This window comes from Marinobacter santoriniensis NKSG1, assembly GCF_000347775.1.
Taxonomy (GTDB): domain Bacteria; phylum Pseudomonadota; class Gammaproteobacteria; order Pseudomonadales; family Oleiphilaceae; genus Marinobacter; species Marinobacter santoriniensis.
The window spans coordinates 1-57,671 of record NZ_APAT01000022.1 but is presented as its reverse complement, the minus strand read 5'-3'; the positions used below and the strand labels follow the sequence as shown (position 1 = coordinate 57,671).

Annotated in this window: 51 protein-coding genes (1 of these 51 running past the window's edge); 41 read left to right on the top strand and 10 right to left on the bottom strand. The window is 59.1% G+C overall.

What is annotated here, in order from left to right; all coding sequences use genetic code 11:
* From atpB to MSNKSG1_RS18745, 20 genes are all read left to right on the top strand, one after another.
* A protein-coding gene (gene atpB, locus MSNKSG1_RS14465) for a F0F1 ATP synthase subunit A (RefSeq protein WP_008940032.1) crosses the window boundary here: on the top strand, nt 1-772 show its 3' portion. It extends 155 nt beyond the left edge of the window; the window shows 772 of its 927 coding nt (coding positions 156-927); the start codon falls outside the window, past its left edge; the stop codon is at nt 770-772.
* A 61-nt stretch (nt 773-833) separates the two neighbouring features.
* Nucleotides 834-1,073 (top strand): F0F1 ATP synthase subunit C, encoded by a 240-nt coding sequence (gene atpE / locus MSNKSG1_RS14460; protein WP_008940031.1) that lies wholly within the window; start codon nt 834-836, stop codon nt 1,071-1,073.
* Between the two features lie 47 nt (nt 1,074-1,120).
* On the top strand, nt 1,121-1,591 hold the full coding sequence (locus tag MSNKSG1_RS14455) for a F0F1 ATP synthase subunit B (RefSeq protein WP_008940030.1): 471 nt from the start codon (nt 1,121-1,123) through the stop codon (nt 1,589-1,591).
* 12 nt (nt 1,592-1,603) lie between these two features.
* Nucleotides 1,604-2,140 carry a F0F1 ATP synthase subunit delta gene (locus MSNKSG1_RS14450; RefSeq protein WP_008940029.1) on the top strand — a complete coding sequence of 179 codons (537 nt, stop codon included), beginning with the start codon at nt 1,604-1,606 and terminating at the stop codon, nt 2,138-2,140.
* A 28-nt stretch (nt 2,141-2,168) separates the two neighbouring features.
* Entirely contained in the window at nt 2,169-3,713 is a 1,545-nt protein-coding gene (gene atpA, locus MSNKSG1_RS14445) for a F0F1 ATP synthase subunit alpha (protein WP_008940028.1), read from the top strand.
* A 75-nt stretch (nt 3,714-3,788) separates the two neighbouring features.
* On the top strand, nt 3,789-4,658 hold the full coding sequence (gene atpG / locus MSNKSG1_RS14440; protein WP_008940027.1) for a F0F1 ATP synthase subunit gamma: 870 nt from the start codon (nt 3,789-3,791) through the stop codon (nt 4,656-4,658).
* A gap of 54 nt (nt 4,659-4,712) precedes the next feature.
* The gene (gene atpD / locus MSNKSG1_RS14435) at nt 4,713-6,104 is read left to right on the top strand and encodes a F0F1 ATP synthase subunit beta (RefSeq protein WP_008940026.1); all 1,392 of its coding nucleotides are present in this window, start codon (nt 4,713-4,715) and stop codon (nt 6,102-6,104) included.
* Nucleotides 6,105-6,151: 47 nt separating this feature from the next.
* Nucleotides 6,152-6,574 carry a F0F1 ATP synthase subunit epsilon gene (locus MSNKSG1_RS14430; RefSeq protein ID WP_008940025.1) on the top strand — a complete coding sequence of 141 codons (423 nt, stop codon included), beginning with the start codon at nt 6,152-6,154 and terminating at the stop codon, nt 6,572-6,574.
* A 139-nt stretch (nt 6,575-6,713) separates the two neighbouring features.
* Nucleotides 6,714-8,078, top strand: a complete 1,365-nt coding sequence (glmU, locus tag MSNKSG1_RS14425) for a bifunctional UDP-N-acetylglucosamine diphosphorylase/glucosamine-1-phosphate N-acetyltransferase GlmU (protein WP_008940024.1) — start codon at nt 6,714-6,716, stop codon at nt 8,076-8,078.
* A gap of 30 nt (nt 8,079-8,108) precedes the next feature.
* Entirely contained in the window at nt 8,109-9,941 is a 1,833-nt protein-coding gene (glmS, locus tag MSNKSG1_RS14420) for a glutamine--fructose-6-phosphate transaminase (isomerizing) (RefSeq protein WP_008940023.1), read from the top strand.
* 46 nt (nt 9,942-9,987) lie between these two features.
* Nucleotides 9,988-11,358, top strand: coding sequence for an amidase (locus MSNKSG1_RS14415; RefSeq protein ID WP_051067798.1), 1,371 nt, complete (start codon nt 9,988-9,990; stop codon nt 11,356-11,358).
* A gap of 21 nt (nt 11,359-11,379) precedes the next feature.
* Entirely contained in the window at nt 11,380-12,135 is a 756-nt protein-coding gene (locus tag MSNKSG1_RS14410; RefSeq protein WP_008940021.1) for a 5-oxoprolinase subunit PxpA, read from the top strand.
* Nucleotides 12,132-12,851, top strand: a complete 720-nt coding sequence (locus MSNKSG1_RS14405) for a 5-oxoprolinase subunit B family protein (protein ID WP_008940020.1) — start codon at nt 12,132-12,134, stop codon at nt 12,849-12,851. The genes MSNKSG1_RS14410 and MSNKSG1_RS14405 overlap by 4 nt, the downstream gene beginning before the upstream one ends.
* Nucleotides 12,848-13,816 carry a 5-oxoprolinase subunit C family protein gene (locus MSNKSG1_RS14400; protein WP_008940019.1) on the top strand — a complete coding sequence of 323 codons (969 nt, stop codon included), beginning with the start codon at nt 12,848-12,850 and terminating at the stop codon, nt 13,814-13,816. Before MSNKSG1_RS14405 ends, MSNKSG1_RS14400 begins: the two co-directional genes overlap by 4 nt.
* Nucleotides 13,817-14,041: 225 nt before the next feature.
* Nucleotides 14,042-14,500, top strand: a complete 459-nt coding sequence (locus MSNKSG1_RS14395) for a molybdopterin-dependent oxidoreductase (protein ID WP_227498036.1) — start codon at nt 14,042-14,044, stop codon at nt 14,498-14,500.
* Between the two features lie 2 nt (nt 14,501-14,502).
* Nucleotides 14,503-16,449: an EAL domain-containing protein gene (locus MSNKSG1_RS14390; RefSeq protein ID WP_152638792.1), complete on the top strand. Its 1,947-nt coding sequence runs from the start codon at nt 14,503-14,505 to the stop codon at nt 16,447-16,449.
* Complete coding sequence (locus MSNKSG1_RS14385) at nt 16,446-17,291, top strand: PhnD/SsuA/transferrin family substrate-binding protein (protein ID WP_227498035.1); 846 nt, start codon at nt 16,446-16,448, stop codon at nt 17,289-17,291. Before MSNKSG1_RS14390 ends, MSNKSG1_RS14385 begins: the two co-directional genes overlap by 4 nt.
* Nucleotides 17,288-18,052, top strand: a complete 765-nt coding sequence (locus tag MSNKSG1_RS14380) for a methyl-accepting chemotaxis protein (RefSeq protein WP_008940015.1) — start codon at nt 17,288-17,290, stop codon at nt 18,050-18,052. The genes MSNKSG1_RS14385 and MSNKSG1_RS14380 overlap by 4 nt, the downstream gene beginning before the upstream one ends.
* Nucleotides 18,053-18,256: 204 nt before the next feature.
* Complete coding sequence (locus MSNKSG1_RS14375; protein WP_008940014.1) at nt 18,257-18,871, top strand: biliverdin-producing heme oxygenase; 615 nt, start codon at nt 18,257-18,259, stop codon at nt 18,869-18,871.
* On the top strand, nt 18,855-22,820 hold the full coding sequence (locus MSNKSG1_RS18745) for an EAL domain-containing protein (protein ID WP_008940013.1): 3,966 nt from the start codon (nt 18,855-18,857) through the stop codon (nt 22,818-22,820). Before MSNKSG1_RS14375 ends, MSNKSG1_RS18745 begins: the two co-directional genes overlap by 17 nt.
* 25 nt (nt 22,821-22,845) lie before the next feature.
* On the opposite strand, the gene MSNKSG1_RS14365 is transcribed toward MSNKSG1_RS18745, so the two are convergent.
* The 5 genes from MSNKSG1_RS14365 to MSNKSG1_RS14345 are packed head-to-tail and all read right to left on the bottom strand — an operon-like array spanning nt 22,846 to nt 27,776.
* The gene (locus MSNKSG1_RS14365) at nt 22,846-23,325 is read right to left on the bottom strand and encodes a MarR family winged helix-turn-helix transcriptional regulator (RefSeq protein ID WP_008940012.1); all 480 of its coding nucleotides are present in this window, start codon (nt 23,323-23,325) and stop codon (nt 22,846-22,848) included.
* A gap of 11 nt (nt 23,326-23,336) precedes the next feature.
* Nucleotides 23,337-24,473, bottom strand: coding sequence for a cyclohexanecarboxyl-CoA dehydrogenase (gene aliB / locus MSNKSG1_RS14360; protein WP_008940011.1), 1,137 nt, complete (start codon nt 24,471-24,473; stop codon nt 23,337-23,339).
* Nucleotides 24,474-24,497: 24 nt separating this feature from the next.
* Entirely contained in the window at nt 24,498-25,280 is a 783-nt protein-coding gene (locus MSNKSG1_RS14355) for an enoyl-CoA hydratase-related protein (protein ID WP_008940010.1), read from the bottom strand.
* 31 nt (nt 25,281-25,311) lie between these two features.
* Entirely contained in the window at nt 25,312-26,079 is a 768-nt protein-coding gene (locus MSNKSG1_RS14350; protein ID WP_008940009.1) for an SDR family NAD(P)-dependent oxidoreductase, read from the bottom strand.
* Between the two features lie 32 nt (nt 26,080-26,111).
* The gene (locus tag MSNKSG1_RS14345) at nt 26,112-27,776 is read right to left on the bottom strand and encodes an AMP-binding protein (protein ID WP_008940008.1); all 1,665 of its coding nucleotides are present in this window, start codon (nt 27,774-27,776) and stop codon (nt 26,112-26,114) included.
* Between the two features lie 220 nt (nt 27,777-27,996).
* Here MSNKSG1_RS14345 and MSNKSG1_RS14340 point away from each other — a divergent pair, with 220 nt between their 5' ends.
* From MSNKSG1_RS14340 to MSNKSG1_RS14330, 3 genes are all read left to right on the top strand, one after another.
* Entirely contained in the window at nt 27,997-29,178 is a 1,182-nt protein-coding gene (locus tag MSNKSG1_RS14340; RefSeq protein WP_008940007.1) for an acyl-CoA dehydrogenase, read from the top strand.
* A 161-nt stretch (nt 29,179-29,339) separates the two neighbouring features.
* Complete coding sequence (gene nhaB, locus MSNKSG1_RS14335; protein ID WP_008940006.1) at nt 29,340-30,845, top strand: sodium/proton antiporter NhaB; 1,506 nt, start codon at nt 29,340-29,342, stop codon at nt 30,843-30,845.
* 91 nt (nt 30,846-30,936) lie between these two features.
* Nucleotides 30,937-31,767, top strand: a complete 831-nt coding sequence (locus tag MSNKSG1_RS14330; protein WP_152638791.1) for a substrate-binding periplasmic protein — start codon at nt 30,937-30,939, stop codon at nt 31,765-31,767.
* On the opposite strand, the gene MSNKSG1_RS14325 is transcribed toward MSNKSG1_RS14330, so the two are convergent.
* The 3 genes from MSNKSG1_RS14325 to MSNKSG1_RS14315 form a co-directional block, all read right to left on the bottom strand.
* On the bottom strand, nt 31,764-32,486 hold the full coding sequence (locus tag MSNKSG1_RS14325) for a DUF3047 domain-containing protein (RefSeq protein ID WP_008940004.1): 723 nt from the start codon (nt 32,484-32,486) through the stop codon (nt 31,764-31,766). The genes MSNKSG1_RS14330 and MSNKSG1_RS14325 overlap by 4 nt on opposite strands.
* 66 nt (nt 32,487-32,552) lie before the next feature.
* Nucleotides 32,553-33,458 (bottom strand): response regulator transcription factor, encoded by a 906-nt coding sequence (locus MSNKSG1_RS14320; RefSeq protein ID WP_008940003.1) that lies wholly within the window; start codon nt 33,456-33,458, stop codon nt 32,553-32,555.
* Nucleotides 33,445-36,828 (bottom strand): hybrid sensor histidine kinase/response regulator, encoded by a 3,384-nt coding sequence (locus tag MSNKSG1_RS14315; protein ID WP_008940002.1) that lies wholly within the window; start codon nt 36,826-36,828, stop codon nt 33,445-33,447. The genes MSNKSG1_RS14320 and MSNKSG1_RS14315 overlap by 14 nt, the downstream gene beginning before the upstream one ends.
* A 401-nt stretch (nt 36,829-37,229) precedes the next feature.
* Here MSNKSG1_RS14315 and urtA point away from each other — a divergent pair, with 401 nt between their 5' ends.
* The 11 genes from urtA (at nt 37,230) to MSNKSG1_RS14260 (ending at nt 50,953) form a co-directional block, all read left to right on the top strand.
* Complete coding sequence (gene urtA / locus MSNKSG1_RS14310; RefSeq protein WP_008940001.1) at nt 37,230-38,405, top strand: urea ABC transporter substrate-binding protein; 1,176 nt, start codon at nt 37,230-37,232, stop codon at nt 38,403-38,405.
* A 133-nt stretch (nt 38,406-38,538) separates the two neighbouring features.
* Nucleotides 38,539-39,462: an urea ABC transporter permease subunit UrtB gene (gene urtB, locus MSNKSG1_RS14305; protein WP_008940000.1), complete on the top strand. Its 924-nt coding sequence runs from the start codon at nt 38,539-38,541 to the stop codon at nt 39,460-39,462.
* 25 nt (nt 39,463-39,487) lie between these two features.
* Entirely contained in the window at nt 39,488-40,702 is a 1,215-nt protein-coding gene (gene urtC / locus MSNKSG1_RS14300; protein ID WP_008939999.1) for an urea ABC transporter permease subunit UrtC, read from the top strand.
* On the top strand, nt 40,702-41,442 hold the full coding sequence (urtD, locus tag MSNKSG1_RS14295; RefSeq protein WP_008939998.1) for an urea ABC transporter ATP-binding protein UrtD: 741 nt from the start codon (nt 40,702-40,704) through the stop codon (nt 41,440-41,442). Before urtC ends, urtD begins: the two co-directional genes overlap by 1 nt.
* A 28-nt stretch (nt 41,443-41,470) precedes the next feature.
* A complete protein-coding gene (gene urtE / locus MSNKSG1_RS14290; protein WP_008939997.1) occupies nt 41,471-42,157 on the top strand; it encodes an urea ABC transporter ATP-binding subunit UrtE in 687 nt (228 codons plus the stop codon).
* 241 nt (nt 42,158-42,398) lie between these two features.
* Nucleotides 42,399-43,445: an aliphatic amidase gene (locus MSNKSG1_RS14285; RefSeq protein WP_008939996.1), complete on the top strand. Its 1,047-nt coding sequence runs from the start codon at nt 42,399-42,401 to the stop codon at nt 43,443-43,445.
* 15 nt (nt 43,446-43,460) lie between these two features.
* The gene (locus MSNKSG1_RS14280) at nt 43,461-44,504 is read left to right on the top strand and encodes an AAA family ATPase (protein ID WP_008939995.1); all 1,044 of its coding nucleotides are present in this window, start codon (nt 43,461-43,463) and stop codon (nt 44,502-44,504) included.
* Nucleotides 44,505-44,595: 91 nt separating this feature from the next.
* On the top strand, nt 44,596-45,828 hold the full coding sequence (gene fmdA, locus MSNKSG1_RS14275; protein WP_008939994.1) for a formamidase: 1,233 nt from the start codon (nt 44,596-44,598) through the stop codon (nt 45,826-45,828).
* 3 nt (nt 45,829-45,831) lie between these two features.
* Nucleotides 45,832-46,185: a zinc ribbon domain-containing protein gene (locus tag MSNKSG1_RS14270; RefSeq protein ID WP_008939993.1), complete on the top strand. Its 354-nt coding sequence runs from the start codon at nt 45,832-45,834 to the stop codon at nt 46,183-46,185.
* A gap of 748 nt (nt 46,186-46,933) precedes the next feature.
* Nucleotides 46,934-49,702: a ribonucleoside-diphosphate reductase subunit alpha gene (locus MSNKSG1_RS14265; RefSeq protein ID WP_008939992.1), complete on the top strand. Its 2,769-nt coding sequence runs from the start codon at nt 46,934-46,936 to the stop codon at nt 49,700-49,702.
* 3 nt (nt 49,703-49,705) lie between these two features.
* Nucleotides 49,706-50,953 carry a ribonucleotide-diphosphate reductase subunit beta gene (locus tag MSNKSG1_RS14260; RefSeq protein ID WP_319795855.1) on the top strand — a complete coding sequence of 416 codons (1,248 nt, stop codon included), beginning with the start codon at nt 49,706-49,708 and terminating at the stop codon, nt 50,951-50,953.
* Between the two features lie 52 nt (nt 50,954-51,005).
* On the opposite strand, the gene MSNKSG1_RS14255 is transcribed toward MSNKSG1_RS14260, so the two are convergent.
* Nucleotides 51,006-51,989 (bottom strand): integron integrase, encoded by a 984-nt coding sequence (locus MSNKSG1_RS14255; RefSeq protein WP_008939990.1) that lies wholly within the window; start codon nt 51,987-51,989, stop codon nt 51,006-51,008.
* 275 nt (nt 51,990-52,264) lie between these two features.
* On the opposite strand from MSNKSG1_RS14255, the gene MSNKSG1_RS19150 reads away from it, so the two are divergent.
* The 7 genes from MSNKSG1_RS19150 to MSNKSG1_RS18975 all read left to right on the top strand — a co-directional run bounded on the left by MSNKSG1_RS19150 (nt 52,265) and on the right by MSNKSG1_RS18975 (nt 56,332).
* Entirely contained in the window at nt 52,265-52,912 is a 648-nt protein-coding gene (locus MSNKSG1_RS19150; RefSeq protein ID WP_152638790.1) for a hypothetical protein, read from the top strand.
* Nucleotides 52,913-53,003: 91 nt separating this feature from the next.
* Nucleotides 53,004-53,810: a leucine-rich repeat domain-containing protein gene (locus MSNKSG1_RS14250; RefSeq protein ID WP_008939989.1), complete on the top strand. Its 807-nt coding sequence runs from the start codon at nt 53,004-53,006 to the stop codon at nt 53,808-53,810.
* Between the two features lie 91 nt (nt 53,811-53,901).
* Nucleotides 53,902-54,393: a hypothetical protein gene (locus tag MSNKSG1_RS19145; RefSeq protein ID WP_008939988.1), complete on the top strand. Its 492-nt coding sequence runs from the start codon at nt 53,902-53,904 to the stop codon at nt 54,391-54,393.
* A 147-nt stretch (nt 54,394-54,540) separates the two neighbouring features.
* Complete coding sequence (locus tag MSNKSG1_RS14240; RefSeq protein ID WP_008939987.1) at nt 54,541-54,807, top strand: hypothetical protein; 267 nt, start codon at nt 54,541-54,543, stop codon at nt 54,805-54,807.
* 105 nt (nt 54,808-54,912) lie between these two features.
* The gene (locus MSNKSG1_RS19140; protein ID WP_152638789.1) at nt 54,913-55,281 is read left to right on the top strand and encodes a hypothetical protein; all 369 of its coding nucleotides are present in this window, start codon (nt 54,913-54,915) and stop codon (nt 55,279-55,281) included.
* A gap of 194 nt (nt 55,282-55,475) precedes the next feature.
* A complete protein-coding gene (locus tag MSNKSG1_RS14235) occupies nt 55,476-55,898 on the top strand; it encodes a hypothetical protein (RefSeq protein ID WP_085681724.1) in 423 nt (140 codons plus the stop codon).
* A 92-nt stretch (nt 55,899-55,990) separates the two neighbouring features.
* On the top strand, nt 55,991-56,332 hold the full coding sequence (locus MSNKSG1_RS18975; protein WP_083871096.1) for a hypothetical protein: 342 nt from the start codon (nt 55,991-55,993) through the stop codon (nt 56,330-56,332).
* 77 nt (nt 56,333-56,409) lie between these two features.
* On the opposite strand, the gene ltrA is transcribed toward MSNKSG1_RS18975, so the two are convergent.
* The coding region (ltrA, locus tag MSNKSG1_RS14230) for a group II intron reverse transcriptase/maturase (RefSeq protein WP_008939985.1) at nt 56,410-57,671 on the bottom strand (1,262 nt) is incomplete at its 5' end.

Below are 57,671 nucleotides of genomic sequence, written 5' to 3'. Positions count from 1 at the left end.
CTTCATGGCGATTCACGTGGACATGATGGGTTGGTCCCTTCTGCTGGGGCTGATCTTTTTCGTGATGTTCCGGAAAGTTGCGAAGAACATGACGTCCGACACGCCCAGCGGCTTCCAGAACTTTGTCGAGATGGTCGTGGATTTTGTCCAGGACAACGTCAAAGGCATGTTCCCCTACAAGAACCCCCTGATCGCCCCCATGGCGCTGACCATTCTGGTCTGGGTGTTCCTGATGAACTTCATGGACCTGATCGCGGTCGATCTGCTGCCGGCGGCAGCCGCGGTGGTTGGCGAGCACGTTTTCGGGATGGATCCGCATCACGTCTACTTCAAGGTGGTGCCGTCGACCGATCCCAACATCACCCTCGGCATGGCGTTCGACGTCTTCCTGCTGATCCTGTTCTTCAGCGTTCGGGAAAAGGGCTTTGGCGGTTTTGTGGGTGAACTCACGAAGCATCCGTTCAGCCACAAGAACCCGGTGGTTCAGACGCTGTTTATCCCGATCAACTTCGTTCTCGAGTTCGTGAACCTGATTGCCAAGCCGGTTTCCCTCGGGCTGCGGCTTTTCGGCAACATGTACGCGGGTGAAATGATCTTTATTCTGATTGCCCTGATGTATAGTGCCGGACCGGCGCTGGGCATCTTTGGCGGTGGTCTGCAGATTGTCTGGGCGTTGTTCCACATCCTGATTATTTCTTTGCAGGCGTTCATTTTCATGGTTCTTACCATTGTCTATATGGCACAGTCTTTCGAGACTGATGAGAGCCACTAAACTAGTTCATCATCCATTTACCAACTAACCCAAGCTAAACCATTAAGTAGGAGATAAAACAGTGAGTGAAGCACAAGCTCTGATCATATTGGCAAGCGGTATCCTGATGGGTCTGGCAGCCGTTGGCGCCGCGATCGGTGTAGGTATCCTCGGTTCCAAGTTCCTGGAAGGCGGTGCTCGTCAGCCGGAACTGATCCCGATGTTGCGTACCCAGTTCTTCGTTGTAATGGGTCTTGTTGACGCGGTACCGATGATCGGCGTTGGTCTGGGGCTCTACATCCTGTTCGTTGTTGCAGGCTAAGCACCGAAGTTGACCACCTAATTCATTCCATTTAGTGGAGAAGCGGTGTGAGTTTTAACCTTACATTTATCGGCCAAATGATCGCGTTTGCCGTATTTGTATGGCTTACCATGCGGTACGTGTGGACTCCGATCACCAAGGCTATGGAAGACCGGCAGAAGAAAATTGCCGATGGCCTGAGCGCAGCTGACCGCGCGAATCGTGATCTGGAGCTGGCGCAGGAAAAAGCGTCACAGGAACTGCATGAAGCCAAACAAAAAGCGGCCGAGATCATTGAGCAAGCCAACAAGCGTTCAGCCCGACTGATCGACGAAGCCAAAGAGAATGCCCGCGAAGAAGGCGAGCGTATTCTGGTTCAGGCTCGTGGCGAGATTGAACGGGAGCAGAATCGTGCGAAGGAAGCCCTGCGCGCGGAACTGGCCTCGTTGGTCGTCATCGGCGCAGAAAAGATCCTGGAAACTTCTGTCGACGCCAAAGCTCACAGCGAGATGCTGGACAAGCTGTCTGCGCAACTGTAAACGAGGTTTGACATGGCAGAGTTGATAACGCTAGCCCGGCCTTACGCCAACGCCGCCTTTGCGGTTGCGCAGGAATCCGGAGCACTCGACGAGTGGTCCGAGATGCTTGCGTTCGCCAGTGCGGTGGCAAGCGATCCCCAGGCAAAAGCTCTGGTGATGCATCCAACACTTCCGGACGAGCAAAAAGCGTCGGCATTCGCCGATTTCTGCGAGGGTAAATTGTCAGAGCAGGGACGCAATTTCATTGCGTTGCTGGCTGAGAACAAGCGATTGCCCCTCTTGCCGGAAATCAATGCCTTGTTCGAAGGATTGCGGGCTCAGTTGGAGAGTTCTGTGAATGTTGAGATGGCCTCTCCGTTCGATGTATCGAACGATGAAGAAGCCAAATTGGTGGAAGCACTCTCCCGCAAGTTGGGCCGTAAAGTGAACCTGTCTACCACTACCGATAAGTCGCTGATTGGTGGAGTTGTGATTCGCGCGGGCGACGTCGTCATCGACGCCTCGGTTCGGGGCAAGCTTGAAAAGCTGGCGGAAGCGATAGGTTCCTGATTGCAGATAACGGTTTGAGGATAAAGGCATGCAGCAACTGAATCCATCCGAGATCAGTGACATCATCAAGAAGAGAATCGAGAAACTCGATATTTCTTCTCAAGCACGTAACGAAGGCACCATTCTGTCGGTTTCCGACGGTATCGTGCTGATCCATGGTCTCGCCGACGTCATGTACGGTGAGATGATTGAATTCGACAACGGCATTTTCGGCATGGCGCTCAACCTTGAGCGTGACTCCGTTGGTGCGGTTGTTCTGGGTGACTATGAAGATCTGGCGGAAGGCCAGAAGGTCCGTTGTACCGGTCGGATCCTGGAAGTTCCCGTGGGCGAGAAACTGCTCGGCCGCGTTGTGGACGCACTGGGTAACCCGATCGACGGCAACGGCGACCTGGATACCGACCTGACCGCTCCGATCGAAAAAGTGGCGCCGGGCGTTATCGCTCGTCAGTCCGTTGACCAGCCGGTTCAGACCGGTCTGAAGGCCATCGACACCATGGTGCCGATCGGTCGTGGTCAGCGGGAGCTGATTATCGGTGACCGCCAGATCGGTAAGACCGCGGTTGCGATCGACGCGATCATCAACCAGAAAGACAGCGGCATCAAGTGTATCTACGTTGCTGTTGGTCAGAAGCAGTCTTCCATTGCGGCCGTTGTGCGCAAGCTGGAAGAGCACGGCGCCATGGACCACACCATCGTGGTTGCAGCGGGTGCTGCCGATCCGGCTTCCATGCAGTTCCTGGCTCCGTATGCCGGTACCTCCATGGGTGAATACTTCCGGGATCGCGGCGAAGACGCTCTGATCGTATTCGACGACCTGTCCAAGCAGGCCGTGGCGTATCGTCAGATCTCCCTGCTCCTGCGTCGTCCGCCGGGCCGTGAAGCCTATCCGGGTGACGTATTCTACCTGCACTCCCGTCTGCTGGAGCGTGCCTCCCGCGTGAACGCCGAGTACGTAGAGCAGCTGACCAACGGTGAAGTCAAAGGCAAGACTGGTTCCCTGACGGCCCTGCCGATCATTGAAACCCAGGCCGGCGACGTGTCTGCGTTCGTACCGACCAACGTGATCTCCATCACCGACGGTCAGATCTTCCTGGAGACCAACCTGTTCAACTCCGGTATCCGTCCGGCGATGAACGCGGGTATCTCGGTTTCCCGTGTAGGTGGTTCGGCCCAGACCAAGATCATGAAGAAGCTGGGTGGCGGTATCCGTCTCGCTCTGGCTCAGTATCGTGAACTGGCGGCGTTCGCACAGTTTGCGTCTGACCTGGACGATGCGACCCGCAAGCAGCTCGAGCATGGCCAGCGCGTTACCGAACTGATGAAGCAGAACCAGTACAGCCCGATGTCTGTGGCTGAGATGGGTACGGTTCTGTACGCAGCAAACGAAGGTTTCCTGGACGACGTTGATGTAGAAAAGGTGGTGTCTTTCGAAGCCGCCCTGCTGGACTGGATGCGCACTGAACAGAGTGAGCTCCTGGCCAAGATCAACGAGAAAGGCGATTACAACGACGAAATCGCCGCAGGCCTGAAAGCTGCAATTGAGAAATTCAAGACCACTCAGACCTGGTAAACACAGATTGCCCGCCACTCCGGCGGGCTCTGTTGGTTTCGGGCTCGAGTGTCTAACTTGAAAAGGCAGTGAGTTATGGCCGTCGGAAAAGAAATACGTAATCAGATCTCCAGCATCAAGAGCACGCAGAAGATCACCAGCGCCATGGAAATGGTCGCGGCGAGTAAGATGCGTAAAGCTCAGGAGCGTATGCAGGCGACACGCCCGTATGCGGAAAAGATGCAGCAGGTGATCAGGCACATTGCCAAAGCCAACGCCGAGTACGCCCATCCGTTTATGGACGAGCGTGAGGTCAATCGTGTCGGTTACATCGTGGTGTCATCTGATCGTGGACTCTGTGGTGGTCTGAACATCAACGTGTTCAAGGCACTGGTTCGCGATATGAAACAGTGGAAGGACAAGGGCATTGAGGCTGATCTTTGTGCGATCGGTCAGAAAGGCGCTGTTTTCTTCCGGAACTACGGTGGCAACGTCATCTCTGCGTTGACGCACCTGGGCGATTCGCCCAGTGCCGATCAGCTGATCGGTACCGTCAAGGTGATGCTGGACGCGTTTCAGGAAGGCAAGATTGACCGCTTGTACCTGGTGAGCAACGAGTTTGTGAACACCATGACACAGACGCCTTCGGTAAGTCAGCTTCTGCCTCTGCCGAAGGAAGAAGAGAGCGGTGAAGACGTCAAAAAAAGCCAGTGGGATTACATCTACGAGCCGGATGCCCGGCCGATTCTCGATGGCCTCCTGATACGTTACATCGAATCTCAGGTGTATCAGGGCGTGGTGGAAAACCTGGCCTGCGAGCAGGCCGCTCGGATGATTGCCATGAAGAGTGCGACCGACAACGCCGGCAACATCATCGACGAGCTTCAGTTGGCCTACAACAAGGCGCGTCAGGCAGCCATCACCCAAGAGATTTCAGAGATCGTGAGCGGCGCGACCGCAGTTTAAGGCGGCCACGATCCAACTGGTTTTATTGACTTTCAATATAACGAGGAACCGAGCATGAGTAGCGGACAAATCGTTCAGATCATTGGCGCGGTTATCGACGTGGAATTCCCACGTGACTCCGTACCCAAGGTATATGACGCACTGCTGCTTGAAGGTGGCGAAACAACCCTGGAAGTCCAGCAGCAGCTGGGTGACGGTATTGTTCGTACCATCGCAATGGGCAGCACAGAGGGCCTCAAGCGTGGCCTGAAAGCAGAAAACACCGGCAAGCCGATCTCCGTACCCGTGGGTACTCAGACCCTGGGCCGGATCATGGACGTTCTGGGTCGTCCCATCGACGAGCAGGGCGACATCGGCGAGGAAGAGCGCTGGGCCATCCACCGGAAGGCACCGGGCTACGCCGACCAGTCGGCTTCCGCCGACCTCCTGGAAACCGGCATCAAGGTTATCGACCTGATCTGCCCGTTCGCCAAGGGTGGTAAGGTTGGCTTGTTCGGCGGCGCCGGCGTCGGCAAGACCGTAAACATGATGGAGCTGATCAACAACATCGCGAAAGAGCACTCCGGTCTCTCCGTATTCGCGGGTGTTGGTGAGCGGACCCGGGAAGGTAACGACTTCTACTACGAAATGAAGGACTCCAACGTCCTTGATAAGGTAGCGATGGTCTACGGCCAGATGAACGAGCCTCCCGGAAACCGTCTGCGTGTAGCGCTGACCGGTCTGACCATGGCTGAAAAGTTCCGTGACGAAGGTCGTGACGTACTGTTGTTCGTGGACAACATCTACCGTTACACCCTGGCTGGTACCGAGGTATCTGCACTGCTGGGCCGTATGCCTTCTGCGGTAGGTTACCAGCCGACTCTGGCGGAAGAGATGGGTCAGCTCCAGGAGCGGATCACCTCTACCAAAGACGGCTCCATCACTTCCATCCAGGCGGTCTACGTACCGGCGGATGACCTGACAGACCCGTCTCCGGCAACCACCTTCTCGCACCTGGATGCGACCGTGGTACTGAGCCGTGACATCGCCTCCAAGGGTATCTACCCGGCGATCGATCCGCTGGACTCCACCTCCCGTCAGCTGGATCCGCTGGTCATTGGTCACGAGCACTATGAAGTGGCTCGCGGCGTGCAGACCAACCTGCAGCGTTACAAGGAACTCAAGGACATCATCGCGATCCTGGGTATGGACGAGCTGTCAGAAGACGACAAGCTGACCGTTGCCCGTGCCCGTAAGATCGAGCGTTTCCTGTCCCAGCCGTTCCACGTTGCCGAGGTCTTCACCGGAGCGCCCGGCAAGTACGTAGCGCTGAAGGAAACCATCAGCAGCTTCAAGGGCATCCTGAACGGCGACTACGATGACCTGCCCGAGCAGGCCTTCTACATGGTCGGCAGCATCGAGGAGGCGGTCGAGAAAGCGAAGGAAATGAAGGGCAAGGGCGAGTAATCTGACCCGAGTACCTAGTTTCCGGATCGATCAAAGAGGCGACTGACGTGAGTATGACCGTACATTGTGACGTAGTAAGTGCCGAAACAAAGATCTATTCCGGATTGGTTGAAATGCTGATTGCAGCGGGTTCGGACGGTGACCTGGGTATTGCCCCGGGTCACGCGCCCCTGCTCACCGCACTGAAGCCTGGTCCTGTTCGGATTATCAAGCAGGGTGGTGAAGAAGAGATTCTTTACGTATCCGGCGGATATCTGGAAGTCCAGCCCAATCTGGTGACTTTGCTGGCAGACACAGCCGTTCGTGCCAAGGATGTGGACGAAGCTGCTGCCCTTGAAGCCCAGAAACAGGCGGAAAAGGCGCTTGCCAACAAGACCGGTGAATTCGAGTATTCCCGTGCAGCTACAGAGTTGGCGGAAGCTGTTGCACAGCTTCGTACCATTCAGCAGCTGCGGAACAAGATGCGCTAAACCATCTCGTTTCGGGTTTGCCGAACACCAAAGCCGCATCCTGAGCGGCTGGAACCCCGACGCTCGGCGTCGGAACTCCGGCCCCGAAGGTTGCGGTTTTTTTTTGACATCATGAACAGACCGGGAGCCTGAAGTGTCCATGAGCCCGTTACACGTTGTGATCCTGGCCGCTGGCCAGGGCTCGAGAATGAAATCCGCCTTGCCCAAGGTCCTGCATCCGGTTGCCGGAAAGCCGATGTTGCATCATGTCGTTGACACGGCCAAGCAGCTCGGGGCGGAGCAAATTCACACCGTGATCGGTCATGGCGCGGAGCGGGTGCGTGAATCCCTGGACGATGGTTCGGTCACCTGGGTGCTGCAGGAAGAGCAGTTGGGCACCGGTCACGCCGTTGCCCAGGCACTGCCCGGCCTACCCGAAGACGCCCGGGTTCTGGTGTTGTATGGCGACGTACCCCTGATCGCTTCCACAACCCTGGAAGCGATGGTCAGAGACCTCGATGAACAGACGCTCGCCCTGCTGACCGTGGATCTCGATAACCCCCATGGCTACGGCCGGATTGTCCGGGACGCCGACGATAACGTCCGGGAAATCGTGGAACAGAAGGACGCCAGCGCCGAGCAGCAGGCGATCCATGAGGTGAATACCGGCATTCTCGCCGTGTCCGCCAGGCACCTGAAAAGCTGGCTGCCGACTCTTTCCAACCGCAATGCCCAGGGCGAATACTATCTCACCGATATTATTGCCCTGGCGGTGGAGCAGGGTATGGGAGTGACGGTTTCCCAGCCGCTCACCGCCTTCGAAGTGCAGGGCGTCAACAATCGTCTGCAACTGGCGGAACTGGAGCGATGGTATCAGCGCCAACAGGCGGAACGCCTGATGACAGAAGGCGCCAGCCTGGCCGATCCCGCCCGGGTGGATGTGCGGGGCGAACTGACCATCGGCAACGATCTGTGGATTGACGTGAACGTGGTGTTCGAGGGCAGGGTTCACCTGGGCAGCAATGTGACCATCGGTCCCGGTTGTGTCATCAAGGACGCGAGCATCGCGGATGGCACCGATATCAAGGCCAACAGCGTGATTGAAGGCGCGGTGATCGGTAAGAACGCCCAGATTGGGCCTTTTGCACGCCTGCGGCCGGGTACCGAACTGGCGGCCAACACCAAGGTGGGCAACTTCGTTGAAACCAAGAAGGCCATCGTGGGCGAGGGTAGCAAGATCAATCACCTGAGCTACGTTGGTGATGCCTCACTGGGCCGTAATGTGAATGTGGGTGCAGGCACCATCACCTGCAATTATGATGGGGTGAATAAATACCGCACCGTGCTCGGGGATGGGGTTTTTGTGGGCTCGAATACGTCCCTGGTCGCGCCGGTCACGGTGGCGGCCGAGGCCACCATCGGCGCCGGATCCACCATTACCCGGGATGTGGCGGACAATGAACTGGCGGTGGCCCGCGGACGGCAGCGCAATATTGCCGGCTGGGAAAAGCCGAAGAAAGCCTAAACGAACGATTAACGAGCAGGTGAGAGCAACATGTGTGGGATTGTAGGAGCGGTATCTGAACGGGACGTCCAGGGCATTCTTCTGGAGGGCCTGCGCCGCCTTGAGTACCGTGGATACGACTCCGCCGGCATGGCCGTGATCGATGGCAAGCACCTGGTTCAGCGCGCACGGGAAGTGGGCAAGGTTGCCGCGTTGGCCGATGCCATCGACAGCAATCCCCTCAGCGGTCACCTCGGTATTGCTCACACCCGCTGGGCCACCCACGGCGAGCCTTCACAGGTGAACGCGCACCCCCATATGTCCGGGGAGCGTCTGGCCATCGTTCACAACGGCATCATCGAAAATTACCAGGAACTCCGGGAGGAGCTCCGGGCCGACGGCTTTGAATTTTCCTCACAAACCGATACCGAAGTGGTCGCCCACCTGATTGAAAAGAACTACCGGGATCTCGGCCGGCTGTACGACGCGGTGAAGGCGGCGATCGCCCGTTTGCGCGGTGCCTACGCCCTGGCCGTCGTCCATGCCGATGAACCGGACCACCTGGTGGTCTGTCGCGAGGGGAGCCCGCTGGTCGTGGGCGTGGGCATCGGTGAGAACTTCATCGCCTCGGATCAGTTGGCCCTGCTGCCGGTGACCGACCGCTTCATGTTCCTGGAAGAAGGCGACATTGCCGATATTCGCAAGGACGGCGTGGCCGTCCACGACCGGGAAGGCACACCGGTCGAGCGCAAGGTTGCACGTTTCGAACACGGCACCGACTCTGCGGAAAAGGGCGAGTACCGCCATTTCATGCTCAAGGAAATCTACGAGCAGCCAAAGGTCATCAAGGCCACCATGGAAGGTCGCTTGACCGATTCCCGTGTGCTGGAACAGGCCCTGGGCACCGACGCCGCCCACCTTCTGGAGAACGTTCGTCACGTTCAGATCATTGCCTGCGGCACTTCCTACCATGCCGGAATGGTCGCCCGTTACTGGATCGAGGAACTGGCCGGCGTGCCCTGTTCCGTGGAGGTGGCGTCGGAATTTCGCTACCGCAAGCACGTGATCCAGCCCGATACCCTGTTCCTCTGCATCTCCCAGTCCGGGGAGACGGCCGATACCCTGGCCGCCCTGCGTCAGGCCAAAGAAGCGGGTTTCCGGGCGGCTATGGCCATCTGCAACGTGCCGGGCAGTTCCCTGGTCCGTGAATCCGACCTGGTCATCATGACCCAGGCGGGGCCGGAGATTGGCGTTGCATCCACCAAGGCGTTCACCACCCAGTTGACCGCATTGTTGATCTTTACCCTGGCGCTGGCCCGTCATAACGGCCTTGATGCTGACCGGGAAGCAGACATCGTCAATGCCATTCATCAGTTGCCCGGCCAGGTCAGTGATGTGCTGGCCCTGGATAACGACATCGCCGAGATGGCCAGGGCGTTCATGGACAAGAACCACAGCCTGTTCCTGGGACGGGGATCCCAGTTCCCGGTCGCCCTGGAGGGTGCCCTGAAACTGAAGGAGATTTCCTACATCCACGCGGAAGCCTATCCCGCCGGTGAGCTCAAACATGGCCCTCTGGCCCTCGTGGACGGTGAAATGCCCGTGGTCACGGTAGCGCCCAACAACGATCTGCTCGAGAAGCTCAAATCCAATCTCGAAGAGGTCCGCGCGCGGGGCGGCGAGCTGTTTGTCTTCGCCGACAAAGCCGCCAATGTCCGGTCGGAAGAGAGCGTCCATGTGCTCTCATTGCCTTCGGTGCACGAGATTACCGCGCCCATTGTCTATACGGTGCCGTTGCAGCTATTGTCCTACCATGTGGCGGTATTGAAAGGCACGGATGTGGACCAGCCCCGGAATCTGGCGAAGAGCGTCACTGTCGAATAGGTTGTGGCTGTCGCCCCGGGCGTTCAGAGAGACCAATGGTGACAATATGCCTCAAAGCGACAACGCGACTGACCGGCCGTTTCCGGAAGCGACGCTCGACGACCTGCTTCAGGGATTGGACCAGGGTCATTGGAGTTCGGCCCAGATACTGGACGCTTGCCTGAGCGCCAGCGAACGCCTGGACGAACCGGCTCATCAGGCCTATACGAAACGGTTTGATGGCACGGCCAGAGCCGAGGCCGAGGCCGTGGATACGCTCCGCCAGGCGAATGTGCCAGTCGGAGAGCTTGCCGGCTTACCCATCGCGCTCAAGGCTCTGTTCGACGTTCAGGGCGAAGTCACCCACTCCGGTTCCCGATGGTGGTCCGAGGCCGCGTCGACAGACGCCGTGATTGTTTCCCGACTCCGACGAGCCGGTGCGGTCATCACCGGGCACACCAACATGACCGAGTTTGCCTATTCCGGCCTCGGTCTCAATCCGCATTACGGAACGCCCCTGACTCCCCTTGCTCCGGGCCGGATTTCTGGTGGATCCTCCTCCGGCTCAGCCGTTGCCGTGGCCGCTGGAATGGCTGCTGCTGCGATCGGCTCCGATACCGGTGGCTCGGTGCGGATTCCCGCTGCCTTCTGTGGTCTGGTCGGATTCAAACCTTCCCAATACCGGATTCCCCGGCAGGGGATCTTTCCTCTCTCCGACAGCTATGACTCCATCGGGCCGATTGCGAGGAGCGTCGGTTGTTGCGCGCGCCTTGACGCCGTGCTGTCCGGCACACCCTTTCAACCGGGACAGCGAACGGACGTGAGGGGGCTTCGATTCGTGGTTCCCCGGAACTACATGATGGATGACATGTCCCCCGGGATTGCAAGAGCCTTCGATCGGAGTCTGCAGCGCTTGAGAGAGGCCGGGGCCACCGTCGTCGAGGCGTCTGTTCCGGTTCTCGATCGGTTGCCGGAACTGTTGGCAGGTGGAGGACTTACCGCTGCCGAAGCGTTTTTCCGACACCGCGACTGGTTGGGCAAACACGGCGATGAATACGATCCCCTGGTAAAATCCCGTATCGAAAGAGGGGCCCTGATCAGTGCGGCGGATTATCAGGCGCTGTTGCACCTCCGTGCCGAGAGTATGTCCCGGGCGGACGCCTTCCTGTCAGATTACGATGGCCTGCTGGCACCGACGGTTCCGATCGAACCGCCCCTGTTGCGCGATCTCGCGGATGACAGGGTATACGGTCACACGAACCTGCTGGTGTTGCGCAATCCAACCGTCGCGAACGTGCTGGACCTCTGTGCCATCACGTTGCCCAATCACGCCCCTGACGAGCTGCCCAGTGGCCTGATGATGATTGGCCGCAACGGCACCGACCGGCAGGTTCTGGCGGCCGCCTCCGGCGTCGAAAAGGTATTGGGCAGGGACTAGCCGATTTTCAGGAGACCGACAATGAACAGGCTGATGATCAACGCCGACATGGGGGAAAGTTTTGGCCCCTGGGTCATGGGGCTCGACGAACATGTGATGCCCTATGTCGATCTGGCCAACGTGGCCTGTGGCTTCCATGCCTCCGATCCCCACGTCATCCGCCGGACCGTCCGCTTGGCGATCGAACACGGCGTCAAGGTGGGCGCCCATCCTGCGTATCCGGATCTGGTGGGGTTTGGGCGCCGCTCCATCGCCTGTTCGCCGGACGAAGTGGAAGACCTTGTCCTTTACCAGATCGGCGCCCTGGCCGGGATCTGCCAGGCGGAAGGCACGCGCCTGCACTATGTGAAACCCCACGGCGCACTCTACAACGACATGACCAAAGACCCCGAGCTGTTCGAGGCCGTGGTCCGCGCAATCCGGGACTTTGACGATACCCTGCCGCTGATGACCATGGCCGCCCGGGATAATCGCATGGAACGGGAGATCGCCGATCGTCTGGGGATATCGCTCTGGTTCGAGGCCTTTGCCGACCGGGCTTACGACAGCGATGGACGCCTTGTCTCCCGGAAGGTGGCGGGAGCCGTACATCACGATACCGATGTTATCATCGATCAGGCGGTACGCATCGCCAGACGGGAGCCGCTGACCGCTATCGACGGCAGTGATCTGGTGCTGGAGGCGGACACCTTGTGTGTTCACGGCGACAATGACGAGTCCATTGCTGCCGTCAAAGCGATCCGCCAGGCGATCCGGGCCCTGGAAACCGGGCGATGAGCCGTCCGTTGCCGCGTCTGGAGCCGGCCGGCCTTGACGGCTGGATCGTCCGGTTGTTCAACGACATCGACGAAGCCAACCTGTCCTGGCTGGCAGCGCTGGCGGACCGGTGCCGGACGGCGTTTGGCGATGCACTCGTGGATATGGTGCCCTCGTACACCACCCTGTTGATCACGTTTGATCCGCTCTTGCTGTCTCCCGCCGAGGCGCGTGACCGGCTGATGGTGCTGCTGGACGATCTGGAACCGGATGCGTCCGGCGTGGCCGGGGGGCAGGTATACGAACTGCCAACCTGGTACGACCCGAGCGTCGGCCCGGACCTGAAACGGGTTGCCGAGCAGACCGGCCTGACCATCGACGAGGTGATCGCGGTGCACAGTGGCAAGAGCTACCGCGTTTTCGCCCTCGGGTTCGCACCGGGCTTTGCGTTTATGGGGCTGACGGATCCCGGGCTGGATTGCCCACGCCTGGACACACCGCGCCAGCGGGTTCCGGTTGGCAGTGTCGCCATTGCCGCCCGTCAGACAGCGGCCTATCCGGCGGAGACACCCGGAGGCTGGAATCTGCTGGGTCGTACCTGCGCCCGCCTGTTTGATCGTCACCGTGAGGATCTGAGCCTGCTCAAAGTGGGGGATGAAGTCCGCTTTGTGCCCGTCAGCCGAGAGGAATTCGAACGTCAGGGCGGCGATACGACGCCCACGGAGGATCGTCCATGACGGCGTCGAAGGACAGGGAGATCGGGATTCGGGTCCTGCGGGCCGGGCCATTGGCATTGCTCCAGGATGCGGGCCGGTTTGGCGTGCGCCACCTGGGTGTGACCCAGGGAGGGCCGGCAGACCTCTACTCCTGGGCCTGGGCCAATGCGCTCGCCGGAAACCCATGGGGCACGGCCAGCCTGGAGATCACCATCGGCGGTCTGGAGATGGTGGCTGAAAGAGATCTCGAGATCGCCATCGCCGGTGCCCATCTGGGCGCCACCCTGGACCAGCGTCCCGTCCCCCTCTGGGAACGGATGACCTGGAAAGAGGGCCAGGTCCTGCGCTTTGCCTCGCCGGTCACTGGCCTGCGCGCCTACCTGTCCGTGCGCGGTGGTTTCGCCGCCGAACCGGTCATGGGGAGTGTCGCCTGCGTGATGCGCGAACAGCTTGGCGGCTTTGACGGCCTGGGCAGCAAGCTCCAGACCGGCGACCAGCTCACCGTCCATCCGGCCGGGCCTTCGAACCACACCGGAACCCAACAGGCTCCGTCCGATGTACGCCCGGATTTCAGTGTCGAACCGGTATTGTCGTTGTTGCCCGGTGCGCAAATCGCCGAATTCTCCGGGCAAAGCCTCTACGACGCGTTCAACGCCCGCTGGCAGGTGGATGAGCGGGCGGACCGGATGGGCGTTCGGCTCACCGGGCCACGGCTCGACTGCCGTGTCCGGTCGCTGATTTCGGAAGGCATCAATCTGGGCAGCGTCCAGGTGCCACCCGACGGACAGCCCATAGCCCTGTTGAATGACCGCCAGACCATCGGGGGTTATCCGCGACTGGGTGCCCTGACCCCCTTGTCGGCGTCCCGCCTGGCCCAGTGCAAACCGGGGCAGGAAGTTCGCTTCCGGGCGACGGGATCGGGCGAGGGCTTGCGGGAATACCGTGCCTTCCGCGCGGCAATTGACCGAATGGGCGCTCGGACCTGAGCGTCCCGATGTTGCCCTTCGGCAATTACCTAGCTTGGTTCGGAGCGCCTCAGATGGTCTTTATCTATCTGTTTTAAATAACAGAAAATATCCAATAATCTGAATTTGTCGCCGTTTCACATTCTGATTGCGCAAAGATACAAAGCCGATCTGGTGCTGAATTTTGCCTCTCCGATATTATGTCGCGGATTTTTTATACAGCCCTACGACAGAGGCGATTTTTTCGTGCTGAGACTGATTTTTACTGCGTTCCTTGCGACCTTCGCGATGGCCCTGCAGGCCGCGCCAAAGCTGACGATCACAACGGACGCAGATACCGTTGTCCTGGATCGGAATCAGTTGGAGGCCTTTCCGCAGACCACGATTACAACCACCAGCCCCTACTACGAGGGGACGGCTGAATTTTCCGGGCCGTCGCTCAAGCGGGTATTGGAGAGTGCCGGACTCTCCGGTCAGAGTCGTATTACATTCCAGGCGCTCAACGACTATCAGGTGGATGCCGACCTGGACGAGGTTATGGGTCTCGATGCCATTGTGGCCACCCGGATGAATGGAAAGCCCATGTCAGTGCGCAACCGCGGGCCGTTCTGGGTAATGCTGCCGCTCAGTGATCGCCCGGAGCTGGATTCCGAGGAATACCACCGCTTCATGGTCTGGCAGTTGAACCGCATCGGGCTCCAGTAAACGTGAGTGGCGGATCGGTGCTGCAGCGGCTGTTCTCCCGCGCAACCGTCGTTTTCCTGTTTGTCATCGTGCTGGGCCTGCTGGTTGCCAGCTTCTACACCTATTTTCAGGATCGGAAGCTGCAGTCCGTTTCGCTTGGCGCACTGCGTATGGCTTCCTGGAACCTTGCACAGCTCGGTAACGAGGCCAGCGCGTTTGATCGGGAAGTCGCGCTGATGGCCCGGGGCGTCGGCGATGCGGAGGAGCTGCAGCTTCGTTACGATGTGCTTTGGAGCCGGTACGACTATCTGATCAACAGCAAGGAAGCGCTGCCAACCCGCCGCAATCAGGACAATCAGGAGCGATTGACCCGACTGTTCCGGGAACTGCGGTCCCTTGAAGTACCGATCAGCGATCGGCTGGCTGCCCACGACGCCGATTGGGCATCGGTCGAGAGCCGCTGGAATACACAGAAGGCCGCTATCCAGCAGTTGGTGGTCGACAACTTTGTCGGTGATGAGACCGGCCGGCTTATGGCGGACGTCGAGGCGTCCCGGGACCGCCTTGCCAACCTGCGTGTCCTGACCCTGGCCGCACTGGCCGCGATTTTTCTCTATATGGGTCTCGCGGTCATGTTCCTGCGTAAACAGTCCCGGACTGACCCGGTGACCGGCTTACGCAACGTCAACTATCTGAGATCCGTCAAGCGGATCCACGCCGCCCGCGCGTTCATCACCTGTGAGATCCGGGAATTCTCCCTGGTCCGGACTGACTATGGCAACGATGGTGCGAACGAACTGGCCGCGCTCTTTGCCAATAAACTGGGCAAACAACTTCGAACCGGTGACGAGCTGATCCACCTCACCCAGAGCGAGTACGTGGTGATCCTGTCGGCCCGGCACGGAGAAAAGCTCTGCGGCACGCTGGAACGGTTGGCCAGGGCCGCCAGCTTTGACTGGCGAACCCGGGACTCGGTGGTTCGTGTTTCCGCAATCTTTGGCGCGGATCCGGGAACTGATAGCGGCAGTGAGGACTGGAACGTCCGATACCAGCAAGCGCATCGTGCCCTGGCACAGGCGGAGTTGGACGGCCAGAGTTACTTTATCAACGACGAAACCCTGCGTCGTCGGATTGCCGAGGAACGGCAGATTCACAGCGGGTTGGTGCGCTTTTTCAATGATGAACCGACTTCGCTGCGTCTGCATCTGGTCTATCAGCCGATTGTGCGGGCCGATGATCGCCACCTTGTCACCGGTGCCGAGGTACTGCTCCGGTGCCGGGACGACAGTCTTGGCTTCGTGCCACCGAACCGCGTCGTGGATATCTGTGAACGGTTCGGACTGGGTGGCGATCTGGGACGGTGGTTGTTCCGTCAGGTGGCGCTGGAGACCGGCCCCCTGTACCGGAACCTTGGATTCCGGGGCAATCTGTCCATCAACCTCAATCCGTCCATGCTGACAGAACGTCTGGTGGAGGACGTCCAGACCTGTCTGATCGACGAGGGACTGCCTGCCTCGGCACTGTGTCTTGAAATCACGGAAGACAATGCCGCGCTGGAGTTTGCGATCATCAACGAGCTGATCGAGCGTCTTCATGGCCTCGGCCTGGAATTTGCCCTCGATGATTTCGGTACCGGGCATTCCTCACTGGAATATGTGCGGGAGTTGCAGGTGGATCGCCTGAAGATTGATCGCTGCTTTGTTGATGGTATCGAAGATGATCCCGACAAATGCCGATTCCTCGGGTCCATCATCGCGATGTCCGAACAGGCCTACATGAAAAGCGTGATTGAAGGGGTCGAGAACGAAGCGCAATGGCAACTGGTCGAGCAACTCGGGGGCGTATTGATCCAGGGGTATCACGCCCATCGCCCCATGACTTTCAATGATTACATGGCGCTTCTGATGACCGAAACCACCCGGTATCCCACGGCGGTGGACAGGCGGACGCCGGTGGTCGAGCTTCAATGACACGAGAATCTGTTATGCGTTTCCGCTTTCTGCTGATTGCACTGTCATTGATGCTGATCGCCGCGCCGGCCTGGTCCAGATCGGAATCCCTGACGTTCGGTATCGTGCCCCAGGAATCCTCCAGCCGGCTTGCCGATCAGTGGACACCCCTGATGAGGTACCTGTCGACCAGGCTCAACAGGCCGGTTCGCTTTATGACGGCGCCGGACATACCAACGTTCGAAAAACGGGTATTGGCCGGTGAATACGACATCGCGTACATGAATCCATATCACTATGTGGTATTCAGCAACACGCCGGGCTATCAGGCGATCGCCAAAGAAGGCGGCAAACAGATTCGCGGAATCGTGGTAGTGCCGGAAAGCGCGCCTGCGGAAGATCTCGAAGATCTGGACGGAATGACGGTGGCGTTTCCCGCGCCGGCGGCATTTGCGGCGACCATCCTGGTTCGGGCCGAGCTGGAGCGACTGGGTGTGAGCTACCAGCCGCGTTTCGTCGGCTCTCACGAGTCGGTCTATCTGAATGTACAGCGAGGCTTTGCCGGGGCAGGCGGTGGCGTGGAGCGAACCCTTGCTATTGCCATGCGGGAGAGACTGGATGGCGTCCGGGTGCTCTGGCGCTCTCCGGGGTATACCCCTCATGCCTTCGCGGTTCACCCGGACATGGACCCGGTGCTGATGCAGACGGTGCAATCCTTGCTCGTGAACCTGGCGGACACCGACGAAGGCCGGTCATTGTTGGATCGAGCCCATCTCAAACCACTTGTACGCGCCGCTGACAGCGACTGGAACGATGTCCGTCAGTTGGGCCTGGATTTCATAAAGACATCGGGTGCGCCGTGAAGTTATCCCTGCGGACCCAGGCCGTGATCGGTATTGGGGTCATCGAGGTCGTCATGCTGGTGGTTCTGCTGTATTCGGTATTCCACTTCATTCACAGTTCTACCCGCGAAGAGGTGGATCGCCGGGCGCAATCCATCGCCAGAATCTTTGCCTCGACCTCAGCAGACGATGTGCTGTCGCTGGATCTCGGGTCCCTGAAATCGTTTGTGAATGCGGCCGCTCTCACGCCGGGCACCGCCTTCGCCCGAGTGGTGGACTATGAAGGTCGATTGCTGGCGGAAGGTGGTAACCGTGAGGCGTTGATGCTGCCGTTCGAGGAAACCTCCGCCCTCAAGGAGTTGCCGAATATCTACATGGCCCGGGCGGACATCGTCAAGGCTGGAACCGTCTATGGCAGCGTGGAGATTGGACTGGACGTGCGGAAACAGAAGCTGGGCATTTCAACGCTGAAGGATAGAAGCCTGATGATTGCGATCGTTGAGGTTCTCACCGCCGCGCTCTTTTCGATTGCCGCCGGATATTACCTGGTCCGCCGTCTGTCAGGTATGAGACGCGTCGTCCAGCGTGCCGTCGCCGGGGAAGCGTCCGCGCGGATTACCGAACCCTTCTCGGATGAGGTCTCGGATCTGGCGGATGAGATCGACCGGCTGGTGGAGCGTTATGAGTGGGAGAAGAGTCGAAAGAATGAGCGCATTCTCCGACTAGAAGAGCTGAATCAGCTATTGCATAAGAAAATTGCCGAAATTCAACGACGCACCTGACCATCATGATGTGTATTCAATAGATGCGCATACCGACCCAAGTTGATAATAATCAATAAAAATTTTACGGCCATATTACACCTGTTTGACCCACATCATAGGGATGATCCGGATCCCGCATTTTACCTCTCAGACGTCATGACAGCGGCCTGAAACGGGCGGTATTCTTCTGCAGGACGCAGGTAGTGAAACGGCTGGGCGTGAATGACGACACTTAAAATGCAATCCTCTTCCCTTCGGCAGCAACTGAGAGCCACGACCCACGACGCTCATGTCCGGCTCAACCGACACCCACTCCTTAAAAACATTACTCGAGCCTCTCTCGACCAGGAGCATTACACCCTTATTTTGCTCGCTTACTGGCGCTATTACCGTATCGCGGAAGCTATGATCAAGCGCAGTCTCGCAGAAGGCTTAGCGAACTTTGACTATACCCTGCGGTATAAAACGGATTGGCTGGCTCAGGATCTGGCAAGCTTTGGTGTATGCCCCCAAGCTCATGACAGAGGGCGTTTTGCAATTGTTTTGGCTTCACCGAACAGCCTGAGCGAGATTGTAGGGATGATGTATCCCCTTGAAGGTTCCACCCTCGGCGGACAGGTAATCAGTAAGCATCTTCGCCGCAATCTTGGACTCACTCCCGATCACGGCGCTCGGTTTTTCCATGGCTATGGCGATGATACCGAAAGTTTCTGGAGTGCTTTCATTGAGTTTGCAGAGGCGTCTCTAACAACGCCCGAAACCAGGCTCCAGGCCTGTCGCTACGCCCGATACCTTTTTGAATCGCTTGAGGCATTTCTTGATGTCCACGTCTCCTGATATTCCCGACGCAGCAAAGGAAGCACTCATTCAGGAGGCGCTCAAACAGTGCGAACGGGAACCCATTCACCAGGTAGGTTCAATCCAGCCACAAGGGGTTTTGCTGGCGCTTGACCGGGATTTTGTCATCCGCTTCTGCAGCGACAACGCGGCTGCTTTCTTTGGATTACCTCAGCAATCAATACTGGGGGCTTCCCTGGACAGCTTCCTTGAGTCGTCGGATGTCGAGCAGATTCGCTCATTAAAAGGCCTTGGCGATTGGCGTTCCTTTGCCCTGGCGAAGGTTAGGATCATCCGAGCTGGAGAGGTTCGGGTTCATGATGCCGCCGTCTCGTTCAACGACCCATACTGGCTTCTGGAAGTTGAAGTCGACGCCCCTGACCAGAGCGAGCTGTTCGATCAGATATTCGTGCCTACCCGTGATCTCCTATGGCAGCTGGATGCGGAACGGGATCTGGGGAACTACACCACACAGGTCGTCGAGCTGGTTCGCGCGGCAACCGGCTATGACCGGGTGATGATGTACCAGTTCGACAGTAACTGGGATGGTGAAGTGATTGCTGAGAGCCGTTCCGAGCTGGCCGGAAGCTACCTGGGTAATCGGTTTCCGGCCTCTGATATTCCCTCTCAGGCCAGGGCGCTTTACACCCGAAACCTCACTCGGGTCATTGCCGACGTGAACGCTTCGCCCTCTGTGATTGATCCTGCAGACGAACGCGCAGTGAGTGTTCCTCTGGATCTGACCTTCTCCTCTTACCGGTCGTTGTCACCTGTCCACCTGGAATATCTACGGAACATGAGGGTAGCGGCAACACTGACCATTTCGCTGATCCAGAACGGGAAGCTATGGGGCATGCTGGCCTGCCACCATCACACACCCAAGCACGTTACCTTGCGAGAGCGAGAGCTCTACGAGCTGATTGGAAAGACCATTTCGATCAAATTGTCTGATCTTCAGCGTAATGACGAAGAAAAACGCAGGGACCGGGTAAATCGGTTTTTACGTGGTACAGCGTTCACCCAATTTGCAGATTTGTCGATAAACACCGCCACCGAGTTGATGTCCATTCTGGGGGCGACAGGCGTCATTCTGGTCAGCCACGGTTGCCGATACGTCTATGGTCAGACTCCCTCCATAAGCCAGATCGAACAACTTGAAGCTGCTTTGCGACTGCGTCAACCGGAGCAGATCTTTCATACGGATGAGCTGGCGAGTCTCTATTCCGATGCCCGGGAGTACTCGGATACCGCATGCGGTATCCTGTTGGCGCCCCTGAATCACACGTTAGAGCACTATGTGATGTGGTGCCGTGGACGAGTGGCTGTTACCCGGCACTGGGCGGGTAAGCCTCACAAGGAACTGGATCGAACTGAAACCGGTTTTCGAATCTCTCCCCGCCAGTCTTTTGAGAGCTGGACCCAGACTTACTACAACAAATCTGCTCCGTGGACCCGACTGGAGGTCGAGTTGGCCGCCGATCTGGCCCGTGCATTCATGAAACGGGTTAGCCAGCAATCGTTGGTAGAGCGCGAGCAGAATTTCCGTAACCTGGTGGAACTGTCCTCCACCATGATCGTCCACCTCAACGCCAATGGTTTGATCCGGTATGCGTCGTCCGCCTGTGAGCACATAGTTGGGCGTGCCGTAGCGCATCTGGAAGGCGTCATTTTCGAAGAGCTTCTTCACAAGAAAGACGCGGAGGCCTTTCGGAAGGCGTGTGCGGTCTCATCCTCTGTCAGTCAAGCCGGCAAACTGATTGTGAGTTTTCTTCATGATGATGGCCGATGCGTCTGGGCAGAGCTTGAGATCCGTCGGCCCGATTCTGAGACAGGGGACGCGACAGGGTTGATTCTTACGTTGCATGATATTACCCAGCGTCATAATTACCAGATGGCGCTTGAGGACCTTCATCAACGGAACGGATTGCGACTTAACGCCAAGCTTGATGGCCTGTTCAGCGTCAACGACGCTGGTTTGATCAGTTATGTCAATCCACAGGCGATCCGGATACTGGGGTACCGGGCTGAACAGGATTGGATTGGCAGGAACTGCCATGAGCTGCTGAAGCCTGCAAACTCAAAGGGTGTTGCCTATTCAATGGCCCTCTGTCCCCTGCTGGAGGCGCTTCGGGACGGGCAGGAAAAGGAAACCTCGAACGATCAGTTCCGAATGGCGGACGGGGCATTGTTGCCTGTCGGGTACAAGTGCATTCCGCTGCGTCTGAATCATCATCAAAATGGCATCCTGGTCGTCTTCAGACGACGGGATCAACTGGCCGAATCCGATCACCCTGGCGGGACCAATGAAGCTGTCCTGGATCAGACCTCGGAAGCTGTCATCATCACCGGAGCGGATACAAGGATCCTTTCAGTCAACCGCTCGTTCTGCGAGATCACCGGTTACCGGAGTGAGGAGGCTCTTGGTCAAAAACCGTCTTTTCTGAAATCCGGAATCCACACGCCGAGCTTCTATCAGGCGCTTTGGGAACGCGTTTTGAGCGATGGAGACTGGGAAGGCGAAATCTGGAATCGTCGCAAAACCGGGGAGATTTTCCCCTTCCGTGGGCGGATTTCTGCGGTCCGTGACCATGACCAGACAATCCGGAACTATGTGGGCGTCTTTTCCGATGCATCCAAGGCAAGGCAGGCAGAGGAATCCCTCCAGATTGCACGGAATTATGACACCCTGACTGGCCTGCCGAATCGTCAGCTTTGTCTGGAAAAGATTGCTCGTGGTATTTCCGACGCCCGAGGTCGAGGTTTGGCGGTGATACTCCTGGACATCGACCGATTCAAGTTGCTTAACGACTCCCAGGGCCATGATATCGGCGACGACTTTCTCAGAACCCTCGCCAACCGCCTGAGTGAGAGTCGACCAGACGATGCTTCTCTCTTTCGTTGGGGCTCGGACGAATTTCTCATGCTGGTTGAGGACATCAAAGACAAAAACGCCATCCCAGGTATTTTGCGGAGCGTCTTTGCTGACTTGTCCAGGCCCTTCCCGCTGTCCAATCATCAGTTGATTCCCTCCGCGTGCGCCGGCATCAGTTTTTACCCAGACGACGCGATGGATATCAGGGGGCTCATACAGGCGGCGGACACCGCGCTGATGCGGGCGAAAGAATGCGGCCCGTCTACCGTCGAGTTCTTCAAGCCGGCATTGGCGGACCGGGTGCACCGGAAGTTTGAAATTGCCAGTGAGCTTCGCAGGGCCGTTGAGCAAAATGAGTTACAGCTTTATTTTCAGCCCCAGGTGAACAGTCATAGCGGTCAGCTGATAGGTGTCGAGGCGCTGGTCCGATGGCGTCATCCCAATAAAGGCCTGGTTCCCCCCAATGAGTTCATTCCTCTTGCGGAAGAATTGGGGCTGATCGAACTCGTCGGAGACTGGGTGCTGAACCGCGCACTGGAACAGATGGCGCAATGGCGAGCCGACAAAGTCCCGATTCCGAGAGTGGCAGTGAATATTGCGCCGCAACAGCTTGGGCCTGATCTGATCAGACGGGTGGCTGCGCTGCTGGAAATGTATCGGCTCCCCGCGGATGTACTGGAAATCGAGATCACCGAGGGTGCGCTTGAGCGCGGTGATGATATTGTGGATCTGCTGAACCGATTAAGGGCGATGGGCGTTCAGCTATCGATTGATGATTTCGGCACAGGCTATTCATCTCTGGCCCATCTTAAACATCTGCCGGTGAATTGCTTCAAACTCGACAAGGCATTCGTCGACGGTCTTCCGGATGGTGTTTTTGATGTGGCCATTCTCAAGGCTATCATCACGCTTGGCCACAGCCTGAATATCAGTGTGCTGGCGGAGGGCGTCGAGACCGATGCCCAGTTTCGGTTTCTTGAAGAGCAGGGCATCGACAGTATTCAGGGGTATTTCTTTGGTCGTCCGATGAACCCTGAGTCATTCATTGAGTGGCTGGAAAACCGTCAGGTTGACTGACAGGGCCTGGGCTGACGCATGGGTTTTACTGCGTTGATGGTGTCACTGCTCCGGAACGGAGAGATACATCTGCGAGATCGTGCTGCAGTTTCTTCAGCAGGTGCAGCAGACTCACGCTGTCATCGAAGCTCATGCTCTCGAGTGCCTGGCGGTAGAACTCGGTGATCGTGTCCTGCAGGCGATCCCAGTAGGCGCGGCCCGGTTCGGTCAGCACCACCAGGCGGGCGCGACGATCCTGCGGGTCGGGCACGCGCACCACGTGGCCGTCCCGCTCCATCCGTTTCAGCACGCCATCAAGGTTTTGCCGGCTGACAAACAGGTACTCCTTCAACTGGTTGAAGGACGTTCCCTGTTCGAATCCTTCCCGCGACAGGGCACCCAGCACCGCCCACTGCACCGCGCTGATGCCCATCTCGTTCTGGACCTGCCGCTGCAGGATGTTGCCGGTCTGGAACAGCCGGAAAAACAGCCGGTTGGGTATGCCGCCGGATTCGTTAACGATCATCTGTGCTCCTGTCAGGGAAGATACTCCCGCGCGATGATGTTCTTCATGATCTGCGCGGTGCCATCACCAATCTGCAGGCCAAGGACGTCCCGCAGGCGTTGGGCAAAGGGCAGGTCTTCGCCCCAGCCGGTATGGCCATGGGCCAGCAGGCACTGTTTTACCACATCGAAAGCCAGTTTGGGGCCCCACCACTTGTTCATGGCGGCTTCGGCGTTATGGGGAAGGCCGTTGTCCTTGAGCCAGAGCGCATGGTAGCACTGCATGCGGGCCGCATGAACGTAGGTCTGGTATTCCGCCAGTGGGTGGGTCAGGCCCTGGAAGGCCGAGAGATGCTGGCCGAAGGCGGTGCGCTCGGTCAGCCACTGCCAGGTTTCATCCAGGGACTGCTGGGCCACGGCCAGGCATTGCAGGCCAATCAGCGCGCGGCTGTAGTCGAACCCCTGCATCACCTGTTTGAAGCCTTTGCCCTCGTCACCCAGGCGGTGGCTTTCCGGCACTTCCACGTTGTCGAAGAAGATAGAGCCCCGGCCGATGGCGCGCTGCCCGTTGTCCTCGAACCGGGAGGTGGTAATGCCCGGAGAGTCCATGGGTACCAGGAAGGCACTGATGCCGGAGGCTCGCTGCTCCACGGTTCCGGTGCGCGCGAAGACGACCGCCACATCCGCCTGGTCGGCCATGGAAATGGAGGTTTTTTCGCCATTCAGCACGTAGACGTCGCCTTTTTTCTGAGCCTTCAGGCGCAGGTTGGCGGCATCGGAGCCTCCGTGGGGCTCGGTCAGGGCGATGCAGGCCAGCTTCTGGCCCGAGGTCATGGCGCGCAGCCATTCCTGTGCCAGGTCCGGTGCCGCGTGGCTGGCAATGATCTGACCGTTCAGGGACGTCAGCAGGGGAATGTAGCCGACGTTGAAATCGCCTTTGGAGATTTCCTCGATGATCAGGCCGCTGGTGACGCAGTCCATGCCGCTGCCACCAAACTCTTCGGGCAGTTCGCCGCCGAGCAGCCCCATCTCGCCGAGCTGCCGGATCACGTCCTTTTCAATGACTCCGGCCTGGTCCCGCCTGCGATAGCCCGGAGCCAGCACGTCGGTGCTGAAACGGGCCACCATCTCGCGAATGGCGTTCTGTTCTTCGTTGAATCCAAAATTCATGGTGTTCTCCGGGCTATCGGACCGTCACTTGTAGTACTTGCGGAACTCGGGCTTGCGCTTTTCCTTGAAGGCGTTGACGCCTTCCTTGGATTCCTCGGTGTCGTAGTACAGGCTCAGGGCCTGCATGCCGAGGGCCCCGATGCCGGCGATGTTGTCGCTGTCGGCATTAAACGAGCGCTTGGCGATGGTCAGCGCCGTGGGGCTCTTCTCGAGGATCTCGTCACACCATTTGCGCACTTCCTCGTCCAGCTTCTCGGGCGGTACCACGGCATTCACCAGGCCCCATTCCAGTGCCTGCTGGGCGGAATACTTGCGGCACAGGTACCAGATCTCCCGGGCCCGCTTCTCACCGACGACCCGCGCCAGATAGGCGGTGCCGAAACCGGGATCCACCGAACCGACCTTGGGGCCGACCTGGCCGAAAATGGCGGTTTCCGAGGCGATGCTCAGGTCGCAGATCACATGCAGGACATGGCCACCGCCAATGGCGAACCCGTTGACCCGGGCGATCACCGGCTTGGGCACTTCCCGGATCAGCCGTTGCAGTTCCTCCACTGGCAGGCCGATCAGGCCGCGGCCGTCGTACTGGCCCTCGTGGGTGCCCTGGTCGCCGCCGGTACAGAAGGCCTTGTCGCCGGCACCGGTCAGCACGATCACACCGATGTCCTTGTTCCAGCCGGCGCGGTGAAAGGCGTCGAGCAGATCCATGCAGGTCTGCCCGCGGAACGCGTTGTAACGGTCCGGACGGTTGATGGTGATGGTGGCGACGCCGTCGGTCTCGTCGTACAGGATGTCTTCGTAACTCATGATGGGGTCTCCGTGTTGGTGAAAGAGGGGATCAGCCGGCCATGGTCAGGCCGCCGGACACACTGATGACCTGCCCGGTGATGAAGTTGGCGTCGTCGCTGGCGAGCAGGGCCACGATGCCCGGGTAGTCGTCCGGCTGGGCCAGGCGCTTCATGGGCACGGCGTTGCGGAAGGCCTCCAGGAGCTTTTCCGGATTGGGGGCGCTTTCGGCCACGCCCTTGAGCAGGGCGGTATCGGTCGGGCCGGGGCAGACCACGTTCAGGCACACATTCTTCGTCGCCAGCTCCCGGGCTACGGTCTTGCTGAAACCCACCAGGCCGGCCTTGCAGGCGGCATAGACCGATTCGCCGGACGAGCCGACGCGGGCCGCATCCGAGGCCACGTTGATGACCTTGCCGCCCCCTGCGGCGACCATCTTCGGCAGCACCACATGGTGCATGTTTAGGGCGCCGGTGAGGTTCACCGCAATCAGCTGGTCCCAGAGTGCCGGTTCGGTTTTCAGGAAGGGGATAAACCGGTCGAAGCCGGCGTTGTTGACCAGCACCGTGGGGACGCCCAGATCGTTTTCGATGGCGGCGACCGTCTCGATGATGGCCGCGTAGTCGGTAATGTCGGCGGCGTAGGCGCGGGCCTGCCCCCCGGCTTCGGTGATCAGGTCCGCCGTTGCCTGAGCGGCGGCTGCGTCCCGGTCGAGCACGGCCACCAGGCTGCCTTCCTCGGCGAAACGCCGGCACACGGCTCGGCCGATGCCGCCGCCACCGCCGGTTACGATGACGGTCTTTCCTTCCAGGCCTCTCATGATGAAATCTCCCGTTGCGTTCGTTGAATGGTTCAGGTGCGCTTGGCCGGTTCCAGCTGAACCTGTCTGGCCTGCTCCCGCAGTTTGAATTTCTGGATTTTCCCGGAGGCGGTGCGCGGCATGGCCTCGATCACTTCCAGGTACTCCGGCAGGTAGTTCTTCGACAGTTGCTGTTCGGTCAGGTAGGTCTTGATCTCATCCAGGGTGAGGTCGGTGGCGTTGTCGTCGAGGGTGACGTACGCACAAAGGCGCTCGCCCAGCCGCTCGTCCGGACAGCCAACCAGGGCCACATCAACAATGCCGGGGAACTTGTAGAGCAGGTTCTCAACCTCCACGACCGGGATGTTCTCGCCGCCGCGGATCACGACATCCTTGGTCCGGCCGGTGATGCGGATGTAACCATCCTCGTCCATACGGGCCAGGTCGCCTGTGCTGAACCAGCCGTCTTCATCCGTGCCATAGAGTTCGGGGCGTTTGAGGTAGCCCACGAACTGACTGGCGCCGCGGACCAGCAGGTTGCCTTCCTGACCGGCCGGCAGCGGGTTGCCCTTGAAGTCGGCGATCCGGATTTCCATGTAGGGCAGCACCTTGCCATCGGATTGGCTGGCCCGCTCGGCGGGATCCTCCGGGCAGGTCATGGTCACGGCGCCGTTCTCGGTCATGCCCCAGGCGGAGACAATCTTTGCCTTGAGCACCTTGCCGGCCTGTTCCACCACGGCGCTCGGGATCGGCGCGCCGGCGGACACGAAGATACGCAGGGAATCCAGTTCCCCTTCGTGTCTGGGGGCGGCTTTGACGAGATCGGCCAGGAATGGGGTGGCGGCCATGGTGAAGGCCGGTTTCTCGGCGGCGATCACCTTGCAGACATACTCCGCATCCCAGATGTCCTGCAGGATGGCGGTGGAGCCCAGGTAAATCGGCATCATGATGCCGTAAAGGAACCCGGTCTGGTGGGCCAGTGGCGAGGCCATCAGTACCCGGTCGTCCGGGGTCAGGTGGAGTCGGTCGGCGTACGGGCGCACATTGGAAAACAGGGTGTTGGAGGTGTGCATGACCCCCTTGGGCTCGCCCGTGGTCCCGGAGGTGTAGAGAATCTGGATTACGTCGTCGGCGGTCAGCTTGCGTTCGGCGAAGAGCGCGGCCATGTCCTGGTTTTCTTCCCACGGCGTCTCCAGCAGGCGCTGCTCGAAGCTGCGATCACCCTCGCCGCCGATCACCAGCAGGGTTTCCAGGTGGGGCAGTTCCGCCCGGATACCGTCGATCATGGCTTCGTAATCGAAGTCCCGGAACACCTTGGGGATCACCAGCAGCTTGGCCTCGCCATGCTTGAGCATGAAGCGCAGTTCCCGCTCCCGGAAGATGGGCATCAGCGGGTTCAGGACGGCACCGATGCGCATGCAGGCCAGGTGCAGCGCGGTGGTCTGCCACCAGTTGGGCAACTGGCAGGCCACCACATCGCCCTTTCCGATGCCCATGCCGGCCAGCCCTGCGGCCATGCGGGTCACCCGGTCGTTCAATGTCCGGTAGTCGAGAACCGTTCGGTGATCGCGGGTTACCTGGTAACCAATGATGGCGTCGCGATCGGGCGTGGCTTTCACCGCGTCGTCCAGGTAATCAGTAATCACCTTGTCATTCCAGGCGCCGATATTCACCATCTCGGCGCGGCGTTCCGGGGTCAGGAAGATGCCTTTGTCCATCGGGTTTACCTCTATTCTCCGTTTTATTGTTTTGGAGGTTGTGCAACCGGAACCGTTCAGTGCCGGCTGTCTCTTTCAACATAGGCTTGTCTGAGTTAATGTGTCAATATATTGTTATAAACGAATATGGAATAGCAATCCGCTTGGTGATTGCGGGCAGGAATGTCCACAATGGTGATATCGCCATTGCATTGATCAGACAGACCGTCGGGAGAGCGACATGGCCAACCAGGCAAGTTTCAATTGGGAAGACCCGCTGCTGCTGGACCAGCAGCTGACCGAAGAGGAGCGCATGGTGCGCGAGAGTGCCCGCCAGTTTGCCGACAGCAAACTCCGGCCCCGGGTGCTGGAGGCGTTCCGCAATGAACAGACCGACCCGGCCATCTTCCGGGAAATGGGGGAGACCGGCCTGCTGGGCGCCACCATTCCGGAGCAGTACGGTGGCAGCGGCCTGAACTACGTGTGCTACGGTCTGATTGCCCGGGAGATCGAGCGCGTGGATTCCGGCTATCGCTCCATGATGAGTGTGCAGTCGTCACTGGTGATGGTGCCGATCCACGAGTTCGGTAACGAGGAAACCCGCCAGAAGTACCTGCCCAAACTGGCGTCGGGCGAGTGGATCGGCTGTTTCGGCCTGACCGAACCGGACCACGGCTCCGACCCTGGCAACATGGCCACCCGCGCCCGGAAAGTGGACGGCGGATACCGCCTGACGGGCAGCAAGATGTGGATCACCAACAGCCCGATTGCCGATGTATTTGTGGTCTGGGCCAAGGACGACGAGGGCCAGATCCGGGGCTTTGTGCTGGAGAAGGGCTGGGAAGGCCTGAGTGCCCCCGCGATCCACGGCAAAGTTGGCCTGCGCGCCTCCATCACCGGGGAGATCGTCATGGACGGCGTGTTCGTGCCGGAAGAGAACGCCTTCCCGGAGGTTCGCGGCCTGAAAGGTCCGTTCACCTGCCTGAACTCGGCCCGCTACGGGATCTCGTGGGGCGCCCTGGGCGCGGCTGAGGAATGCTGGCACACCGCCCGCCAGTACGTCCTGGACCGCAAGCAGTTTGGTCGTCCACTGGCCGCCAACCAGCTGATCCAGAAGAAGCTGGCGGACATGCAGACCGACATCACCCTGGCGCTGCAGGGCTGCCTGCGCCTGGGCCGGATGAAGGACGAGGGCACCGCGGCCGTGGAGATCACTTCCATCATGAAGCGCAACTCCTGTGGCAAGGCCCTGGACATTGCCCGCCTGGCCCGGGACATGCTGGGGGGTAACGGCATCAGTGACGAATTCGGCGTCGCCCGCCACCTGGTGAATCTGGAGGTGGTCAACACCTACGAAGGCACCCACGACGTCCACGCACTCATTCTGGGGCGTGCCCAGACCGGCATTCAGGCGTTTTTCTGACCGTCTCTGGCCAAATTTTGGCCATAAGCGACCGCATGGCCCTCTTAATCGGTTAAACTGCGGTCGCTCCTTTCTTTCATTACCTGCAGTTCACAAAGATCAAGGAAGATCGGGGCCGTCTGACACACGATGCCAATAAACCGATTAAAAAGATGTCTGTGATGCCTAAAACCGTGATGGCCGGCTTTGGCCATAATTTCCTGGGTAAAGCGCCCGTCTGGTACAAGAAAACCATCCTGCTGTTCCTGGTGGCCAATCCGATCGTGATGACGCTGTTCGGCTCTGGCACCGCCGGCTGGGTGTTGATCGGTGAATTCATTTTCACCCTGGCCATGGCGCTGAAGTGCTATCCGCTCCTCCCAGGTGGCCTGCTGGCCGTGGAGGCGCTGCTGATCGGACTGACGACGCCGGATGCGGTGTACCTGGAGGTACTCACCAACTTCCCGGTCATTCTGTTGCTGATGTTCATGGTGGCGGGCATCTACTTCATGCAGGAACTCCTGCTGGTGACCTTCACCCACATCCTGATTGGCATCCGTTCGAAAACCGGCCTGTCCATGATGTTCTGCAGCGCGGCTGCGCTGCTGTCGGCGTTCCTGGACGCGCTCACCGTGACCGCCGTGATCATCACCGTGGCGGTGGGTTTCTATTCCGTCTACCACAAGGTGGCCTCGGGCAAGGGCTACCATCACTCCGATCACAACACCAACAGCGATGAGGAAGTGATCGAACTGCACCGGGAAGATCTGGAAAACTTCCGTTCGTTCCTGCGTAGCCTGCTCATGCATGGCGCGGTCGGTACCGCGCTGGGCGGTGTCACCACCATGGTGGGCGAGCCCCAGAACCTGCTGATTGCCAAGGTGGTGGGCTGGAACTTCGGGGAGTTCTTCCTGAGTATGGCGCCGGTCAGTCTGCCGGTGCTGGTCGCCGGTCTGGCAACCTGCTGGGCCCTGGAGAAATTACGCTGGTTCGGTTACGGCGGTCGCCTGCCCAAGCCGGTTCGCCGGGTGCTGGAAGACTTCGCCGAAAACGAACACGCCAAGCGCACCAAGGCCGATCAGGCGGCGCTTTTCATCCAGGTCATCGCGGCGCTGATCCTGGTGATCGGCCTGGCGTTCCACCTGGCCGAAGTGGGCCTGATCGGTTTGCTCGTCATCATCCTGATCACCGCGTTCAACGGTGTTACGGACGAGCATCAGATCGGCAAGGCGTTCCAGGAATCGCTGCCGTTTACCTCCCTGCTGGTGGTGTTCTTTGCCGTGGTGGCGGTGATCCACGAGCAACACCTGTTCAAGCCGGTGATCGATTATGTGCTGACCCTGCCACCGTCCGAGCAGCCGGGCATGTTTTTCCTGGCCAACGGCCTGCTGTCGATGATCAGCGACAATGTCTTCGTGGCCACGGTGTATATCAGTGAGGTGAAACAGGCGCTCGACGCCGGGGCGATCAGCCTTGATCACTTCCACGACCTTGCGGTGGCCATCAACACCGGGACCAACCTGCCCAGTGTTGCCACGCCCAACGGCCAGGCCGCGTTCCTGTTCCTGCTCACGTCCGCCGTGGCGCCGCTGATCCGGCTGTCCTATGGCCGCATGGTCTGGATGGCGCTGCCCTATACCCTGGTGATGGGCGGGCTCGGGCTGTACCTGGTGACGTTCCATATCTGAACCGATGCCTGTTTTGCGGCAAGTGTCAGTGCAGACTTTGTCAGTTCTGTTAGTCTTATCCGAAGGCGGTACGGCAAGAGCTGAACACTAAATGAGCAGTAGTATCAAGCAGCGTTTTTCCTTCGGGTCCGGAATCTGGCGCAGGTCCAGGGTACTGGCTATGGGCCTGTTACTTGCCGTGATGAGTGGGTTTGTCTATGGCGACACGTCGACCACCCGCACGATTCGCGTGGCCTACACCCAGTTCCCGCCGGTCGAATACCAGGATGAAAATGGTCAGGCGGCCGGCAGCCTGATCGAGATGACGCGGAAGGTGGCCCGTGAAGCGGGATACGAGCCGGAATTCGTGCTGCTTCCGATCAGTCGCATCTATCTGTATCTCCAGAATGGCAACGTGGATCTCTGGCCCGGACTGACCGACATTCCCGCTCTCGACGGTGAGGTGCTGGAGAGTTGGGTGAGCCCCCTGGCCACGCAGCTAAGTGCCTGGTACCTGGAAGGGACAGAGCCGCTGGAACACTTTGACCAACTGAACGGGAAAACCGTGATCGCCATCGGTGGCTACACCTATGCGGGGCTGATCCAGTGGTTGAGCGGGTCGGACCGCATCCGGGTGACCGAAGCCCCCAACCACCGGGCTGCCATCGACATGCTGCGGCGGGGTCGCGGGGATTACGTGCTGGATTACCACGATCCCGTGCAGGTACTGCTGAGCACGGTGCCCGATCACAATGTCCGTGAATCCAAAATCCGCGAGCGGGACGCCGCCTGGCTGTTTTCACTGGCGGCGCCCCGGGCGGCGATTCTCCGTGACGCGTTTGACGATGCCTACCTCAGGCTGGTGGAGAGAGACGAAGTCCCGCCGGTTCGTATCGTGGGGCCGGGTTATGCCATCCCCGGCTTTCCGGCGGCCTATCGTTAATCGCTCCGGGGCTTGAACGCCAGATCCCCGTACCAGGCGGTAGCCTTCTCCCCGGTGTTATCCGAATCCGACATGATGGCGATGCCAACGATGGGCGGCGGAGCCTCGCCGAAGGCTTTCCGGTAATCCGCCACGATATCCCGCGTGACGCTCACCCATTGCCCGGCTTGACCGTCTCCGGAGTTGACCGCAACCATCATCGTATCCTCGGTGTAGGCGTTCGGAATAAAGCGGCCCACCGGCTGTTTGTTGGCCCAGATGTAGTTGAGCGCCTTGCCCGGCAGGGTTTCACCGAACAGTACTTCCACCGCCTTGCGCTTGGCCCGCTCGAAGAAACCGGCTTTCTCTGGCTGGAACTGGAAGGCAACGTAGATCCGGGCGGGGTAGTCGTCCCCCGACTTCTTGCCGGCATCCCCTTTTTTGAACACGTTGGAGACCTTCCACTGCCAGGACAGGTCCAGGGACTTTCCGGGATCCAGATCCAGGCGGGTGATCAGTCCCGAGGCGCCGCCGGCGGTGTCGGCACGGACCACCTGGCGGCCGTCTTCCTGTACCAGCTGGTACTGGGTATGTTCATCGATCTTGGGAAATTCCAGCGGTTCCCAGCCGTCGGAAAGGCTGGCCATGCCGGAGAAGGCCGGTAGGGTGGGTACGCTGGCCAGGGCCAGTCCGACACCGGAGGCCAGCAGGGCGATCCCCACGCGAGACAGTGTGTTCATGATCGGGCCCCTTGTGAGTGGTGGGTCGGGAAAGGAACGTCCGACTCCGGCAAGGTGCCACGTTCCTCAGGCGACCGCAAGCACGCGGATGGCGCAGGCCGCGGCCGCGGTCCGGTTCTCCACGCCCAGCTTCCGGAACACCTGTTCCAGATGCTTGTTGACGGTTCGGGGGCTCATTTCCAGGATCTGGCCGATTTCCCGGTTGGTCTTGCCATTGGCGATCCAGAGCAGCACATCGGACTCCCGCAGCGTCAGCTGGAAACGTTCCCGGAGCAGGGCGGCGGCGCTGTTCTGGTTCTGGGGCGTCTTCAGTCGCAGCAGGTATTCCTGGTTATCCACCACCGTCAGGTACTCCACCGATCGTGGCGTGTCGTGAATGCGGACCGGCATGCTGTGCCCCGGCTCCGGGGCGTGCCCGAGCCATTCCTCCAGCTGCTGGCGGAAAGCCTCGGCTTCCGGTTCCTGGCCCTGGGGCAGGCAGCGGCACACCTGGGGCGTGCCCCAGAGCAATTGCCCCCGTTTGTCCACGGCAAACAGGTTCTGGCCGGCCGTATCCAGGGCGTTCCGGGCGCTGCGGGCCATCCGGGCGTTGGTCAGATGGACGTCCATGCGGGCCAGCAGCTCGGTGGTGTTGATCGGCTTGGTCACGTAATCGACGCCGCCGGCGTTCAGGCCCATGACCACGTGCTCGGTGTCGCTTAACCCGGTCATGAAAATGATGGGCACGTCGGTGAACGCCGGATTTTCTTTCAGTCGGCGGCAGGTTTCGAAGCCATCCATATGGGGCATCAGGGCATCCATCAGCACCACGTCCGGGGTGATGTTCTGGCTGATGGTGATCGCCTGGTTGCCTTCCAGGGCGACCAGTACCGTCATGCCGGCCTCCTCCAGGGCATCGTTGATCATGCGAATGGAATCCACCGCATCGTCCACCACCATGACGACGGTGCGGTTGTCCTCACGAGACTTCATAGTCTTCTACCTCAAGTAATTCGAGAATCTTCTCGAACTGGAAATCGTTGGTCAGTCGGGTCAGTTCGTTGATAAACCGGTCGTCGGCGGTGCCCTTGTGTTTCAGGTCGTGCAGGGCTTCGAGCAATCCCTTGCGGTGGCCGATGCGGGCCAGTGAGGCGAGCTGTTCCCGGATGTCCTGACCCGGCATCGGCAATTCGCCGGCCGGCGGGAGCGGGATGCTGGCCAGGGGTTCCGCGCTTTTTTCGAAGCGCCAGGTCAGCTCCAGGATCCGGGCGATGGCATCGAGCAGCACGTTCAGCCGGACCGGCTTGATGATGTACCCATCGTGCAGTCGGGGCGATTCCGGGCCGTGTTTCCCCTCCTGGGCGTCGGCGGACACCATGATCACCGGCAGCGGGATCTTGCGCTCGCGGACCTGCTCCAGCACCTGCCACCCGCTCAGGCCGGGCATGGATACGTCCAGCAGCAGCAGATCCGGCCGCTCCCGGCCCAGGGTGTCGATGACCTCCATCGGGTTGCCCAGATCGAAGATCTCGAAGCCCAATGGAGCGAGCAGGGCGCGGATCACCTGGCGATGGGAGTCGTCATCGTCCACCACCAGGATCTTCTTCCGGCTGCCGTGGTAGCCGTAGATGCGGCGCTCCGGCTCGGACGTCGAGCGTGGATGGGCGCCGTGCACGCTGGAGAGCATCAGGCTGACCCGGAAGGTACTGCCCTCGCCCGGTACACTCTCCACCGAGATGTCGCCGCCCATGATTTCGGTAAGCAGGCGGGTGATGGTGAGGCCCAGGCCGGTGCCGGTACGGCTCTGGCCCGGTGTCCGGATACGCTCGAAGGGCCGGAAGATCCGTTCGATGTTGTCCCGGGCGATGCCTTCGCCGGTGTCCTTCACCGTGAACTCCGCCACCTGGCTCCGGTACCGGAGGGTCAGCGAGACGCCCCCGTGGTCGGTGTACTTGATGGCGTTGGACAGCAGGTTGATCAGGATCTGGCGCAGCCGTTTCTCATCGGTGGTGACCATGTCCGGCAGCGGATTGGGGCAGTGGTAATCGAACGCCAGGCCCTTGTCCTCGGCCTGCAGACGGAACATGGTCACCATCTGCTCCATCAGCAGGCCAATACGGACCTGGTCCCGGTGCAGGTCCAGGCGGCCGGCCTCGATCTTGGAGATATCCAGCAAGCCCTCGATCAGGTCTGCCAGGTATTCGCCGCTGCGACGGATCACCCCCAGTGCCTCTCGCCGGTTGTCGGGTACCGTGGCGTCGTTTTCCATCAGCTGGGCATAGCCGAGAATCGCGTTCAGCGGGGAACGCAGCTCGTGACTGATGCCGGTCAGGTACCGGCTTTTTGCGCCATTGGCGGCTTCCGCCTGTTCCTTCGCAGCCTGCAGGGCCTTGTCGGTGCGTTCGTGGGCGGTGATTTCCTCCATCAGCAACCGGGTCTGGCGCCGGGATTCCTCCTCGGCAACCCGCCGGCTTTCGTGGGCCAGCACGAACAGCCAGCACACCACGCCGGTGATGATCACCAGGATGAAAAACACTTTCCACAGGGTGACGGACAGCACCAGAGCTTCCCCGGGAGAGCCTACCGGGGTCTGGTGGTAGATCAGTGACAACAGCAGCCCGGACACGCCGTTGATAAAGAACAGCAAGGTCAGGAAATGGCCGAGCCTCGACTGGAACAGCGCCAGCACCGGCTTCGGGATCAGGTGGCCCAGCAGGTTCTGGAACTGTTCCCGGTAGCTGGCGCCAGGCTTGCACTGGTCGTCGCATCGGGCGTCCAGCGAGCAGCACAGGGAACAGATGGTCCCATCGTAGGCGGGGCAATGGGTGACGTCCTCCGGCTCGAAACGGTGCTCGCAGATGGAGCAGGGTACCAGCTGGAAGTCGGTGGCGATCGGGTTGACCGGCCGGGCGGTGTAGAAACGGCCTCCGGTCGCCCAGGCGATGGCCGGGGCGGCCACGAGGGCGGTGCCGAGGGCGATGAAATGGGACAGGGCCCTGGCAACATCACCAAAGGCGCCGGTGTCGCATACCACGCCCGCAACGGAGGCAATCAACATGGCGCCCACGCCCACCGGGTTGATGTCGTACAGGTGGGCGCGTTTGAACTCGATGTGGGCCGGGCTCAGGCCCAGGGGCTTGTTGATCACCAGGTCCGCCACCAGCGCACCCACCCAGGCGATGGCAATGATGCTGTAGAACGCCAGGGTCTGCTCCAGTGCCTGGTAGACCCCCAGTTCCATCACCAGCAGCGCAATGGCCACGTTGAAGAACAGCCAGACCACCCGGCCGGGATGGCTGCGGGTGAGCCGGGAGAAGAAGTTCGACCAGGCGATGGAGCCGGCGTAGGCGTTGGTCACGTTGATCTTGATCTGGCAGAGGATCACGAACATCCCGGCCAGGGCGAGGGATACCTCCGGGGAGTGGGTGATGTAGTTGAAGGCCACCATGTACATCCGGGTCGGATCGGCGGCCTCGCCGGCGGGGACGCCCTGATTCAGTGCAAGCACGGCCAGAAAGGAGCCGCCAAGGATTTTCAGCAATCCGATGAGGATCCAGCCGGGGCCGCCGGCCATCACCGCGATCCACCAGCGGCGCCGTTCCCGGGGCGTCTCCGGCTCCGGAATGAAGCGCAGAAAGTCCACCTGTTCGCCAATCTGGGCAATCAGCGAGAACACCACCGCCGCGGCCGCGCCGAACATCAGCAGATCGAAGCCAGGCTGGGCCGATGGCGATACCCCCTCGAACCGGGTCCAGTCGGTGATCGAGGAGGCATCGGCGTAGATGATGAACGCGAACGGCGCGAGCTGCAGCACCACGAACACCGGCTGGGTCCAGAGCTGGAACCGGCTGATGGTGGTGATGCCGTGGGTCACCAGCGGAATGATCACCACCGCGCAGAGCAGATAACCCAGCACCAGCGGGATGTCGAACAGCAACCGCAGCGCCATGGCCATGATGGCCGCCTCCAGCGCAAAAAAGATGAACGTGAAGGAGGCGTAGATCAGCGAGGTGATGGTGGATCCGAGGTAGCCGAAACCGGCGCCCCGGGTCAGCAGGTCGATATCCACGCCGTAGCGGGCGGCGTAGTAGCTGATGGGGATGGCGGTCAGGAAGATCACCAGGCTGACCACCAGGATGGCGGCCACGGCATTGGTGAACCCGTAGTGCAGGGTGATGGACCCGCCAATCGCCTCCATGGCCAGGAACGAGATGGCACCCAGCGCGGTGTGGCTGACCTGGCCCGCCGACCAGCGTCGGGCACTCTTGGCCGTGAACCTCAGGGCATAGTCTTCCAGGGTCTCGTTGGCCACCCACTGATTGTAACGTCGCCTTACCCGGAAAATGTTCTGTTTCGTGGCCACGACTGCTGGTCCTTCCCCGTTATTGTGCGCAGTTCTGGTGCACGAAATGGCCGATGCACCGCATGCGGGAATACCGGATCAAGGATCGTGCCACATAGCGGCGCAATCCCCGGCGGGGGCATCAAGTTTCTTCAAGTGCCTGCGGTTGTAGCGTGTCCGGTCGGCGGCGGGTATGCGTCAAATGACGTAGTGCGCTGGGGTGATTGCCGAATGGGCGGGATGACAGGGCCTCGACAGAATGGGTGACGTGGGCGCTGCGCTTTCGATGGAAAGGCGGCACCGGCTTTCAAACTCTGCGAGGAATGACCATGGGAACCACAACGACAGCCGCCGGATGGCGGCACACTGGCACAAGCGCTGGGCTCCGTCAGAGCCTGAGGACACTGGCAGCATCGGTAATGATGGCGACCACCGCCACCGCCGCGATCGCCGCCCCGTCCACCGAGGAAGTGAACACCACCGGGCTGGCGGTCACCGACGACACGGTTACCGTCGGCATCCTGCACTCACTGACCGGCACAATGGCGATCAGTGAGACCGGTTCGGTCCAGGCCGAGAAGCTGGCGATCGAACAGATCAACGCCCAGGGCGGCATTCTGGGCCGCCAGATCAAGATCATCCAGGAGGACGGCGCCTCCGACTGGCCGACCTTCGCCGAGAAATCCCACAAGCTCCTGGAGCGGGACAAGGTAGCCACCGTCTTCGGCTGCTGGACCTCCGCCTCCCGTAAGGCCGTTCTGCCGGTCTTCGAGAAGGACAACGGCCTGCTGTACTACCCGACCTTCTACGAGGGACTCGAAGAATCCCACAACGTGTTCTACACCGGCCAGGAAGCGACCCAGCAGATCCTGGCGGGCCTGAACTGGGCCCACGAGGAACTGGGTGCCAAGACCTTCTACCTGGTCGGCTCCGACTACATCTGGCCGCGCACCTCCATGAAGATTGCCCGCAAGCACATCGAGAACGTGCTGCACGGCAAGGTCGTGGGTGAAGAGTACTACCCGCTGGGCAGCACCCAGTTCGGCTCGCTGATCAACAAGATCAAGCTGAAGAAGCCGGATCTGGTGTTTGGTGCCGTGGTAGGTGGTTCCAACGTGGCCTGGTTCAAGCAGCTCAACGCCGCCGGCCTGACCTTCAAGAAGCAGCCCATGCTGACCATCTCCGTGACCGAGGATGAAGTCCTGGGTATCGGTGGTGAGAACGTCGAAGGCCTGTACTCCTCCATGAAGTACTTCCAGAGCCTCGACCTGCCGGGCAACAAGGAATTCGTCGATGCCTTCAAGGCAAAGTATGGCGAAGACGCGGTCATCGGTGACGTCACCGAATCCGCTTACCTCGGCCCCTGGTTGTGGAAGCGTGCGGTGGAAGCAGCCGGCAGCTTTGACGTGGACAAGGTGGTCGCGGCCTCTCCGGGCATCGAGTGGGATACCTCTCCCCACGGCTACCTGAAAGTCGACAAGAACCACCACCTGTGGATGCGCACCCGCATCGGCAAGTGGAAGGCGGATGGCCAGGCAGACGTGGTCTGGGAATCCGATGTGATCGAGCCCAATCCGTTCCCGGAAGGCTACCAGTAAGCCGCACGCCGCCCGGCCCGTGCCGGGCGGCACTGACTGATCGAATCCCGACGTTTCAAACCGTCACGTGTTGAGCAACAAGTAGCATGGGGGCCGGCAGGCGCCGGTCCCCGAGTCCGAGGGAGGACTTATCATGGGTGGTTATACCGGAGAGGAACTCACCGCAATCTTTCTGATGCAGGGCTTCAGCGGCCTCAGTCTGTTTTGCGTGTTCCTGCTGATGGCCCTGGGCCTAGCTATTATTTTCGGGCAGATGGGCGTGATCAACATGGCCCATGGCGAATTCCTGACACTGGGTGCGTACATCACGTACCTCACATCGTACCTGGCCTCGGACGTCTGGCCCTTCTTATTCGATTACTACTTCCCCGTGGCGATCATACTCGCCTTCCTGGGGACCTTTATCCTCGGTTATCTGGTGGAGCGATTCCTCATACGCTTCCTCTATAACCGGCCGCTGGACACCCTGCTGGCCACCTGGGGCCTGGGGCTGATCCTGCAGCAGATCTTCCGGTCCCTGTTCGGTCCGCGGGAAAAGAGCGTGGTCATGCCGGACTGGCTGATGGGCTCCTACCAGGCCACCGACATGGTGGACATTCCCCTGAACGGCCTGATGGTCGTGGCGATCACCATTCTCCTTACGATCGGCGTGTTCATCCTGCTGTACAAGTCCCGCTGGGGCATCAAGGTCCGCGCGACCACCCAGAACCGGACCATGGCCAACGCGGCCGGCATCAACACCGACCGGGTGGACCGCCTGACCTTCGCCCTGGGCTGCGGCATCGCCGGTGTGGCGGGTGCGGCGTTCACCACGATTGCATCCACCGGCCCGACCACCGGCTCCCTGTACATCGTGGATACCTTCCTGGTGGTGGTCTTCGGCGGCGCAGCCAGCCTGCTGGGCACCGTGGCATCCGCCTTCGGCATTGCCCAGGCGCAATCCATCCTGTCGTTCTTCCTGTCGGGATCCATGGCCAAGGTCATCACGCTAATGACGGTGGTAATCATCCTGATGTTCCGGCCCCAGGGTCTGTTCGCCAGCAAGGTCCGGCGCTGATAGCGGCTGATACGAGGAGATGACGATGAGCACTCAATCTGTAGTCAAGGCCAGCTGGATGGACAAGTTCGGCGGCCGTGGAAAACTGATCCAGATCCTGATCATTGCGATCCTGATCCTGGGTGTGCTGCCGATGGTGGCCGATATCTTCCGCCTCAATCTCTACGGCAAGTACCTGACCTACGCCTTTGTGGCGGCGGGCCTGGTGCTGTGCTGGGGTTACGGCGGCATTCTCAGCCTGGGCCAGGGGATCTTCTTCGGCCTGGGTGGTTACGGCATGGCGATGTTCCTGAAGCTGGAAGCCTCGTCGCCGGAAAACACGGCGATCCAGAGTACGCCGGGCATCCCGGACTTCATGGACTGGAACCAGATCACCGAGCTGCCCTGGTTCTGGGAACCGTTCCACAGCTTCCCGCTGACGATCCTGTTGATTCTCACGGTGCCGGCCTTCTTCGCCTTCGTGATCGGCTACGCCATGTTCAAGCGCCGGGTGGGCGGGGTGTACTTCGCCATCATTACCCAGGCCATCGCATCGATCATGACCATCCTGATCATCGGCCAGCAGGGCTACACCGGCGGCATCAACGGCATCACCGACCTGCGCACGCTGATGGGCTGGAGCATCCAGACCGACTTTGCCCAGTATGTTCTGTACTTCGCCTGCGGCATCGCGCTGATCCTGTGCCTGCTGGTGGGCCAGTACATTCTCAACAGTCGTTACGGCCAGTTGCTGATTGCCATGCGCGACCAGGAAGACCGGGTGCGGTTCTCCGGCTACGACGTGGCCAACATCAAGATCTTCGTGTTCGTGGCGGCCTCGGTGTTCTCGGCCATTGGCGGCGCCTTCTTCACGCTGCAGGTGGGCTTCATGTCGCCGTCCTTCGTGGGCACCGTGGCGTCCATCGAGATGGTGATCTTCTGCGCGGTGGGCGGTCGCCTGTCGCTGATCGGGGCGGCCTATGGCGCCTTCCTGGTCAACCTGGCGAAGAGTTCGCTGTCGGAGAGCTTCCCGCAGTTGTGGGTGGTGGCGATGGGCGCGCTGTTCATTGCGGTGGTGATGCTGTTCCCGCGGGGCCTGGCCGGTCTGGTTTCCGACTACGCCACACCGGTTCGCGACCGTCTGCTGGGCCTGTTCAATCGCAAGCCCCCGGCGCCCAAAGCGGATGCCCCCAAGCCTGAGAGTGCCCGTCTGCAGAAGCGTGACGGCGTGTCCATCGGTTCCGCACAGGAGACCCACTGATGAGCTCACCTATCCTGCTGGCGGTCGAAGACCTGACCGTGTCATTTGATGGCTTCAAGGCGGTCGATGGCCTGTCCCTTTACCTGGAACGCAACGAAGTGCGCGTGGTGATCGGCCCCAACGGGGCCGGCAAGACCACCCTGCTGGACCTGATCTGCGGCAAGACCCGGGCGACGGGCGGCTCGATCAAGTTCAAGGATCTGGAACTGACCAAGATGGCCGAGCACCAGATTGTGCACAAAGGCGTGGGACGCAAGTTCCAGACTCCGTCCATCTACGAAAACCTGACGGTGGCCCAGAACCTGGAGTTGTCCTATCCGGAGGGCCGCACGGTGATGGGCAGCCTGTTCTTCCGGCGCACACCGGCGATCCAGAAGCGGGTGCAGGAAATTGCCGAGGAGATCTACCTGGACGAGGACCTGGACAAGAGCGCGGGCCTGCTCAGCCATGGCCAGAAGCAGTGGCTGGAGATCGGCATGCTGCTGATCCAGGACCCGGAGCTGCTGATGCTCGACGAGCCGGTGGCCGGGATGAGTGTGGTGGAGCGGGAACGCACTGCCGCGCTGCTCCGGAAGATCAGCAATAACCGGTCGGTGCTGGTGATCGAGCACGACATGGATTTTGTGAAGGACATCGCCCACAAGGTGACGGTGCTCCACCAGGGCAAGTTGCTGGCGGAGGGCAAGATGGAAGACGTCCAGAAGAATGAGCGGGTGATTGAGGTTTACCTGGGGCATTAACGGCGCGGTGAGCGCAGGAGATCGAGACATGCTCAGTACCAACGATTTACGTGTCAGCTACGGCATGAGTGAAGTGATCCACGGGGTGTCCCTGAATGTGGGCGAGAACGAGACGCTCACTATCATGGGGCGCAACGGCATGGGCAAGACCACGCTGTTCAAGTCGCTGATCGGGGTGTTGCCCTGCCAGGGCCGGATCACCCTGGGCGACGAGGATCTGTCGTTGACACAGCCTTACCAGCGGGTTCAGAAGGGCATTGCCTATGTGCCCCAGGGGCGGCTGGTGTTTCCGACCCTGACGGTGGAGGAGAACATCGCCACCGGTCTGGAGGCCACCGGCGCAAAGAAGATTCCAACCGACATCTACGACCTGTTTCCGGTGCTGCACGACATGCGCCACCGGAAGGCGGGCAACCTGTCCGGCGGGCAACAGCAGCAGCTGGCCATTGGCCGGGCGCTGGCGGCGGACCCGAAGGTGTTGCTGCTGGATGAGCCGACCGAGGGTATCCAGCCGTCGATCATCAAGCAGTTGGCCAAGAACCTGAACGAGATCAAGCAGATGCGGAAGATCAGCATTGTGGTGTCGGAGCAGGTGTTGAGCTTTGCCATGGCGGTGGCCGATCGGGTGATGGTGATCGAAAAGGGTGCGATTGTGCATGAAGAGGACGGGAAAACCGCAAATCAGGACGAGATTGCGCGGTATCTGTCCGTCTAGGCCAGGTGCTTGCCGAAGCAGCGGGCATCTTCTCCCGGAACACGCCGTGAATACCCGCAGGGCGGGTCCGGCCAGCAATCAAAGATTGCTGTCGTTCGGCGGCGCGTAAAGCTTCGCTTTACAGTCGCTTGCCTCACCCCTGTAGGCTCGGATGCGGCATCCCTGCCGCATACGGTTCCGGGAGAAGACACCCGCTGCTCCGACCCCGAATTTTGAGTAAGACGTTCAGGAGAGCAGTGCTATGAGACACGGTGATATTTCCAGCAGTAACGATACCGTCGGCGTGGCGGTGGTGAACTACAAGATGCCAAGGCTGCATACCAAGGCCGAGGTGTTGGACAACGCCCGCAAGATTGCGGAGATGATCAAGGGTATGAAGGTGGGGCTGCCGGGCATGGATCTGGTGGTGTTCCCGGAATACAGCACCATGGGGATCATGTACGACAACGAGGAGATGATGGAGACCGCGGCCACGGTGCCGGGGGATGAGACGGCCATTTTCTCCGCCGCCTGTCGCGAGGCGAATACCTGGGGGGTGTTTTCCCTGACCGGGGAGCGCCACGAGGATCATCCGAACAAGGCGCCCTACAACACGCTGGTGCTGATCAACAACGAGGGCGAGATTGTCCAGAAGTACCGCAAGTGCATTCCCTGGTGTCCGATCGAGGGCTGGTATCCCGGCGATACCACCTACGTGACCGAAGGCCCGAAGGGCATGAAGATCAGTCTGATCATCTGCGACGACGGCAACTATCCGGAGATCTGGCGGGACTGCGCCATGAAGGGTGCGGAACTGATTGTGCGCTGCCAGGGCTACATGTACCCGGCCAAGGAGCAGCAGATCATGATGGCCAAGAGCATGGCCTGGGCCAACAACTGCTACGTGGCGGTGGCGAATGCCTCCGGGTTTGACGGGGTGTATTCGTACTTTGGCCATTCTGCTGTCATCGGTTTCGACGGCCGGACGCTGGGTGAGTGTGGTGAGGAGGACATGGGCGTTCAGTACGCACAGTTGTCCGTGAGCCAGATTCGCGATGCCCGCGCCAACGATCAGTCCCAGAACCATCTGTTCAAGCTGCTTCACCGGGGGTACACCGGGGTGCATGCGTCCGGAGATGGCGACAAGGGGGTGGCGGACTGTCCGTTCGAGTTCTATCGCACCTGGGTGATGGACGCGCAGAAGGCGCAGGAGAATGTGGAGGCGATGACCCGCAAGACCGTGGGCACTGCCGAATGCCCGGTGGGAGAGCTGCCGTTCGACGGCAAGGAAAAATCCGCAGGGGCGTAAGCCCGGGAGGCGTTGATGCCGTTTATCAATGAACGGCTGGAAGCCAACCGGGAGTCCATTGCAAAGAACCGGGCCGCTTCAGGCCCGGTTCGTGCTTCCCGGTTCCGCTTCGAGCCCGAGGCCGTGATGGCCCGTCTGCGGGAGAACATTGTTGGTCAGGACGACGCGCTGGTGGCCCTGGAGTCGATGCTGGTGCGGGTGAAGGCCGATATCGGCGAGGAGAGCCGGCCGTTGGCGGTACACCTGTTCCTGGGGCCCACCGGTGTGGGCAAGACCGAGACCGTGCGGCTGATTGCCGAGGCCATCCATGGCAATCGCGATGGCCTGTGCCGGATCGACATGAACACCCTGGCCCAGGAGCATTACGCCGCCGCGCTGACCGGTGCACCGCCCGGCTACGTGGGCAGCAAGGAAGGCCACAGCCTGTTCGATCTCGACAAGGTGCAGGGCTCGTTCAGCAAACCCGGGATCGTGCTGTTCGACGAGATTGAGAAGGCCAGCAAGGAGGTGACCCGCACGTTGCTGAATGTGCTGGATACCGGCCGGCTGGTGTTTCCCTCCGGCAACCGGGAAATCGATTTCCGCAATACCCTGATCTTCATGACCAGCAACGCCGGTGCGCTGGACGCCGAGGCCCACCAGCACCGCTTCCGCAAGGGCTGGCGACGATGGCTCGGGTTGTCTCCCGGTTCGGGCGATGCGATCCGGGACACCGCACTGCGCCGGCACTTCGACCCCGAATTCCTCAACCGGATCGACCAGATCCTCACCTTCAACTCACTCACCGACAACTGGCTGGAGGCCCTGCTGGACATCGAGCTGGCGGGGCTCAACAAGCGCCTGTCCCGCAAGCACGCCCAACTGACCCTGTCACCGGCCCTGCGCTCGGAGCTGTGTCGCGGTTATGACGCCCGCTACGGCGCCCGGGAAATGCTGCGGGCGTTTCGCCAGCGGCTGGAACCCGCGGTGGCCCGGGCACTGCTGGCGTACCCGGAGTGTTCGCGGTTCTCCGCGGAGCTGAAGGACGGCGGCGTGGTGGTGGGCCAATACGTCGAATGACGTAGGTGCCGGGGGCATTTCGCGAATACCGCCCCCGGCAGCGATCGCCGATAGTGGATAACGTCAAGCCAAGAACCGAGGAGCGACCGTTATGGCCGAAACACTGATCAAGATCGATTTGAGCAAATCCGCGTACGAGAACGAGAACATCCACAACCGCTGGCACCCGGATATTCCCATGGCGGCGACGGTCAAGCCCGGGGACGACTTTATCCTCGAGTGTTACGACTGGACCGGCGGCCAGATCAAGAACGACGACTGCGCCGATGACGTGCGCGACGTCGACCTGACCCAGGTGCACTTCCTCTCCGGCCCGGTGGGCGTGGAGGGCGCCGAGCCCGGCGACCTGCTGGAGGTGGACATCCTGGACATCGGTGCCTTCCAGGAAAGCCAGTGGGGCTTTAACGGTTTCTTCTCCAAGCAGAACGGCGGTGGCTTCCTGACCGAACACTTCCCCGAGGCCCAGAAGTCCATCTGGGACTTCAACGGCATGTTCACCAAATCCCGCCACATCCCGAACGTGGAATTCGCCGGCATGATCCACCCGGGCCTGATCGGCTGCCTGCCTTCCAAGGAAATGCTGGCGGAGTGGAACAAGCGGGAGAAAGAACTGTTTGATACCGATCCGGACCGTGTACCGGGCCTGGCCAACCTGCCGTTCGCCGACACCGCCCACCTGGGCAAGCTGGCGGGCGATGCGGCCAAGGCTGCCGCCGGCGAAGCGGCGCGGACCGTGCCGCCCCGTGAGCACGGCGGTAACTGCGACATCAAGGACCTGAGCCGCGGTTCCAAGGTGTATTTCCCGGTGTACGTGAAAGGCGCGGGCCTGTCCGTGGGCGACCTGCACTTCAGCCAGGGCGACGGCGAGATTACCTTCTGCGGCGCCATCGAGATGGCCGGCTGGATTCACCTTCGGGTGAACCTGATCAAGGACGGCGTGGCCAAGTACGGCATCAAGAACCCGGTGTTCAAGCCCAGTACCATCAAGCCTCGCTACGAGGACTACGTGATCTTCGAAGGCATCTCCGTGGACGAGGAAGGCCAGCAGCATTACCTCGACGTGCACGTGGCCTATCGCCAGGCCTGCCTGAACGCCATCGAGTACCTGACCAAGTTCGGCTACACCAAGGCCCAGGGTTACGCCCTGCTCGGTTGTGCGCCGGTGGAAGGTCATATCAGTGGCGTGGTGGACGTGCCCAACGCCTGTGCGACGCTCTGGCTGCCGACCGAGATCTTCGACTTCGACATCAACCCGACGGCGGAAGGACCGACCAAAAAGGTCACGCCGGGCACCGACGTACCCCTGTCACCGGACAAGGAGTAAGCCATGCCACTGTATGACTACAAGTGCCGTGACCACGGCCTGTTCCAGGAGCTGGGCACCATGGCGGAGCCCGGCAAACCGGCCGAGTGCCCCACCTGCAAGGCCCTGTCTGCACGGGTGATTGCACTGCCGCCCCATATCATGGGCATGGACCCGGCCAAACGGCAGGCGGAAGCCCGGAACGAAAAGGCCCGCCATGAGCCGATCATCTCCACCGCCGACCAGCGGGCCCGGGACGCCGAGCACCGCAAGAGCTGTGGCTGCAAGAAGAAATCGGACGGCAAGCACATGCTGTTCTACACCGCCGACGGGAAGAAGATGTTTCCCTCCATGCGGCCCTGGATGATCAGCCACTGATTGCGAGTGGTCATACTGTCACGAAGTTGGCCCCCACCCGGGGGCCTTTTTTATGCCCGCCTTGTCCTTCCCCTGGTTCGTGTATATAGTGTTTCTATCCTTGGTTAACTACCAGATGTTGTGATTATTCTGTGATCAACACGGGTAGTCGGGAATCCGGTGAGAGTCCGGAACTGACGCGCAGCGGTATTGGGGAACGAGCGTGGCAAAGATGACACTGGCAAGGAGCCCCTGGTTACCTTCTGAATCGCCTCTGCGTGCTCTGAAAACTGCAGATGCAAGGCGCGGCTCGCCGCCAATGGCCTTAGCCCTTGGCAAGAGTCGCAACACAGCATATGCAGTTTTCAGAGCGCGCCCTTCGGGGCTTTCAGAGCGCTTCATACTCGGCGTTGCAACTTTTTGAAAGGCCCCGGCCTTACTGCAAAGTTGCGCCTTGATTGTGAAACGCTCTGAAAGCCAGAGGCGACTCAGAAGGTAACCAGGGGCTCCAGCCGGGAAGTCGCCACGCAAGGCCGGATCAAACGATCCACGCCCCTGAGTCCGAAGACCTGCCAGGGAGGTGCTGTTTCCAGCCCATCGGAGACAGCGCGACTGCACCTTCGCGACTCAGGCGCCTGCATCAGGCCCATCAAGGTGAGCAGCAAACGGACACGGCAATGCACTCCCGCCAGTCTCTGGCCCCGTGCCGCCGGTTCGGCCTGCGTACGCGAAGGACATGGAATTCAACGCGTATTCAGGAGAACACCGCATGTCCGCTTCTGCCCTGGCCGAGCCCCGGCCCATCTTGCACACCGATACCCAGACCCTTCAGGTCATCAAACGCAACGGCACCCTCGTGGGCTTTGACCCGTCCAAGATCAGTGTCGCCGTTACCAAAGCCTTCCTCGCCGTGGAAGGGGATCCGGCGGCTGGCTCCGCCCGGGTCAACGACGCCGTTCGCCGGGTCACCGATCAGGTGGTCCAGGCCATCCGACGGCGCCTGAAGGCCGGAGGCAAGGTCCACATCGAAGACATCCAGGACCAGGTGGAACTGGCGCTGATGCGGGCCGAAGAACAGAAAGTCGCCCGCGCCTACGTGCTCTACCGGGAAGACCACGCGCGCCAGCGGGCCATCGACGAACCGGTGGAAGCCCACCCGCACCTGACCGTGAAAAAGGCCAACGGCGAGACCGCCCCGCTGGATCTGGGCCTGATGAAGCTCCAGGTGGAACAGGCTGCGGCCGGTCTGGACGGGATCGATGGCGAATCCCTGGTGGAAGACGCCCTGACCAACCTGTACGACGGCATTGCCGAGGCCGACGTGCTCTCCGCCCTGGTCATGACCGCCCGCAGCCGCATCGAGCGGGAACCGGACTACAGCGCTGTTACCGCCCGCCTGCTGCTGGAACAGCTTCGCCTGGAAAACGCCGCGGTCCTCGGCCTGCCCATCAGCCTGCCGCTGGCGGAGATCTACCCACAGGCACTGACCGCGTTCATCGACGCGGGGATCCGGTTCGAACTGCTGGATGAGGCCCTGGCGGCCTTCGACCTGGAACGCCTCGGCGCCGCCCTGAAGCCGGAGCGGGACCTGCAGTTCGGCTTCCTCGGCCTGCAGACCCTGTACGACCGTTATTTCCTGCACTGGAACGGTGCCCGCCTGGAACTGCCCCAGGTCTTCTTCATGCGCGTGGCCATGGGCCTGGCCCTGAAGGAAGACGACCCCAACGAACGGGCCATCGAGTTCTACAACCTGCTCTCCGGCTTCGACTACATGGCCAGCACGCCCACCCTGTTCAACAGCGGCACCCGCCATTCCCAGCTGTCCTCCTGCTACCTCACCACCGTGCAGGATGACCTGGAAAGCATCTACGGCGCCATCCGCGACAACGCCATGCTCTCCAAATGGGCCGGCGGCCTGGGCAACGACTGGACCCCGGTGCGTGCGCTGGGCTCCCACATCAAGGGCACCAACGGCCAGAGCCAGGGCGTGGTACCTTTTTTGAAAGTGGTCAATGACACCGCCGTGGCGGTGAACCAGGGCGGCAAACGCAAGGGCGCGGTGTGCGCCTACCTGGAAAGCTGGCACCTGGACATCGAGGAATTCCTGGAACTGCGCAAGAACACCGGCGACGAACGCCGCCGCACCCACGACATGAACACCGCCAACTGGGTGCCGGACCTGCTGATCGAACGCATGCGCGAAGACCGCGAGTGGACCCTGTTCTCCCCCAGCGACGTCCCGGACCTGCACGACCTCTACGGCAACGCCTTCCGGGAACGCTACGAGTACTACGAGGCGCTGGCGGAACAGGGCCAGATTACCCTGTACAAGACAGTTTCCGCGAAACAGCTCTGGCGCAAGATGCTCACCGTGCTGTTCGAGACCGGCCACCCCTGGATCACCTTCAAGGACCCCTGCAACCTGCGTTCACCCCAGCAGCACCGGGGCGTGGTACACAGCTCCAACCTGTGCACGGAAATCACCCTCAACACCAGCGCCGACGAAATCGCCGTGTGCAACCTCGGCTCGGTGAACCTGGCGGCCCACATCAGGGACGGCGAACTGGACGTGCAGCGGCTGGAACGCACCGTGACCACCGCCGTGCGCATGCTCGATAACGTCATCGACATCAACTACTACGCCGTGCCCCAGGCCCGGAACTCCAACCTGAAACACCGCCCGGTGGGCCTCGGCCTGATGGGCTTCCAGGATGCCCTCTACAAACTCGGCCTGCCGTACTCCAGCCCCGAAGCGGTGGAATTCGCGGATGTGGCCATGGAGCAGCTCAGCTACTTCGCCCTCCGCGCGTCGGCCGCCCTGGCCAGTGAGCGCGGCGCCTATGAAAGCTACGAAGGCTCCCTGTGGCAACAAGGCATCCTTCCCATCGACTCCATCAACTTGCTGAAAGAGAGCCGCCGGGAAAGGGACCTGTCAGTCAACACCAACAGCCGTCTGGACTGGAGCCCGGTGCGCGAACTCATCGCGAAACACGGCATGCGCAACAGCAACGTCATGGCCATCGCGCCCACGGCGACCATTTCGAACATTGTTGGTGTGTCCCAGTCCATCGAACCGGCGTACCAGAACCTTTTTGTGAAATCGAACCTGTCCGGCGAGTTCACCGTGGTGAACCCCTCTCTGGTGCGCGACCTGAAAGCCGAAGGCCTGTGGGACAATGTGATGGTCAACGACCTCAAATACTTCGACGGCAGCGTGCAGCAGATCGACCGCATACCCCCGGCACTCAAGGCCCGCTACGCCACTGCCTTCGAGATCGACCCGCGATGGTTGGTGGAAGCCGCCGCCCGGCGCCAGAAATGGCTCGACCAGGCCCAGAGCCTCAACCTCTACATGGCCGAACCCAGCGGCAAGAAACTGGATGCCCTGTACCAGCTCGCCTGGGAACGCGGCCTGAAAACCACCTATTACCTGCGCTCCCTCGGCGCCACCGGCGCGGCGGAAAAAGCCGCCCCGGTCGCGGCCCCGCAACCGCAGGTGTGCAGCATCGACAACCCGGACTGCGAAGCCTGTCAGTAACCACTGACATACACCAAAGACGATATCTACCAAGCCTGCAGAGCCGGGCTGGCATCCCCTCCCGAAAATGTCTGTGGCCAGGGATGGCCACAGCCAAGCCCTACAGGGACGTATTCACGGGCGGTTTTCGGGAGGGGATGTCAGGCCGGTTCCTCCACCAAAAATGCATGCCACAAAGAAGAGGTCAGACAAATGCTCAATTGGGAAGACGAACTGAATACGGAAAGCAAACCGGCCGCAAGCAGCGGCCCGACCCCCGTGAACGTGGACGACAAACGGGTGATCAACGGTGAGACGGATATCAACCAACTGGCCCCGTTCAAGTACCCCTGGGCCTGGGAGTACTTCATGAACGCCAACAAGAACCACTGGACGCCGCTGGACATCAACATGGCCCAGGACGTTCACGACTACCACCACCGCCTGACCGCGCCGGAAAAGCACGTGTACGAAAACGTGCTGGCGTACCTCACTACCTCCGACATCCTCGCCATGCGCAACATCGGCCTGGCCGTGATGGAGAAAATGAGCGCCCCGGAGCTGCAGATCTACCAGGCCCGACAGGTGTACGAGGAAGCCATGCACACCTGGGCCTACCAGCACTGCATCGAAACCCTCAACCTCGACCAGAGCGAAATCTACAACCGCTACCGCGTGGTGCCCGAGATTCACCGAAAGATCCAGGTGGCCAACCGCCGCCTGGACGCCGCCATGCGACCGGACCTGAACCTGCGCAACAAGGACGACCTGCAGCAGTTCATCATGTCCTACCTGTTCTTCGCCGCAGTGTTCGAAGGCGCCTGGTTCTACAACGGCTTCAGCCCGATCTTCGCCCTGCAGCGCCGGGGCCTCATGCGCGGCACCGGCGAACAGCTCCAGTACATCCTGCGGGACGAAGCCATGCACTTCTCCTTCGGCCTGAAAGTGGTGAACCAGATTCTCGAAGAGGAAAACATCACCCTGGACCCCAAGGCCGTGCGCGATATGTGGGACGAATCCGAAGCCGCCGAAACCGCCTACGCCAACTACATCCTGCGCGATCCTATCCTGGGCTACTCCGCCGAGTACCACAGCGAACAGTTCCGTTTTGTGGCGAACCGGCGAGCCCGAACCGTAGGCCTGGACGAGCCGTTCCCAGGCGCCAGAAACGTCTCACCCTGGCTGGATGAGCAGGCGACGATGCGGAAGGAAAAGAACTTCTTTGAGACGCGGGTAATTGAGTACCAGACCGGGGCTCAGTTGGAGTGGTGAACTGCGACCGACCGGGCGTCTCCGCCCACTACACCACCGCCAAGCCGGAAGCTCATGGATCCAGGGGGCTACTGATCCCACGCTGATGGCTGCCGATCACGTGGGTGTAGATCTGGGTGGTAGAAATGTCATTGTGGCCCAGCAACTCCTGAATACTGCGGATGTCTGTGCCACTTTTGAGCAGATTGGTCGCAAAACTGTGGCGAAAGGTGTGGCAACTCGCCTTCTTACGAATGCCGGCAGCGCGGATGGCGGCATTCACCGAACGACGAACCTGTTGCTCGCCAATGTGATGGCGCCGGCGGACGCCAGAGCGAGGGTCCACTGACAAGCGATGTGCCGGGAACACATACTGCCAGGCCGGACTGCGGGCGGCATTGGGATACTTCTTCGACAAGGCATTCGGCAGATACACCTCCCCGAACCCATCGTCCAGATCCTGCCGATGCAACGCCAACGCGAATTCAACCTGATTCCGCAACCCTTCGGTCAGCGAGCTTGGCAACAGCGTTCGCCGCCACTTGTCGCCCTTGGTCTCCCGAACAAACAGGCATTGCTCGGAAAAATCCACGTCCTGAACCCGCAACCGGGTGGCCTCCATCACCCTAAGCCCCGAACCATACATCAGGCTCGCCAACAGCTTATGAGTACCCTGCATGTTGGACAGCACCGCCATGGCTTCATCATGGCTGAACACCGTGGGCAGCCGACGCGCCTGGGTGGTGTTGGTAAACTGCAGCTTGCCAAGTTCACGGCCGAGAAACTGGTGATACATAAACACCACCGCGTTCAGAGCGGTTTTTTGCGTGTTCACCGACACGTTTCGATTGTTGGCAAGATGGCTGAGCCAGGCGTTCACTTCCTCTGCGCCCATGGTTTCCGGGTGGCGGGCACCGTGAAACCGAATGAACTCCCGTACCCAGAGGCAGTAGGTTTTTTCGGTGCGGTAAGCCAGCTGACGAGCGCGGATAAAGGCGCGAAACCGGTCCATAAACCGGATAGGAACCGCAGGTAGTGGGGTGGGGATGTCATCCATGACAGCGTTCCTTTCTGATAACTGTATGTATGTACAGTTTAATTGTGCCGGCGTGTTGCTGCAACGGAAAAGCGATCAAGATGACCGTGAACTGGGGGCGTTTTATTGAATCGGTTGAATTTTCAAACAAAACAATTGGATAGAAACCAGTTATTGGGTGGGGGATAGTCGTCTTGGTGAATATTTTTATTTTGGGAGTCTGACCCCAAAAGTGAAGGAAGTGTTTGACCTTACGGGATTTTCTGCCTAGTTTTGGAAAGAATTAAAATTGAGATATGAGTCGTGGGGAAAGTGGTCGTTGGGACTCATATACAAATGTTAGAGTTCAAGAAAGGTCGGCGATGAGGATAGCGAGAAAAAGTATTTCTTTAGATCATAAAGTTTTAGGGGTGGTTGGAGGAGTATCCAGTATTGGATTACTTTTTTCATTGTTTTCACATGATTTCGTGGTTGATCCTGTAATTTCTGAGATTTCGGTATATATATCGTTAGGCCTGATCATATTTTTGTGCCTAATTTATTGGGTTTTATATACCAAGGGAGTTTTTTGTTCATTCAGAGAATCCAGTCTTTTTCCGAAAGGGTTAAAAGAATTATCGCTATTTATAGGAATGCCCATATTATTTTTTTGGTTTTTTTGGGTGAATTCGGCATTTTTCGTTCCCAAGTTGTTTACAGAAGTTTTTGGTGAAGATGCGACTTTGATTGCTGAAGTAAAAAAACAATCGAGAGGGCGACGAGGGTGGAGTTGTCGGCATCGATTAGAGTTCGATTCATTTAGCCGCTATTTGTTCTTTTACTGTATTTCTGAGCGGACGTATAATTTTCTTCCTGATAGGGAAATAGAAGTTGAGCTGCTGGTTAAGCGATCGGAGCTTGGATACGTGGTTAAAGGTCTAGCATACAACAAAGATCAACTCTAACAAATGCAGGCACGGCGACGCCCATTACATTGCGCCTTTGGCTCCATTTCATGGGCGCGCATGCTGCAAGCGTTAAGTTGCAAGGAAAGTAATGCAGTTCCCTTTTGAGCTTACAAAATCAGAAACTGCCGTATCAGATGATTTATCCCAGCTACCGCTGGATTCGAGATATGTTGCGTGTTTTGGAAAGGCCAAACATATAACAGCCTTAGACAAATTCACTGCGTTGAGGAGTCTCTGGCTATCTGGCGTCAATGAAAAGCAAGCAGCCCTTGTGCCAAAGATGGATAGAGTCGAGACCTTAGTTATTCATGACCTCCGGACGCCGACGCTTTCAATACTGGGTAGCTTTCCGAACCTCCGCACACTTCTAATTTGGGGAAATACTAAGGCGACCAAGCTGACGGAATTATCTGCTCTAAAATCACTTCGTGTTCTGGGACTAGAGCATTTTCCTAAGATCAGAAACATAGATGAGATCGGGTCGCTTGAGGGGCTGGAAATGCTCTGCTTGACGGGGAGCATGGATACAGCTTTAAAGCTGGACACGCTGACTCCGCTTGCTAACTTAAAGCATCTTGAGTTGCTGCATATTACCAACTTGAAGGTTGCAGATGAAAGCCTCTCTTTCGTAGAAAATCTGCGCAGGCTCAAAGAACTACAGGTGTCAAACCAGTTTCCAACGGAGGAATATGCAGCGTTAAAAGCCAAATGTAGTCAAGTTAAATGCACTCATTTTGCGCCCTATATCTACAGCAACCTAAAATGCGACAACTGCGGTGCTGATCAGGCAATGGTCATAGGTAAACGCAAGCCTTTTGTATGCCCTTCTTGTAGCCCCTTAAAACTGGAGAAGTACCAGTCCCAGTTCGAGAATATGGTGGCAAATGCAACTTAACCAGGGGCTGCAGCGGACCGCTTTTCCGGCGCGGTGCGCCTACAAATCGGCCGCTGAGCCCAGGCGTTAGATTTTATCGGGAATTAGAACCATGATCGAAGTGCACAAATTAGCGGGATTCATTTCAGCGCATGGAATATGGTGTGTAAGTGACGGCTCTACTTTGACTCCCATGTTTGCAATAAATAATGAAAATGGTGAGCGAGTGATGAATCGCCTAGTTACAGAGAGATTGGAGGAGGCTGTTGAATTAGGTAGAGCTAGACTTGATAAAAATAGTGATGACGCTAATGATGCAGTATTAATATTTGATGGCCGAATCCCTATCGGAGAAAAAAAGTTCGATGCACTGATAATCGAAATGAGATCGTACTTTTCACCTGGCTCGAAATCAACAATGGCTATACCGTACACTCCCGCGACAGAGAGTGAAGAATTCAAAGTTCATAAACCGAAATACCTACAGTGGGAAAACTGTGACGACTTTGATTTAAATACATGTGTGAATGCATTCTTTGAAGGTGTAGATTCACACGAAGAAGCCGCAAAAGTATGGAATAATCATCTTGATCAAACGGTATAAATCTAACAAGCAGCACCAGGCTCAGCCGCTTCGCGGCTTGGACCTCCATTTCGGCGCTGCGCGCCTACATTGCGGCCCCTGTGCTGGGCGTTAGGAGGCAACGGAGCTAAAACCGTGGCAGATTGCTCAGCAACAGGGGGAGAACTCATGGCCAGAAAGCAAGCGATACAGGCATTGGAGCAGAATGCAATTTCCTGTAATGACATCAAATCCGATGGGCGCCTCACCTTTCCAAAGAGCTATGGAGTCTACCAAATCTTGACCACTGCGAATGCGGGTAAAGCGTTTCGGTATGGAAACCATCCTGTGCGTCAGTCTGAACTTCAGCGTGAATTCGGCGACTGCCGCCTTGTCTATCTTTTTCTCGAACGCGAACATGCGTTTAGAATGCAAAAAATATTGAACAAAGACTGAGATTAATAATATTAGGGGCGAACAAATTTATTAAATTGCGGTGGCGCTGACATTTTAAACGTAACTAAATGTGTTGTCAGAATAAAAAAGTATGAGGGTTAATCGATGCGAATACTAGTATGGGCAATAGCCATGTTTTTTGTATTTGGTGTTGCAAATGCAGTTGGTTCAGCACAAGACCAAATAGAACATGCAATTATGAATCTCACTGAGAAAAACCCAGAATTAAAATTAATTCGTATATTTGAAACCACAACCAATAATTATGTGGTAGAAATAAGAGTACCTGACACTATGGAACTTGCTAAAGGCTCCAATTCAAGAGAGAAGAATTTATCCCTAACGAAAAAGTGGAGTGCTTTAGTATGTACTCCTGAGATGAAAAGCATAGCTAAGAAATTCAAAATTTCCTTCCTGTCAGTCAGGCAGGTGGATGATAGTGGAGAGTCTTATTCTATAGCGTTGTGCGGTTAATTTTCTTGTGGAAGGCTATTAATATTGCTCTCAACAGTCGCCGTTCTCTCGTCTCGCTATTTATGGGATCTGTGAAATATGGCCGGGAGGGATTCAGTCCAAAGCCCTAACAAATGCAGGCACGGCGACGCCCACTACATTGCACCTTCGGCGCCATTTCGTGGTCGCGCATGCTGCAAGCGTTAGGCATATTTATGGCTGACTTCAGAAATTTACGTGGAAAGGTCCTTTCGGCTGTCCGAGTTGGGAGGAACCACCAAAAGGTTCATCCAGCATGGCAGGACGATACCAATGAGGGCTTTCTGATTTGCTACGACCTAAATTTGGAATTTGAGGACAAAACGGTCTTCTCAGTGCAGCCATGCGAAGTGGAAATTTCTGGGCGCTATCCAAGTCTGGGGTTGGCATTAGAAAACGTTGAAGCAGCGAATTTTACGGAGAGGTTCGAAGTTTCGTGTCTTCCGATGAGAGTAGAAAAAGTGATTCAAACTGATTACTTGGGCGAGAACGCAAACAATCAATTTGACCTAGTTCTAGAGGATGGAAGCAAAATTGTAATCAGGCATGTCTTTCCACCAATGACGATGGGAATAAAGCTGGAGGGAGAAAATGCCTAACAAGTGCAGGCACGGCGACGCCCATTACATTGCACCTTCGGCTCCATTCCGTGGGCGCGCATGCTGCAAGCGTTAAGTGAAAAGGAGTTCTGATGGATCCAAATGTTAAGGCATGTATTGCGTACATTGCAGGCAGCGCAATTTCTGGGAAGTCATCATCTTCCGTATATGATTACGCCCAGGGAAAACATATAAGTATCAGTGGGTCGGTATCGGCTTCTCAAGCCAACATCTACGATTACGATCGTGGTTGCCATATCCAGGGCCAACTGGGCAATCTGTACGATTATGGCGTTGGATCGCACATCCAGCTAAAAATCAGCGGCAATAATTTTAGCGGCTACGACTATAGTTCGGGCTCTCATTTTAGCGGACAGGTCAGTGGTAGTAGCATTTCAATGCACGCTGATGGTCACAGCAGCTACAGCATTTGAGTCACTTAATCGGGTAGCCGGGGGTATCTAACCCCCAGCCCCCACAACACCCTGCATGCGGCCCCGCACAGGGCGTTTCACCGGGAATGGTGAAGCTTGATCCATCCATCGCGCAGTGATGCCAGTCCCTCGGCTTTCAGGTAGTCATTAGAGAGTGCCTGTTGAATACCCGGCGTCTTCGAGCTGCGCCAGGGACCTTTACTGGTAATGCCACACGCGACTGCGGCCTGCACATGCACACCCAACTTCATCAGGCTCCTGACTTTGGTGCGCGGCTTTCGCCACTGTCGCCAGTAGGCCATCCGAACGCGACGACGGATCCAGTGATCCAGATCGCAGCAGCGTTGATAGCCGGTGGCGATGCCAAAGTAGTTTATCCAGCCCCGAAGATACTGGCTTACCCTGAAAAGCTGATAGTGCATCGATACACCCCAGTTCCGGTTCGTCAGTTCCCGGATACGTTGCTTGAACGTGCGCAGCGTGTTCGGGTGCCAATGAATCTGGGTTCCCTTGAAGGTAAAGCCCAGGAACTTGCTGTCATTGGTTCTGACTACTCGGCTCTTGGCGGTGTTGACCGTCAATTTCAGGCGGTGTTCGAGGAAGTGGCTGATGCTGGCCAGCACCCGGTCGCCCGCACGGCGGCTGTTCACCACAATGGTGAAGTCGTCCGCATAGCGGGCAAACCGATGGCCCCGCCGTTCCAGTTCTTTATCCAGTGGATCGAGCATGATGTTGGCCAACAGAGGTGACAGTGGGCCACCCTGTGGTACACCTTCGCGGCTCTCCAGATAGAGCTGGTTATCGATAATCCCAGCTCGCAGGTACCGGGCAATCAATCCCAGCAGACGCTTGTCTCGAACCTTGCGGCCCAAGTGCGTCATCAGCAGGTCGTGATTGACCCGGTCGAAGAACTTCGACAGGTCCACATCCACGGTAAAGCGTCTCCCTTCCTTGAGAACACTTTGTACCCGTCGCACCGCCTGGTGCGCGTTCCGCCCCGGACGGAAGCCGTAGCTGTCCGCTGAGAATCCCGGGTCGAAGACTGGCACCAAAATTTGGGCAATGGCTTGCTGAATCACCCGGTCTGTCACCGTCGGGATACCAAGCTGACGCTTGCCACCGTCCGGTTTGCTGATCTCAACCCGCCTTACCGGCGATGGTTGATAATCACCCGAGCGAATCGACTGCTCGACCACGGTCCAGTGGCCGACCTTTACCCAGGCGGGGAACTCCTCAATGGTCATGCCATCGATACCCGCCGCTCCCTTGTTGGCTCGAACCTGCTTCCAGGCTTGTTGTAGATTAGCCTGGTGCAGTACCGCATCGAGGAGATCATCAC

Excerpts from the sequence above, each read along its gene's own strand:
- MSNKSG1_RS14325 (WP_008940004.1), bottom strand. The coding sequence starts at position 32,486 with ATGAACACACTGTCTCGCGTGGGGATCGCCCTGCTGGCCTCCGGTGTC.
- glmS (WP_008940023.1), top strand. The coding sequence starts at position 8,109 with ATGTGTGGGATTGTAGGAGCGGTATCTGAACGGGACGTCCAGGGCATT.
- nhaB (WP_008940006.1), top strand. The coding sequence starts at position 29,340 with ATGCCTAAAACCGTGATGGCCGGCTTTGGCCATAATTTCCTGGGTAAA.
- atpG (WP_008940027.1), top strand. The coding sequence starts at position 3,789 with ATGGCCGTCGGAAAAGAAATACGTAATCAGATCTCCAGCATCAAGAGC.
- MSNKSG1_RS14235 (WP_085681724.1), top strand. The coding sequence starts at position 55,476 with ATGGCTGACTTCAGAAATTTACGTGGAAAGGTCCTTTCGGCTGTCCGA.
- MSNKSG1_RS14280 (WP_008939995.1), top strand. The coding sequence starts at position 43,461 with ATGCCGTTTATCAATGAACGGCTGGAAGCCAACCGGGAGTCCATTGCA.
- MSNKSG1_RS19150 (WP_152638790.1), top strand. The coding sequence starts at position 52,265 with ATGAGTCGTGGGGAAAGTGGTCGTTGGGACTCATATACAAATGTTAGA.
- MSNKSG1_RS14375 (WP_008940014.1), top strand. The coding sequence starts at position 18,257 with ATGACGACACTTAAAATGCAATCCTCTTCCCTTCGGCAGCAACTGAGA.
- urtC (WP_008939999.1), top strand. The coding sequence starts at position 39,488 with ATGAGCACTCAATCTGTAGTCAAGGCCAGCTGGATGGACAAGTTCGGC.
- urtD (WP_008939998.1), top strand. The coding sequence starts at position 40,702 with ATGAGCTCACCTATCCTGCTGGCGGTCGAAGACCTGACCGTGTCATTT.
- MSNKSG1_RS14240 (WP_008939987.1), top strand. The coding sequence starts at position 54,541 with ATGGCCAGAAAGCAAGCGATACAGGCATTGGAGCAGAATGCAATTTCC.
- MSNKSG1_RS14405 (WP_008940020.1), top strand. The coding sequence starts at position 12,132 with ATGAGCCGTCCGTTGCCGCGTCTGGAGCCGGCCGGCCTTGACGGCTGG.
- MSNKSG1_RS14400 (WP_008940019.1), top strand. The coding sequence starts at position 12,848 with ATGACGGCGTCGAAGGACAGGGAGATCGGGATTCGGGTCCTGCGGGCC.
- MSNKSG1_RS14355 (WP_008940010.1), bottom strand. The coding sequence starts at position 25,280 with ATGAGTTACGAAGACATCCTGTACGACGAGACCGACGGCGTCGCCACC.
- MSNKSG1_RS14415 (WP_051067798.1), top strand. The coding sequence starts at position 9,988 with ATGCCTCAAAGCGACAACGCGACTGACCGGCCGTTTCCGGAAGCGACG.
- MSNKSG1_RS14265 (WP_008939992.1), top strand. The coding sequence starts at position 46,934 with ATGTCCGCTTCTGCCCTGGCCGAGCCCCGGCCCATCTTGCACACCGAT.
- MSNKSG1_RS18975 (WP_083871096.1), top strand. The coding sequence starts at position 55,991 with ATGGATCCAAATGTTAAGGCATGTATTGCGTACATTGCAGGCAGCGCA.
- fmdA (WP_008939994.1), top strand. The coding sequence starts at position 44,596 with ATGGCCGAAACACTGATCAAGATCGATTTGAGCAAATCCGCGTACGAG.
- MSNKSG1_RS14270 (WP_008939993.1), top strand. The coding sequence starts at position 45,832 with ATGCCACTGTATGACTACAAGTGCCGTGACCACGGCCTGTTCCAGGAG.
- MSNKSG1_RS14365 (WP_008940012.1), bottom strand. The coding sequence starts at position 23,325 with ATGATCGTTAACGAATCCGGCGGCATACCCAACCGGCTGTTTTTCCGG.
- MSNKSG1_RS19145 (WP_008939988.1), top strand. The coding sequence starts at position 53,902 with ATGATCGAAGTGCACAAATTAGCGGGATTCATTTCAGCGCATGGAATA.
- MSNKSG1_RS14340 (WP_008940007.1), top strand. The coding sequence starts at position 27,997 with ATGGCCAACCAGGCAAGTTTCAATTGGGAAGACCCGCTGCTGCTGGAC.
- MSNKSG1_RS14345 (WP_008940008.1), bottom strand. The coding sequence starts at position 27,776 with ATGGACAAAGGCATCTTCCTGACCCCGGAACGCCGCGCCGAGATGGTG.
- urtB (WP_008940000.1), top strand. The coding sequence starts at position 38,539 with ATGGGTGGTTATACCGGAGAGGAACTCACCGCAATCTTTCTGATGCAG.
- MSNKSG1_RS18745 (WP_008940013.1), top strand. The coding sequence starts at position 18,855 with ATGTCCACGTCTCCTGATATTCCCGACGCAGCAAAGGAAGCACTCATT.
- MSNKSG1_RS14450 (WP_008940029.1), top strand. The coding sequence starts at position 1,604 with ATGGCAGAGTTGATAACGCTAGCCCGGCCTTACGCCAACGCCGCCTTT.
- MSNKSG1_RS14285 (WP_008939996.1), top strand. The coding sequence starts at position 42,399 with ATGAGACACGGTGATATTTCCAGCAGTAACGATACCGTCGGCGTGGCG.
- MSNKSG1_RS14350 (WP_008940009.1), bottom strand. The coding sequence starts at position 26,079 with ATGAGAGGCCTGGAAGGAAAGACCGTCATCGTAACCGGCGGTGGCGGC.
- MSNKSG1_RS14330 (WP_152638791.1), top strand. The coding sequence starts at position 30,937 with ATGAGCAGTAGTATCAAGCAGCGTTTTTCCTTCGGGTCCGGAATCTGG.
- MSNKSG1_RS14320 (WP_008940003.1), bottom strand. The coding sequence starts at position 33,458 with ATGAAGTCTCGTGAGGACAACCGCACCGTCGTCATGGTGGTGGACGAT.
- MSNKSG1_RS14255 (WP_008939990.1), bottom strand. The coding sequence starts at position 51,989 with ATGGATGACATCCCCACCCCACTACCTGCGGTTCCTATCCGGTTTATG.
- MSNKSG1_RS19140 (WP_152638789.1), top strand. The coding sequence starts at position 54,913 with ATGCGAATACTAGTATGGGCAATAGCCATGTTTTTTGTATTTGGTGTT.
- MSNKSG1_RS14410 (WP_008940021.1), top strand. The coding sequence starts at position 11,380 with ATGAACAGGCTGATGATCAACGCCGACATGGGGGAAAGTTTTGGCCCC.
- atpD (WP_008940026.1), top strand. The coding sequence starts at position 4,713 with ATGAGTAGCGGACAAATCGTTCAGATCATTGGCGCGGTTATCGACGTG.
- glmU (WP_008940024.1), top strand. The coding sequence starts at position 6,714 with ATGAGCCCGTTACACGTTGTGATCCTGGCCGCTGGCCAGGGCTCGAGA.
- atpA (WP_008940028.1), top strand. The coding sequence starts at position 2,169 with ATGCAGCAACTGAATCCATCCGAGATCAGTGACATCATCAAGAAGAGA.
- urtE (WP_008939997.1), top strand. The coding sequence starts at position 41,471 with ATGCTCAGTACCAACGATTTACGTGTCAGCTACGGCATGAGTGAAGTG.
- MSNKSG1_RS14250 (WP_008939989.1), top strand. The coding sequence starts at position 53,004 with ATGCAGTTCCCTTTTGAGCTTACAAAATCAGAAACTGCCGTATCAGAT.
- MSNKSG1_RS14385 (WP_227498035.1), top strand. The coding sequence starts at position 16,446 with ATGACACGAGAATCTGTTATGCGTTTCCGCTTTCTGCTGATTGCACTG.
- aliB (WP_008940011.1), bottom strand. The coding sequence starts at position 24,473 with ATGAATTTTGGATTCAACGAAGAACAGAACGCCATTCGCGAGATGGTG.
- urtA (WP_008940001.1), top strand. The coding sequence starts at position 37,230 with ATGGCGACCACCGCCACCGCCGCGATCGCCGCCCCGTCCACCGAGGAA.